Source organism: Alteromonas abrolhosensis (assembly GCF_001953635.1).
Classification (GTDB): Bacteria; Pseudomonadota; Gammaproteobacteria; order Enterobacterales; family Alteromonadaceae; genus Alteromonas; species Alteromonas abrolhosensis.
In genome coordinates this window covers 1095756-1153426 of the sequence record NZ_MEJH01000003.1, presented here as the reverse complement: position 1 = coordinate 1153426, position 57671 = coordinate 1095756, and the positions used below count along the sequence as shown (strand labels likewise).

Below are 57671 nucleotides of genomic sequence, written 5' to 3'. Positions count from 1 at the left end.
CAACCTTGTTCTGCAAAAATTCGAGAATGCACTAAATGCAGTAACCGACAGTGATGGGAACATTGTTTGCGCGTCAGGAAGTGATGATGGCTGTGTACCACTTAATATCATGGGTTTTGGTCAGCCTTCGCAAGAAGCGATTGATTACGTAAACACCACCTCAGTTGGCACAAGCAAAATTGAACAGTACAACGCGGGCGCAACCATCGCTAATTCTGGTATTTATGAATTACCAGCAGGATACGTTGGCTTTGCAGCGGGCGTGGAATACCGTAAAGAAAAAAGCGAGATAGAAGAACCTGATAATGCAGCAGGCACCTTCTTTAACACACTAGGTGAAGATAAAGGCGAGTATGATGTTTCTGAAGTATTCACTGAAGTTACTCTTCCGCTACTTGCAGATCTACCTGGGGTAGAGATGCTAACCTTTGATACCGCTGCGCGTATTGCCAACTACTCTTCTATTGGTAACGCGAAAAGCTGGAAGCTTGGCTTAGACTGGAAGGTGTATGAAGATTTACGTCTTCGTGCCACAAAGTCATCAGCACTGCGCGCGCCAAACATTGGTGAGCTTTACGGTGAAGCTAGCCAAACATTTTTCCGCGTAAGCGATCCGTGCCGCACTGATAACCTTGCAGATTTAGCCAATGCGGACCAGCGCATTGCAAATTGCGCTGCGTTAGGTATTCCTGCTGATTTCAACTCTGATTACGACTCAGCAACGCTAGAGGGCGTAAACGGTGGCAATATCGATTTGCAAGCGGAAAAGTCTATATCTAAAACATTGGGTATGGTTTACACACCAAGCTGGTTCAAGGGCTTTACGGCTACAGTTGATTATTGGGAAATTGAACTAACAGACGCAATTTCTTCCATTGACGGGCAAACAATTTTGGACCGTTGTGTTGACTCTGAATCGGGTATTAACAATGTATACTGTGGCCTTGTTGACCGCGATGGAACTACCGGTGAAATTACTCAGATTAGAAGCTACGCATTAAATATTGCAGGTCAAGAAGCTAAAGGTGTCGACTTTGAATTGGGCTATGATTTTGACGCGTTAGAAGGTGCCTTCCGTACAAGCTTAATTGCGACATACCTTAAAGATCGCAAAGAATTCCCATTCCAAGACAACCCTGAGGTGTTTTATCAGTACGCTGGCACTGCAGGTGAATCTGATTGGCAAGGTGTATTCACCATTAACTATAGTCGTGGTGATTGGGAAGCGAGCTGGAAAACTCGTTACCTAGAACGTTCGAGCATATACGATAACCAAGCGTTAGCGCGTAACCCTAACCCAAGCAACCGTATGGAACTGCCTTCATACGCAGTGACTGACGTAACCGCAGGTTACAATTTTGCGAATGGCATAAGCCTAACTGTAGGTATCGATAACCTGTTTAACCGAGCCTTACCGACAGGTACAACGGGCACTGGTTCAACAGACGGTGCGTACGACAACATTGGCCGCTTCGGGTATATTACCGTAGCGTACAAGATGTAATTTAGGTTTTATCAACAAAGACAAAAACGGCGCTCATTAGCGTCGTTTTTTATTATGAAGTTAACATTTCGTCATTTTATCGCTATATAAGCGTTTGTATGGTTGCCATTCTCATAGTGCTCGAAGTGTATTGAAAACGTGCTTTCATACTCGGCACCTCCTTCTATGAAGTAGCGCCAAACATCGCTCAATGCATCGATGGCAATTGGCCAACATTTCACCTTGTCGCGAAAAAACGAGATACTTTCCCTTATCAACGAGCATTTCAATTTTAGAACAAATATAATCCGGTTTTGTCTCATCCAGGTTGCAATATATTGTGAATCAACGTTTTTTACTTGCCATAGTCGCCGTGCTTCTGGCGATGGTAACCATACAGTCTGGTGCATCATTTGCGAAGCAGCTCTTTCCTGTAGTTGGCCCTGAAGGCACCAGTGCTCTTCGAGCGTTTTTCGCCGCAGTAGTATTAACTATTATTTTTAGGCCTTGGAGAGCACGTTTAAGTGCGAAAGGATGGCGTAATGTTATTTTCTACGGCGCTTGCTTAGGCGCAATGAATATCATCTTCTATCTTGCGATTGAGCGCATTCCCCTTGGCATAGGTGTTGCGCTTGAGTTCACCGGGCCGTTGGCTGTGGCGTTTTTTAGTGCCAGAAAGAAGCGAGACTTTGCTTGGGCTATTTTAGCCGTTGCCGGCGTTTGTTTGTTGCTTCCCGATATTGGCGGTGCGTCTGCTGAAAGTTTAGATCCGGTCGGCGTTATTTTTGCGCTTACTGCTGGTGCTTTTTGGGCCGGCTACATCGTATTTGGAAATAAAACAGGTAGCGAAGGCTCAGGTGGTATTACCGTTACTTTAGGCATGTTGGTAGCCGCTATGTGTGTGGTGCCCATAGGCGTGGTTAGCCAAGGTAGTGCTTTACTATCGACACACGCCATATTCATCGGCTTTGCAGTAGGGATATTTTCGTCAGCTATCCCATATACCTTAGAAATGAGTGCTATGCGCAACATGCCTAAGCAAACTTTCAGCATTATGATGAGTGTTGAACCTGCCGTCGCGGCTATAGCAGCATTCATCATTATTGATGAAACCCTTACGCTTTCTCAGTGGTTTGCCGTGGCTATGGTTGTCATTGCTACCGCAGGAAGCTCTGCTACTCAGAAACAAGTAGTGCAACAAAAACAAATTGAAACCCTATCTTAGGGTTTCAAGTTTACTTTCCATTTTTACCACTCTAATCCTCCTTTTTTGTGAACTCAGACCTTATCCAATTCGTTAAACAACGATGTAGATTGTTAAATTAACGGCACTGGGAGAAACGATGAAACATTACGCAGTAAACACAGAAGTGGAATGGAAGTGGGGTAGCGGCAGTGCCACGGGCAATATCAGAGAAAAATTTACTAGCGATGTTGAGCGCACAATTAAAGGTTCTACGGTAAAGCGCGAGGCAAGCGATAGTGACCCTGCCTATCTCATTGAACAGAGCGACGGCACAAAAGTGTTAAAATCTCATAGCGAAATTACGAAATCGTCTTAACCTACCTTTCGCACTTTTTTGAAAAGAATGCGGCCTTCTTTGACCACCAAGAGCGATGTTGTTAACGTGGCAAAGTCGCGCATTTGAATTAAGGCTGCTTCGCAAAGGCGTAAGTCAGCTTGCAGTCGATGTATTTTAGCAATTTGTTTACCACCCTCGGCACGGCAATATCACCGTTAGCAGTTTTTGATTCCACATGAATATCGCAGTCATCATATTGAATTTGCTGGCGAATAACGTAATCGTTGAGTTCGTCGAACAGGCTTTCTTTTAAAGGAACCATGCCGATGAACGCATCTGAGCCTTTTTCATCAACAAGTTCTTCACGTTTAATAAAGTAAGCACCTTCAATTTCTCGCTTTAGCGTATAAGCCTGCATGGCATCTAATTTTGTTAAGCGAAAGTGCACGCTTATTTGGGGTTCTGTCACTGTATATCTCTGTTTCTCTTTCGAAGTTTATCTAAACGGTTACCGCTTTATTTCCACTTTCCAAGGCGGGTTCACTCTATTCTCTCCTGCCCAGTACAGCTTTATTTTGTTGCCAGATGGATCTCTTAAAATGGCCTCTTTCCAAAGGTAGCGCTGCTGCGTTGGCGGCTGCTCAAAATGAATACCTTTTTCTACAAGTGAGGTATACAGCTCGTCTAGCGCCTCGTGTTCGAAATAAATCACACTGTGATTTTGAGCACTTTCGTCCTCTAAAGAGAGCGAAAAAGTAGATGAGCCTTTAGGACACGTAAATCTGGCATAATGCGGTGTATCTACAATTTGAGTAAACCCAAGTGTAAGGTAAAACTCCACCGCTTCGACCATATTGGTCACGGGTAATGTAACTTGGTTCAGTTCCATGAAGGCCTGCTCCTTTTGTAAAATTTTGAAAGACGCCAGCCTAGCGGTTTTCACCTAAAAGGTCAGCGTCTAGTCACTATCATCGTTACACTATCAAAAATAACGTGGCTGCTGTGGCCGCGCCCATTGTGAGGTTAAACTGCCGTCTTCGAATTGGCGAACTCAGCCACACTCGAATTTTTGCGCCAACTGCCGCCCACAGCGAGATGCTTGGAAAACCAATCACGGCAAAAGCGGTAACAATCGCAATACCTGATTGGGTGTAGTGCTCGCCAGGCAGTGAAAACGTGCCTACGCTGGCTAACGCCATCATCCATGCTTTGGGGTTTATCAGTTGAAATAGTGCCCCCTCCCACCACTTGAGCGGCCCTTGGCGTTTGGTCGATTTAATTTTGTTTTCTACCAGATCTACTGGCTCATCTACGGGGCCAGTAGCAATTTTGAATGCTAACCATAGCAGATAAGCCACCCCAAGTAGCTTAAGTACACTGTAAAGCACAGGAAATATATTAAACAGCGCACCAATGCCCAGCAGTGTGCTTACCATCAGCCCCGCAACACCAATCACAATTCCCAGCATGTGCGGCAGCGAACGTCTGTAGCCGTATTGTGCGCCAGAGGCCAATAGCATCATATTATTTGGGCCAGGCGTCACCGTACTGATAAATGCGAATGTTGAAAGTGCAATGAGAAGAGATGTTTCCATGACTGTCCTTATGTATTGAGGTAAGCAGTGCGCTTCTTAGTTCAAAAGAAGACCGATAAGCTAAACGCTTGTGTTTCACTAACACAATACAATCATATTTTTGTATGCATCATACCCACACATTTTTAAAAACAGCCATACAGTTTACTTATATTAACTTCTGTATGGTAGTAATTACGTCAATCTGTATGGTTAAAAGCAATCATTAACTAATATATAGTTATCTGTATGCAGATGACTTCATAAGAATCGAGGTTGCGATGACGCTATACGAAACATTAGCCGATGAACTCAAAGCCCAAATAGCGCGGGGCGTGTTTGAAGTGGGAAATAAATTACCTTCGGTTAGGCAGTTGTCAACAGAACATGGAGTGAGTATCGCCACCGTACAGGAAGCATACCGTGTATTGGAGGCTCAGCAGCTGGTAGAGGCAAAACCTAAATCGGGCTATTTTGTCGCTCGTAGCATATCAATAGATAACACCCCACGCATGACTAAGCCACCGCAACGCCCTATGGACGTGACTCAATGGGAAGATGTGCTAGACACCTTGCTAAATACCTTCAATAAAGATCACGACACTAAAACACTGTGTCAGTTTCAGCATGCCATGCCGAACATGACTGCCAAAACCCTCAAACCGCTTATAAAACGTTTACACGAACTCACTAAACATCGCGCCTTAGATGGCATGATTTACGGTGACGTAAAGGGTGATGAAAGTCTGCGAAAACAATTGAGCCGACTGGCTGCAGCATCGGGCTGTGTGCTGCAAAGCGATGAGTTTATTGTGACTTCTGGCTGCCAAGAGGCGCTGTCGGTGTGTCTTCGTGCTGTGGCGAGTGCTGGGGATGTGATTGCGGTAGAATCACCCGGATTCTACGGTGCCATGCAGGCTATCAAGGGCGCCGAGTTAAAAGCGTTAGAGATCCCTACCGATTCTGAAACAGGACTGAGTTTAGAAGCGTTAAAGCTAGCACTTGATCAATGGCCAATAAAGGCCATCTTAGTCGCACCAACGGTAAATAACCCTCAGGGCTTCGTAATGCCTGAGGCAAAAAAACAAGCGTTATACGAATTAGCCAGAGAGTACGACGTGGCCATTATCGAGGACGATATTTATGGCGATATTGCCTATTCTTATCCTCGTCCTAAAACCATCAAATCGTTTGATGAGGACGGACGAGTGTTGCTGTGTTCTTCGTTTTCCAAGACGCTGGCGCCTGGCTTTCGCGTGGGCTGGATAGCGCCGGGAAGCTACAGAAATAAAGTGCTCCACGTTAAATATGTCAGCAGCTCTATGTGCCCCACTCTGCCCCAATTGGCTATTGCCAGTTTCATTGAACAAGGTGGCTATGACAAACATATTCGGGCCATGCGTCAATATTATTTAAGTGCACGAGATGCCCTACGCGCAGATATTAAGCGTTTTTTTCCTGCTGATACCTGTATTAGTTATCCTCAAGGAGGCTATGTACTGTGGGTAGAGCTTAGCAGTTGTTACGACTCGGTTAAGCTTGCCGATGAAGCGAAGCAGCATGGTATTTATATCGCGCCCGGTCAACTTTTTTCAGCAACAGGAAAATATCGACATTGCCTGCGCTTCAATTTTATTGATAGTACTCAGGCCGCGCGAACAGAAGCTATAAAGCATCTTGGCGAGTTACTTTTAGCGCAGGAGGTCTAATTCGGAGGTAGGACGCCTAAACCAAAGAGCAGTTGATCCACATCAACGCAGCCTTGCTATAAGTCCACCACAATAAAAGCATCAGAACTACCATGCGAAACTTTGTATGCTTACGCTAGTGAATAATACAGATGCAAATGATGACATTGTGCCTGAAGCACATGGGTTATACCGGCTACACTTAAAACCAAACACCCAAATGGCAATAGAGACCAAGCCCGTTTTCGGCGCCAATATTACACTACACAGCAGTGTTTTAAAGCACGACAATTTTGTAGCAACGCCAGACAATATTTTGGGTTGGCTGGATCACTTCGGTTTGTCTCACTTTGTCATAAAACCAGAAACAAATAAAACAGACGCCACCGATACATCTGTGCTTTTGCCGTCTCAATTTTTAAAGGCTGAAGGCGGTATTTTACGCGTTACATCGCCCACGCGTATTTATGTAATAGGCAAAACCCCCATTGATATAAATAAGCGTGGCCTGTGCCTTTTTACGCCTGTGAAATAACCCCACAGAAATGTACTCTGACCCCAAAATTTTGGGGTCAGAGTACATTTTTTATTTAGTTTCTGGGCTGGCGTAAGAATTATCCTCAAGATGATGACTAATCGCCTCAGACAACCCAGAATAACGCTTATCCACCCGTTGAACCATGTGGCTGAATGTAGCGTTATCTGAAATGATTAAACAGCCGTCTTTGGCACGGGTTAATCCTGTATACACTAACCCTCGGTGAAAGAGGTTTGCAGCTTTATCGCTATCAGGTTTTGGCAAGATGAGTACAACCTGATTAAATTCAGAGCCCTGTGATTTGTGAATGGTCATGGCGTAAACAGTTTCAAACTGTGGCACTCTTGAAAGCGAAATGCTGCGTAACGCTTGCTTCTGCTCCTGTTGTGTCTGGCCCTGATTTAGCTGCTTTTGACTTAAAAGCTCATCCCCACTATCTCCTGAACCTAGCGGTGCTTTTTGTCCTGTTGCTTGGCTATCTTGATAAAACCACGCATAAAGCTTTCCCTTATTGTCTGGCCAGATTACGCCAACCTCGCCGTTTGATAGTCGCTGAGGGTGATGATTCTTTACAATCATGATGGGCTGGCCTTGATAAAAGTGCCCTTCCCGCTTTCTGATCTTGTGCTTAATAGCATCGAACACTAAAGTATTGAGCCCTTCTACGCCCATTGCGCCTTTGCGAACGGGTGTTAGCCACCTAACAACATTCAAGCGATTAAGCGCCTCTTCAGCGCTGCCCGCGTCAAAAATAGGCAAGAAGCTTTCTTTGGCCAGTTGATGCAAATCACGACCGCTAACTTGGTGTTCCGGCCACAAATGCACACCCGGCTGAAGTCGTGAAGCAATACTTGAAGCTGGCTTTGCACTTTCGTCATTGGCATCAGCCCGGTCATTAATTGCAGCAAGTGCGCCGCTCGCATCACCTCGCTGTATGGCCGTTGCAACTTTAGCCACCTGCCCTTTAAAGCGCTGCGGTGCCTGCAGTGTTGCTACATAGCTTTTTGCGCGCTCGTTAACCGGTAACAGAGGTAAATGTGGGCACAGCGTAGCGATATGCTGTCGCATTAACGATGGCACGCCACCTAAAGAAAGCGCGTTGTCATGGCCGCCTAAACTAAGTGAGCTATGCACGCTGACTGTGCCGTTTAAAGCGGCATTCTCGTTTGCGCCAAAGCTTGTAGCCCCGTCACTAACTAGCTGCTCTAGCACGTTACCAAGCTCAACCGCAGGAAGCTGATCAGCATCACCGATAAAATAGAGTCGCGCATGGTCTGGTAACGCTCGTACTATGCGCGTCATTAGTGCTAAGTCGACCATACTTGCTTCATCGACAATAAGTACATCTGCTGCCAATTGATTGTGCTGATTGAACTTAGTCGATACACCGTGCTCGCGCAATCCTAGTAATCTATGCAGCGTCACAGCATCGGTAGGCACGTTGTTAAGTACTGTGTCGTCCAACTTGCCGCGAAGCCCGTCTATGCTGTTCATGATAGATTCGGTCATACGCTGTTGCGCTTTACCTGTAGGCGCTGCCAGCACAATTTTTAAGTTTTCATCGCAAGCCTGTAGCGCCAGTAATAAGCGCAATACAGTATAAGTTTTACCTGTTCCTGGCCCACCGTTTATAACGCAAAAGCGCTGCATCAGGCTTTTCGCCACCGCAATTTGCTGCCAGTCTTGCTGATCGGTTGTTTCGGTAGGAAATATTGCGGGCCAAAGTTGCTTTACTTTTTCGCTTGCGTCATCACTTAACGGCGTAAGCGCAGCTCGTTTTACCACATTGCTCGCAACTTCTTGTTCAAACTCATAGTAGCGACGGCTGTACAGCTTGCCGTTGCTATAGACAAATAGTTGAGCCACCTGCTCGTTAACCAGCGCGCTTTTTACAATTCTAAGTAGCGATGTTAGTTGTGGCACGTCAACACCTGCTTTGGGCGCTTTTTCCTGCTCGGTTTGTTCTACTGGTGACTTAGATGCGCCAACCGTCCCGCTACTGTTGTGTTCATTCGTTTCGGTCGCCAAGACCGCCTCTTGTTCTGCTACTACCTCTTTAAAAAGCGTTGTACCCGCTATTTCTTTAAGATAAATACAGCTGTGGCCATTGCGCTGCATATAAGACAAATACGCTAAGACCCCAGCCCAGATAAGCCTGTCTTCTTGTTCTAGTTCGTCAACAAAGCCAAATTCTTTTGCGACAAACTTGTCGATAGCCTCAATGCCAAACAAGTTATCAAAAAATGACGATACGGAATCTTGATTGTAATTCATTATTTTCCTTTGCTTCACTTTCTTTGACGTTTATTACTCGTCATCGAAACTAAACTGCTGCTGACCAGAAGGCTGTTGCCCCAAAGGTTGGCGAGAGCTGCCTGCTTTTTTCGAACTTGCCTTTGTCGAAGCCTTCGCAGATGGGCTTGTTTCGCTAGCACTTGTCGCCGCAGTATTTATGTCGCTTGGTGAAGGCTCATTTCCCGAACTTTCATTCTTTGAACTATCACTTTGTAGAGCCCCATCTTTACTTGCAAATATCCCGTCTAGTTGGTGAAGTACAGACGATGGAATATCAGTGTAAAACACTCCTTCACCGCGCTCGTTTTCTGGGTGCATACCGCGTAGATACAAGTAATACACACCACCAAAACGGATATCTGGGTCGTAGTTTGGTAGCGTATTTTTTAAATAGCGGTGTAGCGCCAAGCAGTAAATTAAATACTGAAGGTCGTAAAGGTGATGCTGGTTGTTATGAAACAGCGCCGTTGGCATGTAACTATCTAGGGTATCGCCAAGCCAGGTTGATTTGTAGTCTGCCACATAAAACTGTCCGTCATGTTCAAAAATCAGATCAATGAATCCGTGCATCATTCCCTGTAATTTTGCAGTAATTAGTTGAGGCGCAGTCTCGACCTCGCCGCCAATAATGTCTGCCACGTTTTTTCGATGAGTCGCGAGTACTTCACGAAGCTGAGTCCATTGCGTATCGTTCATTGGAAAATAAAATTCTGCTTCGCGCAAGGTTTGCTCTACCGGCAAATCACTCATGCTAAACTGCATATTAGGATACAGCGGTGTTTGCAGGGCTTCTTCAAGCCATTCATAAAGTAACGGCGTCCGCTTTTCATCTAACCCAAAGCGGTTAACCAGTTCTTTGCCAGTTTCTTCCCATACGGGCGCACTGAAGTCACTGTGCTCAAGAATATCGTGAAGTAAATTACCTGCACTGGCACCTTTCTCTAGGGTAAAACGCAGCTCGCTTTTACTTACCGTACTTGCTTTACCCTGCGGTGCATGGTCGTCTGCGTCAATTGAGCCCAGATCGTTCACAAGCGTATCGCTTGCATACACTTCTTCATCTCGAATGGTTTGAAGTACGGGTACACTTGGAAAGGTTTGACTCAAGGGCTCTGTTGATGCGCCGGACTCTGCTGCTGTGCCTGTTTCAACGCTTTGGCTCACACCAATCGTTGTTAACCGGCTCATTGCTGAGAATGAATACAGTCGCCATTCTTCGCTTGCAGTACCAGTAAATTGCAAAGCAGTAAGTTGTGGTAACTCATCTTCTTGTTCAAAGCCAGTATACACTTCCTCAAACTCATCGCCGTTGATATGGCAGGCATGGGACGCTTCTTCTTCAGCAACACGGTTTAACACACTTGACCAATCGTTGTTGCTGCCATCGCCGCCTACACCAAGTGCTCGTGCTAATGCGCTTCTTTCATTGTTAGTAAGCGGTACAACGCCCATGTAACAGCGATGGGCAGCTCGTGTTACCGCCACATAGGCCAGTCGCATGTCTTCCGCTTCGCTCTCGCTTTGAACGCGAGCTATCGCCTGTGGAGTCTGCCCCAGCTGCATTTGTAAATCTTGTTTTTCTTCGTCGTAATAGGTAAATATCTGCGACGTAGTGTTGCCGTTTTTAGCCGCGTCTCTGTAGCCGGTAGCAAAAGGAACAAACACGATGGGGTACTCTAGCCCTTTCGAGCCGTGCTGAGTAATAAGTCGAATAAGCTGGCTATCACTTTCAAGACGTAAAGTAAGCTCTTCATCACTTTCAGGCTTATGAATCTGCTTATTCAACCAGTCGAGCAACTGCTCTGGGCGCTGGTGAGTAGTGCTGGCTTTTTCCAGCACTTCGGCTAGGTGTTGATAGTTAGTAAGGGCGCGTTCCACGCTGTCAGCATGAGGTTGATAGCTATCTTGCATTAAATACAGCAGCACACTCATGCATCCTTTTTGCAGCCACATATCGCGCAGCGACATTACCTTGTCGATAGCCGCATCCCACTGCGCGTCATCTTCGTGGTACAGCAGCTCAATGAGTGTTTGGGCACTATAACCCCAAAGCGGTGACGCCAAGCTCGACGCCACTTTACTGGTGTCGTTAGCGTGCCAAATACCGTTAAGCAACCTCAGTACATCTTTGGCTTCGGCACTGGCAAATAAGTTACTGCGATCGCTTAAATAAACGCATGCCAAACCTTTTTGCTGCAGTACGCTTTTGATAGCGCCAGCTTCGGTCCTGTCTTTCACCAAGATAGCGATATCCTTAGGCTTCACCGGCGCGGTGCCACCATTCGCTGTTTGGAAGTGCGCTTCGTTCAATAAGCGGTAAATTTCTTGCGCAATCCACTGAGCCATTTTACGACGCATAATGCTGGTGTTTTCTTTGTCATCCAAACACATGCTAACGTAGTTCATCGCGCTGCGCTTCGTTACAGCACTTTTCATTACAGCACTTTTCATTACATTATCTTGTTCGGCAGGGTCGATAAGTGGCGTTTTAGCCGCTGCCGCTTTAGGCGTAAATTCCACAGGGTTGTATTTGATGTTAAAGCCAAACACATCGGCGGGTTTATTTGACGCTACAGGCGCACCGTAGAATAACCGATTATAGGCTTTAACCATTCCCTCTACCGAGCGCCAGTTGGTATTCATCACCCAGCGGTAATCTGCCTGCCTACCCGCCTTTAAATAGGTAAAGATATCGCCGCCGCGAAAGCGATAGATAGCCTGCTTGGGGTCACCTATCATTAATAATGCACTTTCGTTAGCATCCGCAAGATTAGGATAAACTGCGTCTAAAATAGCGTACTGCTTTGCATCGGTATCTTGAAATTCGTCAATAAGCGCTACGGGAAACTTCTTACGAAGCTCAGGCACAAGGGTATTGTTCGGCTTCACCACTTCATCGGCTAGCATGCGAATAAGATCATCGAAGTCGATAACGCCAAGCTGTTTTTTCTGCTTTTCAACGCGGGATTTTATGAACGCAATAGCTTCAACCACCAGCTTGAATACGGGCACTTTGCCAAGCGCTTTGTCTTTCTCACCAAATGCTTTTTTAAGCGCCCCTGCAAAGTCTTTTATAGGCGTTAAAATCTCTTTTACACCAGATGAATTTCGCGCATATCGGTTACCTTTAACAAAAGCCTCCGCTTCCGGTGGAGGAAGAGAATAACTTTGTTCATCTACACAAGAACGCAACCAAGCTTTAAGTGCAGCCAACTCCTGCGGCCGCTCTTTTTTATGGGCCGGTGTTTTGATGAGCTGTTCTACCAATAGCCCTTCATTGTCTTCTACGCTTTGAAGTAGAGACTTCACGTAGGCTAAAGACGTGTACGGTGCTTCATCTAGCTGCTTTTTACACGCCGCCTCAATATCCTCTTCACTAAGCAATAATGGGGTCAGAGTACTTTTAATGCTGGCGTTAAACTCTCGCAGCAGTTTGTCGGGTGTATGCCAGCCTGACTCTGCCAGTAGTCTAAACTCGTCCTCGCTTTTGCTTATTTTTCGAATGAAGTCTTCGGCAGCTTCAAGGTATAAATCGCTGGTGTCATTGCCCAAGTTGAGCGACATAGCAAAGCCGCTGTTAAATGCTAATTGGGTAATAACATGCTGACAAAAGCCGTGAATAGTAAACACCGAGGCTTCATCAAGCTCTAGCTGCGCCGCTTTTAAAAGAGCCAAACTCTCGTCGGTGTCGCAACTATTAAATAAATGCTGATAAACAGGGTCACAGCTACTGTCTATTTCGTTACCATTATCTTTGGCCTGCTGCCAAATAAGAAGGGCTTCTCTTAGCGTTTTAGCAATGCGCCCCTTTATTTCTTCGGTAGCGGCTTTGGTGAAGGTCATCACCAATATTTCTTTAACGTTGAGCTTTTTTTCAAGCAACAAACGCAGGTACAAACGCGTTATATTGAAAGTTTTACCCGTGCCCGCGCTAGCCTCAATAAGGTGCCGCCCTTTTAACGGCATAGCGACCACATCGAGTAATTGCGCTTCGGTGCCGCTATGAACGTCGGTTTCCGGCTGAGTATGCTTGCTCATTGGATTGTCAGAGGATGTTGGATTGTAACTCATAGCTTCTCCTCCTGAGACGCATTATTTACCATAGCAAGCAGTACAAAAGCACTTAAATGCGGCACATCGTTCCAACTAACGCCCTGTGGAAACAGCCAGTTAAGATAAGGGTTGTTTGCCATATCGGCACTAAATTGCCCGTTACTTTGCTGCCAGTCAGTTAACGCTCGCTGTAATTCTATCGAGTCAAAAAGCGCTACGGCCTGATCCAATGTTCGTTTGGCTTTTTCGTGTTTTTCACTTGTGGTTTCGCTGGCTACATCGTCTTCCTTATCAATGAATGGGCACAGCTCATCTACTGCCTGCTGAACTTGGCGAAGTATCGCTTTGTCGGTTTCATTAGTACCGTCCGCACTATCTAGTAGCGCACGCAGGATATCGGTAAACATCTCAGGTTTTACGCTTTCCACTACAGCCTTAGTGTCTGAGTTTCTAGTGCCGGGCATAAAAGTACCGAACAAGCTTAAATACACAGGCGTCGGCGCCGTATAAACCGCCATGTAAAGCTGCTCAATAAACAAGAGTAAACGAACCGCGGTCTCCCTGTCATAAGCGGGGAAGCGCTGCTTTTTCAAAATGGTTTCGCCCTTTTCCCAAGCGCAAGAATAGATATCCAGTGGATAGTTGCTGTAGCTAGTTTCTTCATCGCTGCTTGAAAAAACTAATTGGGAGATGAAAAAACTCAACGCTCGGTGTGCGTCGACCTTTCCTGCACAAAGCTCGACTAAAGCTTCACTGCCTAATAAAGCCGATGAAGTAAAGGTAATATATTTACCTTGGAAATGCGCTTTTTTAGGTTCCGCGTCGTGAGGGCCCATTGCCTGACTTAGTGCCAACGCCCCCTCTTTCCACATGTCAACTTCATCTCTGGCAACGGGATTATTAGGGATATCCCCCCTAAGCGAAGCAAACGTGATCACTTTTTCACTATATGAAAGCTGGGTGACATCATCTTTTTCTGGCGCAATGCGCTCTGGAGACGAAAAGATAGCGTCGAGCACCTGATAACGCAGCAGCGCATTTGTCTCAAACGGCTCGCTATTTTCGAGTAAAGTAAACGATTGAGACAGGTTTACGCCGAGCCGTTGAATAGAAAAATACTCTAGTGGGTCTTTAAAGGCACGCGCAATTTGGATACTTGATAAACGAAGTGTTTGTGATGAGAGCGTATCGGCTGAAGGTGCTAGCACCGCTGTATTGCCTTCATCAACAAATTCATCCTCTACTTTATCGCTATGTAATTTCGCTTGCTGTAGCGCGTCAGCGAGCCGTAGCCACCCTGTTTCGTAGCTTGGAATTTGCCCAGTAAACCCCGCTTCGCTGAATGGATGTAGCGGCGCATTAACGCTGTATTTGGATAAATCCAGTTCATAGCTGTTTTCTAACATATCCATGAACTCAGCTAATACCAGGCTGGGTTGTCGCTCACTGTTATTAGTTACGTCGTTCCCTTGATAACTTAAGTATAAGCTCTCTCTGGTGGAAATAATGGCTTCGAGAAATAAATACCTGTCTTCCAAGCGCCGTGAGCGATCGCCAATCTGCCGGCCAGAGCTCGCCATTAAATCGAGACCTAGCGGGCTTGATTTTCTGGGGAACTCACTGTCGTTCAGCCCCAAAATACACACTTTTTTAAACGGTATGCTTCGCATTGGCAGCATAGAACACACCGTAACCTGACCGGTCATAAAGTGGTTACCGGCATCTGGCGACGAAAACCGATTGAGTAGCAGGTCGCGCACCTGACGAAGACTGAGTTCGTGTTCATAACCTGCCTCTTCGCATCGAGCAGCAAGATCAGCTGCAACTTTGGCAATAAGATCCCAACTTTGCTGCTGCTCTTTTATCGGCATAAAACACGCATCTCTTAGCGCTATTAAGGCTTTAGACCATTGCAACGGCGTCCTTGGGGCTGTCAACGCTTGGGCAAACTCGCCGAGTAGCGCCACAACATCAATAAGCTTGCCTAGTGTAAGCGCACTTTGCCCCTCTACGTCGGGGATAGTAAGTAGGTCACTAACAATGACTTCACTATCTGGTGCGAGCATGCCCATCAGCAAGCGGCGAATTCCCCACCACCAGCTGTAGGTTTCATCTAAATCAACACCTTCTGAGACAGCAGTTTTATGCGCGCTATTAAGACCCCAGTGAATGTGCGCTTGTTTTAGCCAGACCACCATTTGCTCTATATCGTCTTGGGACACGGCGAAACGCTTTTGTACTGAATCTAGCTGCAGGTAATCCATGATGTCCGACACGCCAAAACGGCTATCTGGCAGCTGTAACAGCGCCATAAACGCTGCAATCAATGGTTCTGCGTCCATAGGGCTTCTGTCTGCAATGGTACAAGGAAGCCTGACCTGTCCGGTGCCTGCTAAGGATTTAGTGCCTACTCTGTGAAATACGGCATCAACAAACGGGGCGTAGTTTTCGATGGCGGGGCACATCACAAGAATATCTGATGGGGTGCGCGTTTTATCCTGAGATAACCAATGTAATAAGTGGTCGTGTAACACTTGCACTTCGCGAAGCGCGGAATGGGTACACATGATAGTGACGCTATCATCTTTTTCTTTTAGAGCGGAGGCATTTACATCACCGCTTTTTAACCCGCAGTCTAGCGGTTTAGGGGGAGCAGCCCGCAAAATGTCATTGTGAATATACTCGAGCAAACCGCGACTGCGGTTATTCTCACCATTATTATCCCCCTCATCAAAATCTGGCGAATCAAACGCACTTATTTCAAAGGTATCGAGTTCGGTCAGTAAATTGAAAAGCTCTCTGCCTTGCTTACCTAGGTTGCCAAGCAACGGATTGGACTGATCTTCTTCCATCCATTTTTTAAGGCCTTCTAAACGCAATAACTTTGCTTGTTCACTGCTGCTCTTCGCCTCTCCCCAGTAATTTACGCTAGGGTTCAGATGAAATATATGAATATCAATGTGCTGCGCGAGGGCGTCAAAGAATGCTATCAATTGCGGCGCCATAGTATTGATGGCAAACACTATGACACGCTTAGGTAGATTACTCGTTGGATGCTGATTCGGTATATGACCCCCGTCTAATGCTTCAAGGGTCATTTGGTGCAAGCGTGCTGGATGTAACGGCTGCTCTTTAGCTAGAATACGCCAAATTTCACTTTGCCATATTTCCATATCGTCAAACACTGCACGTTCGTTAGCTTCCCACTTGAACAACCAGTCTGGACGATACAACAAGTACTGCTCATACACGTCAGCAAGGGCAGTTGCAAGCTGAAGGCGCTGTAGCCCCTGCTCTTGTTCACTTCCGGCATTTTGCCAATATCGATTAACTTGCTCAAAGGCATCACCGCTCATCAGCGAGCCATCTTGGAGAATATTGTCAATGCGCCAGGTTAGTACTTCCCGGCGATAAGGTGACTGCTTAGGTACTGTGTCCTGCCCCAATACCGCACGTGCCGTATTCCACATAAAACGCACTGGTAAGGGATAATCAATATTCATCGCCACGCCATGTTCAGTGGCAAGCTGCATACTGACCCAGTGCTGCATACCTGGGCTTTCAACCAAGATAGTTTCTGGCGTAAATACACCCAAGGGCTGCTGACGTAGAAGCGTGGTAAGAAGAAAACTTAAATGTTCTAATTTATTAGAGGGATATAGCGCAAGCAATCGAAAAATCCTTTGTAGAACGAGCTTTTAGATACTGTACAAAGACTGTTCATGTATCGTCGACCTTATGATTTAGTGTATCGCATTGGGCTCAGTAGTTAAGTTATTTCTCCAATTTTTAACTAAGCGAAAACCTTGCACGTACATAACGTTCAAAAAGGGATAAATCAAAAATTAAATGGCTCGCCTTGTGCACAATTTTGCGTAAGTGAATCGGCGCACCAGTATGCGAATGTTTGTGAGATGGTAGACAAGCAGAGAGAAGAAGGATGGAGGCATTTTCAAATAAAAAAACCCACACAGACCTCAGGACACGAAAAATCTGTGTGGGTAAGGTTTACGGTCTTCCCAGTAACAACGTGAATAAGCGTTGCCTGGCACTCATTCACGTTAACGCTACTGGGCAGCACTGTTAACACTTTATGTTTTGCAGGTTGAATGCCAACTTTTAAAACCATAAAAATCAAACACTTATAAAATGAAGAGAAACATGACCATTAGGTCACAGTTTTACCGTGGTGCAAGTGCACCACAAGCAGGCACATAGTAAAGAATATACGTCACTATCATCCGCGCCAATTTAGCAGTTTCTCCTCAAGCGTCATTCAAGTACAATTTCCCCTTTATAAAACGCAATACAATTTCACGGTCAGGAGCAACAATGTTAACCGCGCAACAACTCGCCACCATGCTTTCTCTTCAAGATAAAATGAACGCCAAGGTAAACCCAGACTGGCTAAACGCAGGTTACGGATACTTACGTGCAGCAATGGTTGAGTCGGTTGAAGCAATTGAACATCATGGCTGGAAATGGTGGAAAGCGCAGCAAAAAGATCTACCACAACTGCAAATGGAATTAGTTGATATTTGGCACTTCGCGCTTAGCGCCTGCATTATTGAATACAAAGGCGATATCGCTGAGTCTGCAAAAATCATTGCTTCTGAATTAGCAAGTGGCAACACTTCAGTGACGTTCGACGGGCAAGAGTACGACGCATCAAATCAGTCGCTTCTTGATAATTTAGAGCTAATGACAGGCCTGTGCGCCGCAAAGCGTTTCAGCGTGCCGCTATTTATGTTCATCGTTAGCCAATGCGAAATGTCGGCTGACGAATTGTATCGTCAGTATGTAGGTAAAAATGTGCTTAACTTCTTCCGTCAAGACAACGGTTATAAAGAAGGTACGTACATAAAAGTATGGGAAGGTCGTGAAGACAACGAGCACCTAGTAGAAGTAATGGACGCGCTTGATTTAACTAAGCCTGAGTTTAGCGACTTAGTGTATGAGGGATTACGCTCTCGCTACCCTTCTTAAGCGCCATCGCCGCTTTTGTGAGATCATTAAGAGACACTGGCAAAACGCTGGGTAACGTCTCCCTTTTAAACACCTTGGTTTAAATCTGCTGAAAGTAAAAAGCTCTGTCAATGACAGAGCTTTCCTATACGTTGGTTGAATACGTTGCTTTAGCTTACGCGTCTACCCAAACCAATTTATCGCTATAGCTACCTTGAATAATATCGACGAAGCGGTCTTCTAGTACGTGACGTTTTACCTTTAACGTCGGGGTAAGCAAGTCGTTCTCAATACTCCATTCATTTTTCATTATAACCACGCGATCCATCACTTGATGGCTTTCTAAGTTTGCGTTAATAGCATCGAATGTTTTCTTAAGACTTGCTTCAATGCCCGCTTTGTCTTTTTTCCGCGCTTCTTCACTAAGCACAAGCAAAGCTACCGGCTGAGGCAAGTTAGTACCGGTAACACACACCTGCTCCACAATGGGGTTTTCCATAAACTTCGCTTCGATAGGTGCTGGTGTAACATACTTTCCTTTCGCTGTTTTAAAGATATCTTTCAAACGACCTGTAATTTTAACGTAACCATCGGCGTCAATAACGCCTTTGTCACCGGTACGTAAATAACCGTCTTCAGTAAAGACTTCTGCTGTCTTTTCAGGTTCTAAGTAATACTCCAGCATATTGCATGGCGATTTAACTTGTATCTCACCTTCTTCTGACGTGCGAATGTCTACACCAGCGTAAGGCTTACCAATACAACCTATTTTATCATGACGGAATGGTACGCTGCCGGTGCCGTAAGCACTGTTCTCGGTCATTCCCCATCCTTCAGAAATGTAAATCCCGATTTTCGCAAACCATTCAATTACCGCAGGAGCGAGTGGCGCTGAGCCGCTTGCCCACAAGCGAGCATTGTTAATACCTAATCCATTGCGAATTTTCTTCGCCACGATTTTGTTCAAAATTGGAATTTTGAGTAACGTATCTAGCTTTTTCTGCGGCATTTTTGCCAGCACGCCCATTTGGAACTTAGTCCATAGACGAGGTACAGATATAAATAATGTTGGCTGACAATGGCCGACATCACGCTGAAACGTTGAAAGATCTTCAACGAAGTGTATTTTTCCACCACTGTAGTAACTTGAAAGCTCAACCAAAACACGCTCAGTGATGTGCGCTAATGGCAGATAACTCATAGTACGGTCGTTTTGATTAATACCTAATTGTTCGAGCGAATTGCGCGCTGCCCAGCAAGCCGTATTAAAACTATGAACCACACCTTTTGGTTGACCAGTACTGCCTGAGGTATAGATGATGGTCATCAGGTCATCCATATCAGGAACAGGAGAGTCAGCAATCGGTGCAATATCCATAAACGCTTTCCACTGCTGTTTGGTAGCAATGTTTGGATAAGGAAAGGCAACCGTTAAATATTCCGAGGGAATAGATGCAACCTGCTCTGCAGTATTATCTAACTTACCCACGAAAAGTAGTTGAACGTCGGCATGTTTTAACACGTACTGAACCGTGTCTGGCCCAGCTGTAGAAAAAATTGGCACCGACACATGACCCGCCATCATTATGCCTAAATCAGCAATAAACCATTCAGCACAGTTTTTAGAAAAAATGCCAATTCTGCTGCCCTTTGGGAAATTGAATTCACGTAAACGCGCCGCTACTTGCCTAGCTTGCTGGGCGACCTGTTTCCAAGTGTAATCGTGGTATTCACCGTTTAATGGCTGCGTAAGAAATACGTCGTCTCCACGGCTTTGTTCCCAGTGGTACAACATACTTAATGGCGATGTTATTACTTCCGTGGTATTTGCGTTTGCTGTCATGTCTAGCGGCATAGGTCACTCATATGTTGTTATAATGTAGCTCATTTTTACAATGATTTCACAGACTTCTAATAAGCCTTATTTTTTATTGAAAAACAAGCTTTTTAAACAAGCGTTTACATTCCATGCGGTGAATAACAAGGCTTGAGCGGCTAAATTTAGTTTTCTTATAGATTTGGCTTTTGAATCTTTATGGTCTTATCTGTTGAAAAAACGCGGCCGAGATAACACTACGACCACGTTTTAAACAACAAAGGCATCACTTCTTCTGCCGTACACGGTTTAGCGTAGAAATACCCCTGATGGAAATAACACGACTTGCCTATCAATTCATCTGCCTGCGCTTTAGTTTCTACACCCTCTGCCACACAACTCATGTTCAGATTACCTGCAAGCGTGATCGTCGTAGTTACTAACGCTTCATTCGCGTTACCGGGAGCCATTTCGTTTACAAAGCTCTTATCTATTTTTAGTACAGATAACGGGTAGCGTTTTAAGTAGCTCAGTGACGAGTATCCTGTACCGAAATCATCCAGCGCCAGAACAAACCCTTCTTTTACAAAACGGCTTATCTGTCTTAACGCATTGTCGCTGTCATCCATCAGTACGCCTTCGGTAATTTCAAACCTAAACGCTTCCTTGGGTAAGTCAAACTCGTTTAATAAGCTTAATACACCGCTTAAATCAAATTCCGTCTTAAAATGAAGTGCAGATAAGTTAATCGATACATAGCCATTAAAACCTTGGCGATACCACGAAGATAAGTCTTCGGCAGCTCTTCGCATGGCTTGTCGGGTCACTTCAATAATGTATTTCAACTCTTCGAGTACCGGAATGAACTGATCGGGGTAAAGAGGCTCATTCTCAAGTCGTCCTCTAAGCAGTAACTCAACACCAATGGTAGTGTTCGTACGGGCATCTACAATTGGTTGATAGTGATTGAAGAAACAATCATCGGAATAGGCGCGCTTCACTTTGTTTTCTAGCTGTAGTCGAGTTTTCGCGCGCTCGTTCATATCACTAGTAAAATAAGTAAACCCGCTTAACGCGTCTTTCTTAGCACTGTACATGGCCACATCAGCTTGCTTAATAAGCTCAGCAGGTTCCGATGCGTCTTCAGGGTAAAAAGCGACACCAATGCTGCAGGACACACGAAGCACTTCTTCGGCTAACGAAATAGGCGTTTCTACCGATTCAATAATTTGCGCTACAAATGAGCTTAAATCGTCATCAGCAGTTACTTCCTCTATAACAATTACAAACTCATCACCGCCCAATCGCGCCACGGTGCCCGACTCTGCAACAAGATTTCGCATTCTATTAGCAACAATCCGCAGTAGTTTGTCGCCGTAATCATGCCCCAACGAATCGTTTATGCCCTTGAATCTATCCAGATCAACGAACATTACCGCAACGCGATGTTCATGATGGCGCGCAAGCCCAATGGCGTGTTCGAGCCTATCCAATAGCAATGTTCTATTAACCAGCCCGGTTAAACTGTCATATGTGGCTATTTTCAGTAGTTTACGTTCGGCATTTTTCTGTTCAGTGATGTCAGAGATAACAATGAGATAATGCTCCGCCGCATTACTTTCACCACTTACCGCAGTAATATCAATCAATACGTCGTAGCGCTTGCCGTCAGCACCATCAATTACCGCTTCGTCTTTCCAAAAATCTCCACCTTGCATTTCAGGTAGCTTGCCTGACAGGTGTCGGTTTAGATTTGGGTAGCGCAAATAAAGTCGCGCCAGCTGTTTAGGCAATGGTTCTTTATTGTTAAAGCCAAATACATGCTCAAATGCAGGGTTCGCGGCAACCAGACGTTTTTCTTTATCGAAGATCAGTACCCAGTCGCGGGTTTGCCTGAACGCATCACTAAATAACGTCACCTGTTGTTGCGCTTTCTGCAATCTAAATAACTGGCGTTGACGTGATAATAAATACGCTACAAACAAGCCAACAATGAGTGTTGCGTATATTGCGTACGCGAGCGGAGAACGCAGCGGTGCGTAGGGCATATGTAGAGTAATTTCAGCAGGCAGTACGTTAAAGTCAAAGCTTCCCGGCGTGGGTGCAACAGAAAATACGTAATCCCCCGGCTCAATGTTGGTGAAAGTGATTTTAGCATCGTCAGTTACACCTTCTGTCACGGTGCGCTCGCCGTTTAACAGCTTGTAGTAGTATTTAACTTTCCCAATACCTGACATCGCCAGTGAAGAGAAATGAATGGTTAACCCGTAGTCTTCATAATTTAAATCAAAATGATGCCCACTTAAATTTTTGAGCGGTTGATTAAGCTTTCTATTGTCTACCGCCACTTCTGTTATAGCGGTCTGTTTGCTTAGTAAGCTCCTACCTACTTCCATACTCTCTAACTGAGATGCTGAGAAAACAACGGCGCCACTGGTAGAGCCGTACGCCAGTCGACCATCTTTCAGCTTAAGTGAAGCACCTTGGTTAAACTCAGAAACGCTTAGCTCGCGCCCATAGATGAAGTTCTTAATTTGCCCCGTAGATGGGTCGTATTTGTGTAGCCCTTTGTGTGAGCTAAACCATATGTTGCCTGATTCATCTTTTTGCAAACCGTAGACAATATTGGAAAGTAAAATATTAGAATCGTTGAGATTATACAAAGGCTCGAAAGTATCGGCGTCTACCCCGACTAATCCTACGCCGTTATATGCAAGCCATAGTACTCCCATATCGTCGATGACCCATGAGGAAATTGAACGATCTCGTCCTCGCTGCATCTCTGAAAACCGGTAGACTAACTCGTGCTGAGAGGTTTCAGGATCTATTAACCACAAGCCACCTTCTGTGGCAAAAAACAATCTATTGTTATGGTATTTAGATTGCCCAAGAAAACCTATTGAGAAGTTAATATCAAAAACGCGAGGATCGAGTTCAAGCGGAGCAATGGCTTTCTCATTCACATCATATTTAAGAAACCCCTCATGCCCTATAAAGTAGAGAATGCCGTCATCAGACAACATTGCGCCTGTACCATAAGCATCAAACTCCTTGTCATCTCCACCGCTTAAAACTTCAGGTCGCTGAGAATCACCGGTACTTGGGTCAAATAGTCGAATACCATTGTAAGTTGATAAAAATAGTCGCCCATCTGGTGTGGGAATAATTCTATCAACAGCGCCTTCGCCGACCACCGCTAAATCGCTTTCTGAATAGAGATATTTCTTAGACGACTTAGTGGCAAAATCGTAATGATTAAGACCGTTTTCCGTACCAATCCAAAGCTTGTTGGGCTCTGTTTCAGCGAGCGCCCACACAACGTGACTCGTCAGCGTTTTCTCTTCATCTGAACGTTCGTTTTGAATGGCAAAAATGTCAGCGCTTTTTATCCCGAAATATAGAGCTCCAGCATAAACTGAGCTTAACCAAAGGTTTCCTGACTCGTCCTTTGCAATTGCCGCTATCTTTTTATCTGATATTTCAGTAAAGCCATTGTGCGGTTCTAGGATATGTTCGTACTCCCAGCCACTGGCCTTTTTACTGAGCTGGTAGAGCCCTTTATTGGTGCCCATCCAAAACGCATCGTCTTTGTATTGCACCAGTTTCCATACATTTCTGTCAGATACGACTTGTGTAAATACATTGTCTTTCTGCCCACGTACCTGCTTCAGAAAATCCTGCTTTGACGCCACAAAAACACCAAGAACAGTGGAAATCCATACCCTGTCGTTCTGATCTAATAGCAAGAACTTTGCGTTGGTGTTGTCAATATTCTCTGGAATATCGCCTAGGTATTCAAGTGGTTGTAAAGGCTGTTCCACTTCGGTGATATCTTTAACATATACACCCGATGTCGTAGCCACGAGCAAGGTATCTTCAATCGTTATCGCGGCGCGAATACTTTGATTGTTGCCTAATAACCGCTCAGGTAGTTTGGCTACTCGATCCAAGGTTTTGGTCTGGGTGTTAAATCTTTGCACTTCTTCTGCCAGTGCAATAATGAGATGCGAATCGTCTTGCCAGTGGAAGGATTCACCATGCTGTACAAACCCTTCTACATCAGGGTAGTAAGTCGGCTCTATTTGAACCACTTCCTGCGTGGCCAAGTCAAGATAATAAACACCTCTGCCGTAAACACTAAACCACAGCGCCTCGGTGCCTTGTAGTGCCAATCTATAAATTGAGGAATCGATTAGCGTATTATTGGGTCCAGCGACACGCCTGGTCCGTACGCCGTCCCAACGAACTAAACCGCCTTCTGTCGCTATCCAAACGAAACCGTCTTCATTTATAACAATATCGTTAACAATATCTTGCGGAAGGCCATTCTTCGTCGATAAAGACTGAAAGACAGGATTTGACAATCGCGGTGAAGCCACCGCTTGTAGGCTTACAACTAAAACCAACAGTAAAAGATAGTTGAAACATCTCATCAAGAATGGGTCGCACGTTTTAGATTTTTATTATGAAACCAAGTGTAACAGAATGTTTGAATCTTGGGCAGTTTGAAAAACAAGGTTTTTACAAACCTCAAAACGTTAACTATCGCATTGAAATCTAAAAGCTATTCGATGAGAACCGTGAGAAGAGAGAAACGGAGAAGCGCGTCAAGCAAAGTGGAAAAAAACCTTTTTAGGTGGTGGCGTTTTAGTCTTGCTGTACTGGGATCCGCCCTACCGGTATCACTTGACGACGAATACTGGGTTGAGGAGCGAGCCGGTATAAATCACCGTTTTGCCCTACATAGTGCTTTTTCACACCACACGCTTTGGCAATATTCGCGTGTGCTTTAAGGTGTTGATGCTCGCCGTGCACCGGGATAGCAATGTGAGGTTTCACCCAGTGATACATAAGCTTTAATTCTTCTTCACAAGGATGTCCGCTCGCATGTATAGGTAATGTACTATCCTCACTGTGAATAACGTTTACGCCTTTTGCCTCTAACGCTCTACTCAATCGACCCACGCTCTCTTCGTTACCGGGAATAACAATGGAGGAAAATAACACCGTATCTCCCTTATCTAAGCTCAAGTGGGGGTGGTTATCTTTTGCAAAGCGTGCAAGTGCCGTATTCTTTTCCCCCTGGCTACCTGTCGCTACCGCTAACACTTCGTGCGGGGGTAAATAACCTAAGTGAAACGGGTCGGTAATCGGCAAGTCATCTGGCCAAATTCCCTGTTGTTTAGCGATACCGTACATATTCATGAGTGAACGCCCGTATAGCGCCATGTATCGGTTGGTTTTCTGCGCCACCTTAGCTAACGAAATAAGTCGAGCAATGTTGCTACCAAAACAGCCTACCACTACTCTGCCTTTCAAGGGTGCGATCGTGCTTAACAAACCGTCATAGCAGTTTCTTTCTGAAATTGAAAATCCTGGCTTCGGCGCATTAGTAGAATCCCCCACCATGGCAAGAATATTATCATTACCTAAGTGTTTGAAAAGGTTAACGTCGAACGGCAACCCAGTAATAGGGTTTGCGTCAATTTTCCAGTCTGCGGTATGCAGTACTGTGCCTACCGGTGTGTTGATTTTTAGCGCAAAGGGTTCAGGAAGAGAATGAGTAATTGCAAGCCAATTAACGCTAAAAGGCCCTATCTGTTTTGTATCTCCCCCATCCATTTCGATAATGGTAATGCGATTTGCTAGTTTGCTCCTTGCTAGCTTTCGCCTTAACACTTCAGCAGTAAAAGGCGTAGTATAAATCGGCTTTTGAAAACGATCCCAGAGATAAGGTATTGCGCCCACATGATCTTCATGAGCGTGTGTGATAACTATGCCAGCCAGTGCATCTTTCTGCTTAGCGATAAATGATGGGTCTGGTGCGACAACGCGATGCGTCACACCGTTAAAAGCTTTTTTATCAGCCCCGGGGCCGTTGGTTTTATAAGCAGGAACGAGAGGTTCGTCAAAAGATACACCACAGTCAACCATCAGCCATTGTCCATCGTGGCCGTACAAATTGAGGTTCATCCCAATTTCACCAGTTCCGCCTAGCGGAACAAACCACAAATCGTCAGCAGATGGGTGCAACAAAACAGATACTACCTTATTTTAACGCAGAGAAAGTTAACTGGATGGATAAGAGAATAGAGGCCGTACCTCTATTCGTGAAGCTCAGCATTAAGTTGATCTATTACCTCAGCCCAGGCTGCATCTTCAATAATCGCGTTTTTCAAAAACGCAGACTGACTTTCATTCCAATAGGAAGCTTCGTGAAGGTGCTGGCTCTTATTCAGCCCTCGGTGTGTTTCAAAAAACTCAGCAATTTCCTCATCAGAACTTCCTAAACCGAGCTGGCTGAATAGACTATTCATTGTGGGTTGTTCAGTAAACATAACGCCTCCTTGGGTTATCAATTACGGGAACACTATTAAACAAAATTTCTAGCAATCTGAAATTGTTGCCTCATGTCCCATGCTGCTTAATGAATATTTACCCTTTGATTAGCCCTTGAGATCACACCTTATAGATACTCGGCAAACTCTTCTGGAGTAATGACCTCACCTTCTTCAGCAGGTACTGGGCATACAATAACCATTAGTTCGTCTTGAGTCATACCAGGCACCCATTTTGTAAGGAACTCTTGAGTGCTTAGCTCCATTGCTTCACAGTGCGCCCAGTCTTCTGTCGCCCATAGCAGTGCTAGTTCTGCATCTGGCCAAACAGGAACCCCATCTTCTTCATCGGTTGTTAGCATAACGCAACCGTGCTCGTCCTTTAAAATAAAGAGTTTTTCTTCAGCTTTAATTGTCGCAAGGCTTGCTTCTAGGCGTTGAAATGCGTTTTTTTCCAATAAAGGATGTAGTTGTGACATAAGGTTCTCTCTTAAATTCTGTCGTAACCATGCCTATTTAAATAAAGCACGGAGGGTAAGCTCATTAGCTAGCGATTAACACGCTTTAATTACGCTTTCAATTATCTCAGCTAGGCCAACTCGCCTAACTTGCTTCATGCTGTGTACGTATACTTTAAAGGATACGTTTTCTAGCGATTCAATCTTTGTCACTTTTACGTTTTCTGGCAACTGACTCTCAACATTAGTAGGCAGTACAGCAATGCCACCCTCAGCTTGTAAATTATTCAGTGCAAGACTTAACGAATTTGTTCTTAATTTAGCGTCGCGAAGTTGAGGGTAAGCTGTCAGTAGCCAATCTCTCGCTTTTGTACCCCAATCAATAGCTACAAAATCAGCGGCATCAATGACGTCTGTTACCTCACCAATGCGATAAAGGGCTAAGTCTTGCTCAAGCAATACATCGCTGTTCACTTCTTCAGATTTCAACGGCTCGGTAGAAAAAGAAAGGTCTGTCACGCGTTCATGAAGTTGCCTTGATAGTGTATCTAAGGTGAGTACTTCTGCCTTCACTGACCAATCGGGAAATGTATTGTGTAAATGACTCAAGATCTGAGGGAGTAGAAGTTCACTGGCCAACTGTGTGGCGCCGCATACCACGTACTCAGAGGACTGAATTTGAAGTTCTTGCTTAGCCTCATTCAGTTTTGCACACAATTGCTTAGCGTAAGGCAACAATTTCTCGCCTGATTGAGTAAGCTGAATACTATTTCGTTGCCTAATAAAAAGCGTGGTATGAAAATACTCTTCAAGTAGCTTTATTCGAGCACTGACTGCTGATTGAGTAAGGTAAAGGTTTTCTGCCGCTTTACCAAAATGACGAGTTTTCGCCACTTCTATAAATGTGGTGAGAAAGCGTATATCCATGCTTGTTGTACAACCGAATCAAAGTGAAACTAAATTGACACAGATAATACGGCATGTAAACACAAAAGCACAGAAGCGCACCGTCATAAACGGTACGCTTTATCAAAATTTCACCAACTCGCTGAATTAATACTCTTCTTGGTGCAGGCGACGCTGCTTGTCACGGCGTTGCAAGTCACGCTTCTGCTTTTCCTTCACAGTACTTTGACGCTTGGAATTTGGCTTTTTAGCGTGAAAATCTTCCTCTTCTACCGAGTCCCATTCATCACGCTGGTAACGATAGTCTTTACTCATTGACTTCTCTGGGTTGTTAACACACCTCAATTATTATCCTAAGCGGCAAAATAGAAAACGAATTTTAATCATCGTAGCGATAAGAATTTTTGATTATTCTCATCACCAATTCACATAGACTTTTACCAGGTAACTCATTTACGCTCATATCACCGTGGCGCCCCGTGCTGCCCCCATGAAGAAAATTAGAAATTTAGCATAGATTTCAGAAGCTTAAATTTTTCAGGATGAAAGCTTTAACCGCTCACGCTCTGTGTGCTTTTTAATCGAAATATGAAATTTATTGTTAGATTTTATACCGTTAAAAATTTTTTATTGATAAGAGAAAAATCTTTTGTTTTATCTTCGTTTTTAATTATCTTAAAAGTGCGCTGAACAAAACATTACGTTGGGTACAACATGAAAAGTTTAGCTATTCGACAATCTGCAAAACCTTATATCGATCGTCAGAAATTTCCCTATGGTTTTCGTAAATCAGGTGACTTCAGTATTACTGAAGCCGATATTCTAACCAACTACGGCAAGACATTGTTAGGACTTGAAAGTGGCGAACTTTCACCTGAAAGTGATGATGAGACGCATTTCGTCGATTTCATCAATGGTAAGGTTGAAGCTAGCAATAACCTAGAAAAAGCCTGGGCAAAATACGTCAGATTAGCGAGAGGCAAAAAGCACTTCTATACACTTCACAGCAGTGCAAGCAACCAATCAGATTATGACGAAGATTATTCTGATGAAGAATTCGATGTAGCCTAATGCTGTATCATTGCTAAAAAGCTCGCTTCGGCGAGCTTTTTTGTTTCTAAAACAAATGATCTCAATCAAGTTCTGGCAAGAACAAAATGAAGAAACGTTAAGGACTGTCTACACTTAGAGTAATACAGAGCCAACTGCCAATTATCGTAGTGCTCTGTGAAAACAAGCCCATGCAAAGGAGGCGCAACGATGATCATTAGTTCAAAACAGCTTACTCACTTTTCTATCCATGCTTTGGATGACAAAGTGGGCGGCATCCGCGATATCCTTTTTGACGACGAAACCTTTACCGTGCGCTATTTAGTCGCAGACACCAACACTTGGCTCCCCCTTAGTCGCAAGGTAGTTATCTCTCCAATTTCTGTTACCCAGCTCGAAGCAGAGAGTGAATCCGTTCATATCAATATGACCGTCGAAACCCTAAAAAACAGCCCTTCTATCGATGAACACAAACCCGTTTCTCGCGAATACGAAGAGAATCTTTTTAAATATTTCGGCTATGGGTATTACTGGATTGGCCCCGGCGCATGGGGAGAGTTTGCACATCCCAATGAACTGGTTGAGTTACAAAGAGCCGAAGAATCAGATACCTTGCACCCTCAAAAAACGACTAACCACTTAAGAGCAGTTGGTGAGGTTGGAGGTTATGAGGTAGCAACGACCACTGACAATGTAGGGCATATCAGTAATTTTATTATCGATACCCGAAGTTGGGAAATTGTAATGCTTGTGGTTGATACCAACAACTGGCTTCCAGGTGGTAAACATCTAGCTTTGTTGCCAAGTGACATAAAAAGTATTGACTGGGCAGCACACAATGTCGTTGTCAACTTAAGCCACGATGAACTAGAAGATAGGCCTGAAGTCGAAAGCGATAAAATTTCTGAAGAAGGCTATATACCTATGTTGTGTGAGCAACTCAATGGTGATAGTGAATAGTAACTGGGTAACGTTTACATTGAGATAGGGTTAACTGAAACGTTCGAACAAACTAGGTGCTACACAATGTCCGTTTTTTTAGCGGACATTGTAGCTTTTAAAGATATGGAGCTATCACTCGCAGAAGAATTCATACATTAAAGCAATTAATCGCTTAACGCGTTCATCTGCTAAGCGGTAGTAAATCGTTTGACCTTCTCTTCTAGTGGCCACCATTTTGGATTCTCGCAATAATGCGAGGTGTTGAGAAATTACGGGTTGAGAAACGCTGACGACTTCGAGAAGTTCAGTAACCGACTTTTCCTCCTTCAATAACGAACACAACACCATAAGGCGCGTTTTGTTCGCAAATTGCTTGAGGAAGATTTCAGCTTCCGCAGCGTGTTCCATTATATCATCTGAACCTATTACCATATCCTCGGACATAAGTACTCTCTATCTGTAAAGTATTTCGGCACCAATTTAGCCATTTACTATACTAAAGTATAAGACAATTTGCCGACTTGCCATTTTATGCGACGAATTCCTGTATTTTACATTGTTTTATTACGCCAATATACTTACATTAGATTTTACTTATTTAATAATTAGTTTAGTTCAACTGAGCGAGAAAGGAAAAATATGCTTTTAGATATTAAAACTCGAATTGAAAACATAGACGTGAACTTACGAACCGTAACAGCCCAGCAAGCTGCAAGCGAGTGTCGCAGTAACAACGGCACCCTTATAGATGTGCGAGAAGCCGCTGAGGTCGCAAATCAGCCCGTCCCTTCAGCCCTTCACATTCCACGAGGTGTGCTTGAAATGAAAGCCTTAGAACAGTTTAAGGATGCTTCAACGCCACTTTATATTCACTGTGCATCGGGCGTGCGTGCAAAGCTTGCAGCAGAGCAATTGATAAAAATGGGATACGACAATGTATCGGTTGTTACCTGCCCGGTACCCACGATAAATGAAGTAAACCAGAAATGACTTACTAAGCACGTGTGTGCTATAAGTAGCGCTATATAAGAGTTTAAAGGCGCTGTATGCTTAAATCTACGTTAGAACAGTGGCGCATGTTTAAAGCCGTCGTCGATGCCGGCGGCTTTAATCAGGCTGCTGCTGAAGTTCATAAAAGTCAATCAAGCGTTCACCACGCAGTTCAAAAGCTCGAAAACGCAATTGGTGTTTCACTATTTGAGAACATCGGGCGCAAGGTACAGTTGTCGCCTCAAGGCGAACTTATGTATCGACGGGCGTCGTTTTTGCTAAACGAAGCTCACAAGCTTGAAGCTGTGGCCAGTAGTCTACAATCCGGCACAGAAACAACACTGCGTATTGCCGTCGACATTATTTTCCCCTCTGAATTGCTGTACAACGTGCTTGCTAAAGTGTCAGCCGAGTTCCCTTTATTGCGCATTGAAATCGAGGAAACTGTATTAAGTGGTGCAAACTCACTGTTAAGTAATGGAAAAGTAGATTTGGGGATATCGCCGTTTGTTTTTCCCAGTGGCTTTAGCGAAGACCTATGCGAAATCGAGTTTGCTGCAGTCGCTCATGCCGACCACCCTCTCCATCAGCTAAATAGAACCCTTACATTGGAAGACCTCAAAGCTCATCGCCAAATCGTTGTGAGGGACTCTTCTGCAGAGCGTAAGGCTGATGTAGGCTGGCTGGGTGCCGAGCAACGCTGGACCGTTAGCCATGTAAGAACGTCGTTGGATATTATTGCTCAAGGATTAGGTTTTGCCTGGCTTCCAATTGCTATAATTAAAGATGAATTAGAAAACGGTACCCTTGTCCCCCTTCCTCTTGATAATAATGCGGCATTGCGCAAAGCCCTTCTTTATTTATCTTTTGAAGACGGTGACACGCTTGGACCTGCAGCCCGTGCATTTATCGGTGAACTCAGGTATCAAACGATGAATCTTCCCTCCTCAGACTTTATGCTCGACTCTTGTACAGAATAGCAGGCAGTTAACCAAGGGCTGCCGCTATTCGTTCAAATCCAAGAATAAAGCCAAAGAGCGAGATTGAAACACCTACCAGCGCGACAGCACCATCATCCGTGGCCATTCCTATTGCCATGATAAATACTGCAAAGGCTGGGATGAGCCCCATAAAAGGGATCAGTTCAAGAGGAACCATGACGAAGCCACATCCCACACAGCACAATGCAATAAGCGAGCGAAATACAGGCTGCCGCATAAAAAAGCAGCGAGGCACTAAAAAACGATCTACTCTTACTGCATAAGGCTTCACTTTTTCGACCATATAGCGAAGCTGATCTGCATCGCATTGTAACTCCATGACTTTTTGCGGCAACCAAGGGTGCCTGCGACCAAGTAAAATTTGCAATGCAATGAGTAAAATCGTCCCACCCGCTAAGGAAGGGATACCAGGTATCGCACCAATGGGGGTACAAGCGATAAAAGATGGGAGCGCCAACATCGGACCGAATCCTCGTTTCTCCATCACATCCCAAAATTCGGCAAACTCGAATACGTCTTGTCTCGCCCTTGGCTGCATTTTCCCTAGCAGCTCATATAAGGTCATTGATCTTTCAGCTGTTTTTCCCCACATTTTCAATTCCTTTGATGTCACCTTTAGCGTGAACGTCTATCTTTTCAGCCAGCCTCCGCGCCTAATTTTTAGTCGAAAATGATATCAACGTCGTTGCATCACTCTTGTTTCCTAGAAGCTACATACAAAGAAAAATGTGCGAAAAATATGCCATCAGCCTCCTATCCCCTATTTCAGAAGACAGGTACGCTTTTTGCAGATGCACCTGATATGTAGAGTAAAATTTGCCGAAAAAATGAAGGCAACTGTAAAAATTTTACAAAAATGTGATGTAGAATTTTTCTTGCAACTAATGCTGTCATATTTTTTAAGATATTAAATGTATCTACCTATGAACTAACGCTTTAGCATTTCATGATTGATAGCGTATGATAAAACTATAACATTGATTCTATTCCAAATTTTTTCTGAATAGGAAACGAAAGAGAGGGACATCCACGTGCTTACCGTACTTTTAGTTGATGACGACGCCGAATTTACAGAAGTCGCATGTACTATCATCGAATTTCTTGGCCACGAAGTACTTACCGCTGCCACACTCAAAGAAGCCCGCGATTGGTTAGAGAAAGAAACCTTTGACCACGTTTTGCTTGATTTTATGTTACCAGACGGAAGCGGTGCGCACTTATTCAACGAGTTAGACGCACTTCCTAAGCGCCCTCGTGTGACATTGATAACAGGTCACCCTTCGGTAAAAAGTGTGATTAAGGGTTTGTGTGGTCCTACTGTTGATTATCTCGTTAAGCCAATCCAACGGGAAGAAATCGAAGCTGTTTTAAGTCAAAAACCCAAGGAAAAGGCTCCAGCGGAAGAAAAGATTGAAAAGCATTTTGACTTACTCATTGGTGAATCACCAGTGATGAAGGAGCTGTACAAACTTATCTCTCGCGTTAGCAAAACCAGCGCGAACGTGATGCTTCTTGGTGAAAGTGGTGTAGGTAAAGAGGTGGTAGCCGCAGCCATTCACCGCGCTTCAGAAAGTGAAGGTCCTTACATTGCGACTAACTGTGGTGCCTTTTCAAAAGAACTTATAGGCAGTGAACTGTTCGGTCACGAGAAAGGCGCATTTACCGGCGCTGTGGGACGTAAAGAAGGTGTATTCGAACAGGCGCAAGGCGGTACGCTTTTCTTAGATGAAATCACAGAGATGCCTATTGATATGCAGCCTAATCTCTTACGCGTTTTGGAAAACAAAGTAGTTATCCGTGTTGGCGGAACAAAGACAATTCCTGTTAGCTGTCGCGTAGTCTCTGCTACTAACAGAACTATGGAAGAGATTGCACAAAGCAAAGTGCTGCGCGAAGACATTTATTTCAGGCTTGCGGTCTTTCCTATCACCATCCCTCCCCTGCGTGAAAGAAAGGAAGATATTCCTTTGCTAGCAAAGACATTTATTGCTGAGTTCAACAAAGATAACGGCTCTAAGTTCAAGTGGGAAGAAAGCCAATTAGATACATTACAAGCATACGATTGGCCTGGGAACGTACGTGAGTTAAGACACTTCGTGCATCGCGCAGCCATTATGAGCGACCCAGAAAAATCAGAAATTGAGTTACCAAAAACCATAGAATCACCTTTTGCGCAGAAACAGAGCACCACGCCTGCTCTGCAAGCGGGTCGAACCATTGAAGACGTGGAAAAAGAACTTATTTATGCCACGTTGGAAAAAGTTAACGGTAACAAAACAACTGCCGCTGAGATGCTGGGTATTAGTACGAAAACGCTATACAACCGCCTTCACGCGTATGGTGATTTAAGTAAAGACGAGTAGAAGAGGTATTCGATATGACTAGCGAAGAATTTTCTCGGCTAAGTGTTTATGTGCACGACGCGCGCAAGCCGCTAAACCGAATTTCTATGCAAGCAGAGCTAGTAAAGATGGCCTTAAATGGCGACGTTGCACCTGAAAAGGCGCTGGCTGCGCTGGATAAAATAATAAGCAGTGCTAAAGACTGCAGCCATACTCTTGCTGATATGACATCAGAATTGAGTGGCAGTGTTACGGATTAAGTAAATGATTACTAAAGTATTGTCTTCGCTTTATAGTTGGATAATTTTAGTTGTACTGGTCATCGTGGTTATTACCGCCAATTCATTCTACGTAGTAAGTACGCTAAATGACCTTTCTGCACTAGAAGCGCGACTCTTTACTACTAACCGTGTCATCAATGCGGTTAATCGCCTTCATGTTGCTGTACTTCGCGTTGAATCAGGTCAACGCGGCTATATGCTTACCGGCGACGAGGAATATCTCACTGACTACACCGAAACCCTAAGTGTAATAGGCGAGTTAATGGATGAAGTTGAAGTCAGTTCTTTTTCTTCAGACATTGAAGAACAGTCGGCTCGCATTGAAAAGCTTCTGGCCTTAACCAAAGAGAAAGTCAACGAAGTAATTGAAGGTGTTGAACTTTATAAGGCTGGCAATGAGCAACAAGCTGTTATTTTAGTTAATAGCGACAAAGGTATAAACCTGTACAAGCAGTTTGAAAGGATATTCAGAGAGATTGACGGCTCAGAACGAGATATGCAGGGCACTCATTTAGCCAACTTAATGAGCCTAAGGCGAGACTCCGTTAATACGTTGATCATTTCTTCGGCAACCACGCTGTTACTTATCATCACTGTGTTCTTGTTGTTGAAAATCAATTCTCGTGAACACGAGAAATATCAGGCAGACCTTGAATCGGTCAATGAGGACTTAGAATCTCGGATTGCTGATAGAACACAAGAGCTGAGTGTTTACTCAGATGAATTAGCAAGAAGTAACCGAGAATTAGAAGATTTTGCATTTGTTGCGTCACACGATCTTCAAGAACCCCTCAGGAAAATACGCGCATTTGGCAACCGTTTGGAGTCGGGCTACAACGATGTGATAGACGAACGTGGCAAGGACTATCTCGCGCGCATGCTGAATGCTGCAGAGAGAATGTCGATGTTGATTTCTGATCTTCTCGCCTTCTCTCGCGTTTCCACACGAGGTAAAGATTTTGACGACGTTAACCTTAAGACAGCGGTAGAAAGCATACTGGGCGACTTAGAAATTGCCATTGCCGAAAAGTCAGCGCAAATTAACGTTGGCGATTTACCCACGGTTCGCGGTGACAAGTCTCAATTGGAACAAGTATTTTTGAATCTTCTTTCTAACGCGTTGAAGTTCCAAAGTGAGGGGGTGACACCTGTCGTGAATGTGTCTGCACAGGATGCGACAGAAGAAGAAACGAAAGATTTGCTACTTTCCGAAGAATACGAATGGACAAAAATAACCGTTTCAGACAATGGCATAGGATTTGATCAATCTTTTGCTGAAAAAATATTTGCCCCTTTTCAACGATTGCACGGTAGAAGTGAATACAAGGGTACAGGAATAGGACTTGCCGTTTGTCGTCGAATTGTAGAGCGACACAACGGACAAATAACCGCAACTAGCGCCCCGGGTAAAGGGGCCACGTTCTCGATAATAATGCCTAAAGACAGCGAACCATTTGGTTCGAGCAACAATAACGGAGAAACACACAATGACGCGTAAACAATCTCAACCCATCAATATACTTATGGCAGACGATGATGAAGATGATCGTTTGTTAACCGTTGATGCGCTAAAAGAGAGCCGTGTTTTAAACAATCTTTTTTGCGTTGAAGACGGCGTAGAGTTATTAGAGTTTCTTCGACATGAAGGTAAATATACAGACCCTGCGTCTGCACCTCGACCAAGCCTAATCTTGTTGGATTTGAATATGCCGCGAAAAGACGGCAGAGAAGCGCTGCAAGAGCTAAAAAACGACCCTAAATTACGCAGTATTCCCGTTGTAATTCTAACAACATCGAAAGAAGAAGAAGATATGCTTCGCGGTTATGATCTAGGTTGCGCATCTTACATTACTAAACCTGTAAACTTTGAAGGTTTAGTTGAACTAATGCGCGCACTCGGTCGTTACTGGATAGAGTTCGTGGAACTACCACACGAGTAAACAATTAAAGGTTAGTTAAATTGGTGACAGACCAAAATTGTTACTCAATCGAGATTCTAAAAATACCGCATCGGTAAAAGAGGTACTAGATGTCAGAGATTATAAAAGTTCTGTTGGTAGAGGATGATGAAGATGATTACTTTTTAACCTCTGATTATCTAGCGCTATGTGAGTCACCTACGTTTGAATTAACGTGGGTGACAAACAGCATAGATGCGGTAGACGCACTGAAAAAGCAAAGTTTCGATTTATGCTTACTAGATTATCTGCTTGGTGCAGAAAATGCGATTGATGTATTGGGCGTTTTAAAATCTAATCAGTTCAACTTACCTGTGGTAATTCTTACTGGCCAGTCTGACGCCACCGTTGATGAAATGGTGATGCGAGCTGGTGCGGCTGACTACTTGCAAAAATCAGAAATAGAATCGCCGCGGTTTATGCGTACCATTCGCTACGCAATGGTTCGTCGGGATATAGAAAACGAGCGAATTGAACGAAGTAAAGTTGAGCAGAAAAACAAAGCAAAAGATAAATTTCTCGCCCATTTAGGTCACGAACTTCGCACTCCCCTCACCTCTATTCTTGGCTACACAGAACTGCTTATCGACGACGCAAGAAACAGCCCTTTCCAACAAGAGCTATCTATTATTCACTCTAACGGAAAGCATCTGTTAAGCCTTCTTAATGACTTATTAGATATGTCTCGGATTATGGCTGAAAAGCTAGAACTGAACATCAAAGAAGTTAACCTAAGCGCATTTTTGACTGACATTCACTCGTTAATGCGCTTAAACGCCAAGGACAAGGGATTAAGCCTGCACGTTGTTTCAAACACTAAAATACCTGAGTTTATTCATACCGATCCTACGCGTCTACGCCAGGTCTTATTGAACCTTATTTCCAATGCCGTGAAATTTACGGACAAGGGAAGTATTACGCTTACCATTACCTTGGACGAGTCCGACTCAAATGATTCGGCGCATTCATTACTGAGGTTTTCTGTAGAAGACACTGGCATAGGCATGCCGCCAGATAAACTCGTTAATATATTTCAGCCCTTTGAGCAGATTGAAGATGTGATGCGCGCTAACCATGGTGGAGCGGGATTAGGGCTTGCAATTTGTAAAGAGCTGGTAACTAAGTTAGGCGGCGACATTAACGTAACGTCTCGCTTGGGTGAAGGCAGTATATTTACTTTTGATATCAACCCCGGCGATATTAAATCACAGCCTAGAGTCGAGCTTGAACTTGGCCAGATTCAACCTGTTGAATCCAGCAGCATGAGTTTAAACGTAACTGGGCGCGTATTGATTGTTGATGATTTACGTGAAATTAGACGACTTACCGGACACCTTGTAAGTCAATCTCAAGCAGATATCAGCTACGCTGAAAATGGTGTGAAGGCCCTTGAGGCAGTGTTACAGGCAGATGAACATAATCAACCCTTTGACCTTGTTTTAATGGACATCCATATGCCTGTAATGAATGGTATAGAAGCACTTCACGCCATACGAAGACATGGGCAGGATATTCCAGTGATTGCGGTTACAGCAGCCAGCCGTAAAGGGCTAAGAGAATCGTTAATTCGTGAAGGGTTCAATGATGTGATAGGAAAACCCATCGACCGTTTCGCACTGGCCAACCTACTCTCGCAATATCTGCCTCCTGGCAATCACGTAACCTTCACTAATGTGGAAGCGCAGATAGCTGATATGCCGATGGATAAACCTTACGCGCCTGAAGACAATACTTTACCACAGTCGCCAACTGAGCTTGCACAAGTAAAGCAACAGGGCTCAACATCTGAAAATGGCGATGCGCGACCCATTAATAAGCACATACTTGTCATAGAAGATGACGAAGATGCAGCGGAGTTGCTTCAATTGTTTCTTTCCCACTTGGGACACACTGTTACTACTCAGTACTGTGGCGCTGATGCACTGCAGGCGGCCGAAGAACAGAGCTTTGACCACATTTTGATGGATCTCACCCTACCAGATTATGATGGCTATGACCTTGCGAGCGAACTGAAACAAAAACTACCGCAAGCCATGCTTACCATTGTAAGCGGCCATGAAGCCGACACCGAGGCAATGTCATCAATAGGAATAAATAGCGCGTTGCTTAAGCCTGTTACTAAGGATGACTTAGCATCAGTTGTGGGGTAAAAAACATTTATGTAGCTGCTTACGCTTTAAAACTTTATAAGTTAAGCAGCTAGCTGTACCGACCAAGAAAATATTACATAAGAATGCACGAACAGTGTGTGAGACTTGCAGACATTATCTTCTCCCTTCTATCTTAAAAAAAAATTAAACAATAAAAATCATACACTTAATAGTTTGGTACACCAGTTGCACCTTTATATTTGAACCCAAAATATTAAGGAGAGTATTATGGCTACACAAGCTTCAGCAAAACCGCAAACAGTTAAGAGTAACAGTACTAACGGCGTGGCTGAGCCGAGTCACCCAGTAACGGACCAACTGAAAGAATCTCTTCACGCATCGGTAGACAAATTGGCAGATAGCGCAGGTATTGCAGAGGAAAACATCCGCCGCACTGCATCGTCGTCTGCAGAAAATATGTCAGCGAGAAAGCGTCTAGCACAGCAGAAGTGGCAAGCATCAAAAGTACGCAAGTATGCTATTGAGAACCCAGTAGCAGCTGCAGGTATCGCATTTGCTGCTGGTATGCTGGTAACATCACTATTACGCAAGAAGTAATACGATGACCACGCCAGATTTTCGAAAAGCAAACTTTGATTTGTGTTCAGAAAATCCCTTTCGCCTGACGCCCCCAGCGGCGCAGGCGAATCTTCATTTTAAAGTAGATGAAGAAGATTCTCGCACCACATCAACAACCTCTAATGAGTCCACGAAGCAAAATTATCCTGATCCGTCTTTTTCAGATATTTTATCAGCGTTTAAAAATGCGTTTGCACAACGAAAAGAACAAGGATTGGCATTTTTAGAGCTAACCAATAGTGAGCTAATGCTCATTAAAAAGAGCTTCTTCGTAACTGTTTTCGCCTGTTTAGCGGCATTTGCAGTGGGCACCGTATGCTGGCTTATTTTAAACATCGCTATCGGCGCCATACTTCATAACATAGGCGTTCACTACGTCGTTGTTCCGCTAGTACTACTGGTTTTAAACAGCACCGCTGCCTATGCTTTATTCAGGCTTGCACAAAATGCTTTTAATTATTTGAGCTTTAGCAGACTCATTCAAACGTGGCGACGAGTTTTCGGGTAGAAAACAAGCTTAGTGGCGCTATGCGGACCGTTGAACAACCGTGAGGTAAAAGCAATGAACATCTTTTTGAAAGCCAATATGCGCGACATCGCCCATAAAGAACATGCTTATTTTTCGCAAAAACATCATGCAGATGTTGCACTTACACAAGCAAAGAGGCAATGTAAGCTGATGATGGGTAAACCCGAAACGTTAATTGGCCTTGCCGCTCTTGGAGCGTATAAAGGCGCGGTAGATGCGAAGCCCAAAGCAAAACGCAACCAAGCTTTAACGGCACTAGGTAGAACTGCGTTATTGTCCTTGTTTCAGTGATCACAGTACTAAGGAATATGTGAGATGAACAACAAAAGCAACATAAAAAAAAGCCGTAATCTAATAGCCTGTGTTGGTACGGTATTAAGCCTTGCCATGGTAGGTTGTTCATCGACCCCTGTCGCAACCCCAACGCCTTATAAATCCGCAAGCACTAAAGCGGCGTATGGCTACTCCAGCGAAAAAATTTCTGAAAGTGAATACAAGGTTCTATTTAAGGCGACTGACAAAACACCCGCCGACAAGGTTCAGCAGTATGCGCTTTATCGCGCAGCGGAAATTGCTCAAAAGCAAGGCTTTAATTATTTAGCAATTGTGAAAACAAATGTAGATAAAAAGCCCATTTTGGCAAGAGAAGTTGTGGCGAAAAATGACGAGCCCGTTGCATTTCAAACAGACAGGCAATGCACAATGTCTGGCTGTGATGAAGTTGCCCAACCTATGGCGGTGCCCAGCTCGAATGACGTGGTGAAAACACAGATAAATGATATTTACTTCACGATAGACGTCAAAATGGCGAATGATAAAGCGAGTTTGGGTAAAAATGCCTTTACTGTAACTGAAGTCTTGTCGGAGCCTTTAGAACCTAAAAATGGAAACTAAAGCTAATTCCCTTCCTGAAATTTCGAGATAGTTAACTAGTTAGTAAAAATGCTTTTCGGTACGCTGATGGCGTTACTGAAAAGCACCTTTCAAATGCACGTGCAAACCCGTTATAAGTTTCAAAACCAACAACTAGTGCAATAGATTTCAATTCTCGTTGCGTAGTAGCCAAGAGGTCACTGGCTATCTGCATTCTATATTTTTCTACATATTGTGCTGGTGTCATATTCGTTTCTTTTAAAAAGAGCCGATGACACTGTCTCTCGCTTACATGCACCAACTCAGATAAACGCTGAACGGTAATGACTTCATCAATATGCTCGCCAATCCATTGAGTAATGATAGCCATTCGATCGGAGCTGGGTTTCTGAATACTCAGTACATCAGAAAATTGCTTTTGGTTTCCAGAACGTTTTGAGTAAACCACTAAATGCTTTGCAACATGATGCGCTAACGTAGCACCATAATCTAATTCTATCAGACGTAGCGTTAAATCTATTCCTGATGTGACCCCTGCAGAAGACCAATATTTGTCATCATCTACAAATAGCTTTTCCCGCTCGATATTGAGCAAAGGGTATTCTTGCTGCAAATGATTAACAAATGCCCAGTGCGTTGCGACTTTAGTATTTTGGGGTAACCCCGCTCGTGCAAGCAAGTACGCGCCTGTGCATATGGATGCAACTCGCTCTGAGCGCGACATTAACTGCTTTAGACCTTCTAACTGCGTAGATGTTACTGTTGAGCTTCTTGCTCCCTTTCCTCCTGGTACAATTAATGTGTGGCACGCGGTTATTTCACTTAATGATATTGCGGGGGTGATGAGAAGGCCTGCTTCACATCGGACAGCATTTTCATCGAATCCAACAACCTTCAGTTGATAGCTATCCTCCATCGCTTGCTGAGCTTCATAAAAAGCGGATTGAGGCCCCGCAAAGTCCAGCAGTTCCATTCCTTCATATGCAAGCAAACAAATAAGTTTCACCACGGCACACCTGAAATTATTAAAGTAGTGGAACAATAATACACATTTAGCAAAGTGACAGATATGACATTCACGCACCCAAAACTGACATCCTAATACAGCTCCCTGCCCTTAATTTTTCGCTATTGATAAAAGGTGCCGACAGAGATTTCTCTTTCAGCGAGATTGGACTGTTTTCACCGGTAAATATTGAACAATAAATCATGTAAAAAATGCATAAGTTCGTGTAATCGTGACCTTAACTACTAACAGATATACTTTAAAAATCTCGTCAAAATTAAAATTTAACCATTTAAATCAATATCTTAAAAACTAGGCATGAAGCTAGCATTAGTAATTATGAAAGTAACGGAAGCAATACGAGGATTTAGTTATGTTAGGTTGGGCAATCACATTTTTTATCATCGCCATTATTGCAGCAGTTTTTGGTTTTGGAGGCATCGCAGGTGCAGCAACAGGTATAGCACAGTTTCTTTTCTTTGTGTTTATCGCGTTGCTAGTAATTTCACTTATCGCTAATGCGTTACGTGGTAGAGCACCAAGGGCCTAAGATTTAGAAGTATTTTAATAGGAAAAAGGAGTAAGGATATGTTTTCATTTAAAAACTTATCAAAGGTACTAGTAGCATCAGCATTTGCACTATCACTAGCAGCTTGTGGTGACGGTGAAGCGGAAGACGCAGGCGAAGAACTAGACGAGATCGTTACCGATGCAGGTAATGCCGTTGAAGACGCTTGTGAAGATGTGAAAGAAGGCGTAGACGCTGAAGATAAAGACTGTTAATCACGTTTTTATTAAAAAAAGGGTCAGACAATTGTCTGGCCCTTTTTTGTATATATCGCTGAATTGGTTAGCTTTTTCACGTTAGCTAAGACACTTCCTCACCACCTAACTCACGGGCAAGATCGTCAAGTGTAGATAGCGTCGAATCAAACTCACCTAGGCTATAACGGTATTTTACGCTTACGTGATGATCAGTACGCCCAAACTTCACTCGTAGCCCTTCAGCATCAATATGCTTAACGGTATTTAAAAACCGATACGCAGACATTTCTGTTTCAAATTGAAACTCAACACTGTTTTCCATTTAGGTTTCCGTTTAAGCAACAATTTCAGGGTGAGCATCGATGACCGCAACAACCCGTTGAAGCAGGTGATTGTCGGCTTCGCTTATCGAGTCGTACGACAACCAGTCCGCAAGAATGTCTGAAGCCGTTGCCGCTTCGCCTTTTTCCAGTTTAGCGGTCATCATCTGTAGCTGTACGCTAGAGCGTGTAGAAGCATCTGCTTCTGGGCTAGGCATACCTGTTGCTACTTCTAATGCTACCGTTAACCATTGTCTGTCATGTTGTCCCGCTGCGCTGCCGTTAGACTGACCTAGTACACTTGCCCAGCGCTTCCCTAGCGTTTCCGCCAAAGCCTGCTCATCGCCACTGCCTTCGCCCACACTAAGCTGTAGTAGCGAAATAAGTGCCTGAGCCCGTGCTAATCGCGCTTGCGATTGTGCACTTTTAGCTTGCGCAACGCGCTTGCTTTCAAGAGCATCAATGTTTCTTTCAACTTTTGTCCGCTGCGCTTTTGGCAAGTCGGTTAACTTAGCACGTATGTCACCTATTGATTGACTGAACGCGGTATCATCGCTGTTAATGTCAACAGCTTCTACTTGCTTAAGTAGCGAATCTACTAACGCATTAAACGCATTGTTCTGTACTTTCCGTTCGGCTTTTAAACGCTCAAATACGTTGTCGTTTGCAGCTTTAAACTGAGCCCACAACTTACTCTCTTCACGTTTACCTGCGTGGCCAATTTGTTTCCATTGGCTCTGCAACTGCTGCGCTTTGTCGGCAGCTTCAGTTACATCTTCTTCTACCGAAAGCTGCTGAGCCTGAGCAACTAGCTCACGTTTTTGTGCTTGATTATCGCTTTGCCATTGATTCACTTTAGCCTGAATTGGCGATGAAACCGCCTTCCATTCTTGCTTCAGTTGTTCATATATTTCGCGTTCTACCTGACCTGCACTGTGCCACTGCTTAGACGCTCTATCGAATACCTTCACTAACTCGGCTTCGGGCATGTTAATGTCCATTGCCTTGACCGTAGCGATAACCGACATGCGCTGTTCACGCGCAGCAGCGCGTTGTTCGTCTAGCTTTGCATAATGAGCTCTACAAGGTTCAAACGCTTTTTCAAGGGCATCATCGAATTGCTGTTGTAACAACTTATCTTCGCTGCTTTCTTCACCATTAGACGATGAAGGCGTTAATGATAACCATTGCTTGCGCAGGTACTTAATAGCTTCACTTCTCTGCTTTATGTTATCGACATCGGCATTTGCCAGCGCAATTGCTTCTTCCACAAGCGCTGGTTTACGCGGCGCCGCAAGATAATCTTGCCAGCCTTCTAGGCGCGACACATCACCAGCCGTTTTTTCAAAGCGCTTTTCCACATACTTTTTCGCTGAATCTGGCAGCGCAGAATAACTTTCCTGAAGCTTCGTAAACTTAGATATTGCAACGCGAAACTTACCCTGAGCAATTAAGTTGTCGATGACACTAATGTGCTTCCTAACGTACTTAACTTGCTCATTTTCCTTGGATTTCTGCGCTCGTTCTTTGGCATTTACACTACTTGTGGCGGCATTAAATCGCTTAGACAGTGCCTTTGGCACAGCATCGATTTCGCGGCTGAGCGCCTTGTATGCTTGACGCGCTTCATCAAATTCCGCTTTAAGATCCACTACGCTGCTATTTTGTGCTTCTTCGCCACCGTTTATTTGACTCGAATCTTCAGCCGATGCGCTAGCTTCTTCAGTGCTTACATCACGAGTACTCTCTTTCGATTCGCTATCACTTATCCCTACAATCTTTGTGGCAATATCCTCAAGCAACTGAAGTTTAATTAGTAGCTTTTGACCGTATTGCTGCTGCATAGAGAAGCGATCAAGCTGTTCGTTTAGCTCGTCAACAGAGCGTTTAATCTGTGTAATTCGTTTATCAGTGGCTGACTCATCATCTAAACGGGCTAGCTGCTCAAGGGTGGCTTCAACACCGCGAACGCTTTCATTAACCGTTGCAACGTCAGCAAGCGTAGCTTCACAAAGCCGGTTGTTGTACAGCCAGGAAACCTGGTCTTTGGCGTGTGTTAACTGCTGCTCGCACAAGGCTTTAGTATTGGCACGTTGCGACGCTTGTTGCTTTTCTTCCCATGCCGGGCGGATACGGCTTAAGTATCGCTCAAGCTGCTCACCTATACGGGCGCGCTTTTCTTCATATTCAGCTTGTTCTTCTGAAGTGAGTAAGTCAATTTGAGCAAACAGCCCGGTTAATTCGGCCTCAAGCTCATTGCGCTTTTCATCAATGGTTTCTACATCTGACTTGTCGAGCAAAGCCTGATATTTTGAAAGTCCCAGAGTGAGCTGTTTTTTAAGCTCCACTGGGCGCTTAGCTGCTTCTTTGATAGCGTCAATACGTGCATTAATTTGCGTTGTAAGCGCATCATCTGACACTTTCTTAGCAAGTTTATGTAAATCTGATACGTCTGAATGGGCGTTTATTAGCTGGGTTTGCAGCTGGGTACTCGCGCCCTCCAAAAAGACAAACTGAGTAAAAGATGGCTTCGCTACTTTTTCGATTAGCGCGTTAGCTAGGGCATCATCGTGTAAAAGTGTAGGCTCTTTTTTCAACATTTGCGGAACTAGCTGTACCACTAGGTCAGCGTTAGCGGTTTCAGTTAAAAAAGAGAATACCTCTTGACGAGAAAGCGTGACATCACCCTCTCCCAATAAGGCGGCGTTTACCTTTTTCTCCGCCGCTTTTTTAACGCGAGATTGCTTGGCAATTTGTGACATTTTAAGCCACAGTACAAAGCTATTTAGCTTTTCGAGTGCTGCTAAACTGACATTTGCATCTTCATCATTAAATGCCAGTTCGTGAAGAATTGTTTTTTCCTGTGCCTTGTCGGGAGAAAGACTCTCGATTGCCTGCATCCGTTTTTCAGGCTTTGGGCTTTGGTGTGAAGGCGCAAATATACGACTAAATATCATCCTGTTTAAACCGCGCTATTGTATTTTTATCATCCTGCTCATCGCGTAACGAGCGTTTAAAGTCGGCTTTGCTTTTATGTACAATTTCGCCGCTCTCGCCTACTGTCATATGCTCAGAGGACTTTTCTATTTTTGCTTGATACAGCATAACAGCCTGCATACTGCTTGCTTTTTGCTCTTCGTTTAAAGGCGTGCCATCTGGCCACTTACCTGTTTCAACAGCCTGACGCAGACGCTCGTAAATCTCCGGCGTCATGCTGGCTAAAAGTGCTTCTATATTCATTTAGGAAAAACGCTTTATGTAAACAATACGCGCGCGGTTTACTAAGTACCAAACAAAGCCAACCACTGCGCCCAAAATAGCTAAATTATGTTGCAAATCACCTGGGCGTGTTCCGCCCCAATACATGAAGCCAAAACTCGCAACGAATATCAGCATAGCAAGAAGGGATTGGTTCTGGATACTGGCTAACTTTTTAAATCTTTGTAAGCTTTGTTTGCGTTCAATATCTTCAGAAGTCGCATCACCGATTTTAAAGTCGCAGTGAGGACACGTCTTCGCTTTGTCAGACGTTTTCTTATTACATGAAGGACAGTCAACTAATGCCATATGTTGCTCCTATTTATTGGGTGCGAAATGGAAATGCACAACACGCCATTGAACGAGTGAGCATTTATACGCGGACGGGTATCATACTTAAGTTCATCACAACAATGAAGTCGATTCTGTGGATTAACCCTATCGCCATAAAACAAAAATGCGCAGGGTGTTAACTTTTATACAAAGTTCACCGCTACGCATTTTTACCTTATAGCCAAGTTGCATTTCCCTTCAGTGAAACTCAAGAAGGGGCAATGCTGTAGGCACTATCACCTTAATTTTTATGTCTAGACCAGTAGTCGTTAACCGTTTCTTTCATCTCTTTACAAAGCAACATGATACCGAACAGGTTTGGCAAGGTCATTACTACGATAGCCACGGCAGAAAGTGCCCAAACTAACGTGGTGTCAGAGAATGCCGCCCAAACAAACCCTGCTACGTAGATAACGCGATACGGCATTACCGAACGAGGTCCAAACAGGTATGTCATAGCGCGGTCACCATAATAAGACCAGGCGATGGCGGTTGAGAACGCAAACAGCATAAGGCCAATCGACACGATATATTGACCAAAGTCGCCAAAGAAACCACGAGTGAAGGCAATAGTGGTGAGCGCAGCTGAGTGAACCAGCGACTTACCGCTTACTTCAAGATTCTCTTTAACAGGCTTTCCGTCGACAATTTTAAGCGTACCGGTGAACAAGTCTTCACTGCCTACCGCATACTTCACGTCTTCTGCTACAGACCTAGCGTTAAGCAGAGTAAAACCATCGCTCACAGCCGTGCCGTTAACAACGGTAATAGAGCCAGTGTACGGCTGTACATTGTTACCTTCAATTTCATTGAGGTAACCGTATAGCTTGTTTACATCGTCTTGGTTCGAATCGTCGTATTGACCTGCAACAAAGTACATGTCTGAACGATCGAAGACATTTTCATGTTTTTCTTTCCACACGCCAGACGACAAAATAACTAAACCAGTAACGGTACAGATTAGAATAGTGTCGATGAAAGGTTCAAGCAGTGACACCATACCTTCTGACGCAGGCTCTTTAGTTTTTGCTGCAGCGTGAGCGATAGGTGCAGAACCTTGACCCGCTTCGTTTGAAAACAGGCCGCGGTTAACGCCACGGTTAAATGCATAAGCTAACGAAGCCCCCAAGAAACCACCTGCAGCAGCTGAACCTGTAAATGCATCACCGATAACAGCAGAAAACGATGGGCCAATGTTGTCTAAATTAGCAAAGATAACGGCAAGCGCACCGATAAGATAGATAACTGCCATCACAGGAACAACACGCGCTGTAAACGCTGCAATGCGTTGGATACCACCAAGAATGACCAGGGCAAGAAGAATACCCAGTACACTGCCTACTATCCACGGTTCGAAACCAAAAGTGGCTTCAATACTTTGCGCAATACCGTTACTTTGAGGAAGGTTCCCTGTACCAAATGAACTGACTACCGTTGCAACAGCAAATGCAACCGCTAACCACTTCATGTTTAGGCGACGGTCCATGTAATACATGGGGCCACCGGCCATGGTGCCGTCTTCAGTTTTCACACGGTATTTATGCGATAGGGTAACCTCAACAAACTTAGTCGTCATACCTAAGAAAGCCGTCACCCACATCCAAAACAGTGCAGCAGGACCACCAAGGAAAATAGCGAAAGCAACGCCCGAGATGTTACCTGTACCAACAGTACCAGACAGTGCGGTAGTTAGCGCTCGAAAGTGCGTGGTGTCGCCGGGATCGCTCTCTTTATCAAACTTACCGGTAACAACCTGCCAAGCGTGCTTAAAAAAACGAATTTGCGGAAATTTAAGATAAATCGTGAAGAAAAGACCGACGCCTAACAGTACATAAGGAAACCAGAACGCGCCCCCTAAGAAACCATCGAGCATTGTCAGAAAACCATATAACCCTTCCAACGTTATTCCCCTTTTTTATTATGTTTAATTGTTGTTTTATTTTAATAATTAAAAGGCCTCTTTTTGTCGAGGCCTTTTATGCGGAAGTTTTCACTTCCTGATTCTTATTTTATTGCTCTGATGCTTTCAGCTTCTTAACAACCGCATTAACACCAATTAGCAAATCTTCACCTAACTGACGGCTGCGTTGTACCGACCAACCATAAATGTCGTCTGGCACATCAGCGTTATCTTTAAACGGCATTTCTACGGTGTATGCCATACATTTGAACTTCTCGCCTACCGCATTTGACGCCACGGTAAGGTTAGCCTTGCCCGGCTCGTCTTTGTCGTAGCCAAACTCGTCTTGGAATTCAGGCGTCGCATTTAATAACGCATCTTTAAAGGTGTTTTCAAGCATTTTGATAGTGTCATTATAGCTAGGGTTACCTTCACTTCCTGCTACAAAGTTGTACGGCAATGCCTCATCACCGTGCAAATCAAGATACATGTCTACACCAATTTCGCTCATTGCGTTAAGTACGTAAAGTACTTCTGGGCTTTTTTCTTTCGATGGTGTCCCCCATTCGCGGTTAAGATTGGTGCCTACAGCGTTAGTACGCAGATGACCGCGTGCGCTGCCGTCTGGGTTCATATTCGGTACGATGTAAAATACGGCGTTATCAAGCAACTGTCGCGCCAAGCCATCTTGCTCGTCAAGTAGACGATAAATAATACCTTCGGCACACCACTCAGCCATAGTTTCACCAGGATGTTGACGTGCCGTGATCCATACTTTTTTCTTTTCTGGTGTTTCTTCACCTATAACCAGCATAGACATATCACGGCCATCCAAAGTAAGGCCTAAAAATCTATGCTCGCACAGTAATGACATTTGCGCGTCGTGTACAAGATCGAGATGACGTTCATAGCTGTAGGGAATGAAATACGCAAAGTAAACGCTAGGCTGCTCTAGTGTTAGTGAAAACGTAAGGTTGTCACCGTCAAATTCGCTAGGAATTCTAAACCATGTTTGACGGTCGTAAGACGCTAAAACGTTATATCCCTTCCAACCTTCTGGATACGCTGATTTTGCCAAGTTACCAATCGTCATTGTGTGCGTAACAAAAGTTTCGCCTACTAAACGGAAATGGAACCACTGTGCAAATTCAGATTGGTTGTCATTAGGGATGGCTAGACGAATATCGTCAGGTGATTGTGCGCTAACTACTTCAATGTTACCGCTGTCGAATTGACTGGAAATATGCATAGACTGTCGTTTTCCTCATTATTTGAGCGCTAATTTAGCATAGACGTAAACACAAATTCCACGCACTCAGCGGGTTTTGTACTATCGAAAGTATACAAAATGTTTACACCATCAAAAAACCGACCACTTAGGTCGGTTTTTTGTACAGCTTCTTGTTATGCGTGTTGCTTACAGCGGCAACGTAGGGAAGCTTAGTCCTGCCATGTCACGAACTACGCGTAGCACCTGACAGCTATAACCAAACTCATTGTCGTACCACACATACAGCGTCAAGCGGTTGTCTGCAGCGATAGTTGCCTGAGAGTCAATCACAGACGCCGCGCGAGAGCCAACTAAGTCTGTAGACACAATCTCTTTACTTGCCGTGTAGTCAATTTGGTGCTGAAGTTTCGAGAATAACGCGGTATCGCGCAAGAACTCGTTAACTGCAATGCGGTCCACTGACGTTTTAAGGTTTAGATTCAAAATCGCTAGCGATACGTTAGGCGTAGGCACGCGAATAGCGTTACCGGTAAGTTTACCCGCTAATTTCGGGTACGCCTTAGCAACCGCCTTCGCTGCGCCCGTTTCGGTAATAACCATATTAAGTGGTGCACTGCGTCCACGACGGTCACCTTTGTGATAGTTATCAATAAGGTTTTGGTCGTTGGTGTAAGAGTGAACGGTTTCAACGTGACCGTTTTCGATTCCATATTCCTCGTCTAGCGCTTTTAGCACTGGCGTTATCGCGTTAGTGGTACAGCTTGCTGCAGACACGATAGTATCTTCAGGTGTTACTTCTTCGTCGTTTACACCGTGTACGATGTTCTTAATATCACCTTTACCTGGCGCAGTAAGAATAGCTTTCGCTGCACCTTTAGCTTTAAGGTGAAGACCAAGGCCATCGCGGTCACGCCAAATACCTGTGTTATCAACGATGATGGCGTTATCGATACCATATTGAGTGTAATCCACTTCATCTGGGCTGTTGGCATAAATGACTTGAATGTACGAACCGTTTGCTTTTAGCGCGTTACGTTCGTGATCAACTGTGATGCTGCCGTTGAACGGCCCATGCACTGAATCGCGGCGCAGTAAGCTTGCGCGCTTTTCTAGGTCGCCATCGCGCCCGCCACGAACCACTACGGCACGTAAGCGAAGCTTGTTGTTTTTACCTTGACGCTCAATAAGTAAGCGAGCAAGTAAACGACCTATACGGCCAAAACCATATAGTACAACGTCCTGAGGTTTCTGATCGTCCTCTTTGTCGGCAACGTCGTTTAGTTTTTCGTTAAGGTAGGCCGTAAGGTCGTTGTTGTCGACCGCAGAACCGTAGTGAAAATCAAAAGCTAATTTCCCAATATCAATTTGAGCCGGAGCAAGCTTCATGTTGCTCAGGGCTTCTAAAATTGGAAAGCTTTCGCGTAGACGTAGCTTAATACCTTCGTGCAGACGCACTTTGCGGTGCGCTTTAATAACATCAATAGCACTGGCGTTCAGTAGCGAGCGTCCATAAACTGAAATTTCAACTGCCTTATTGCGGTACAATTTACCAATAAGGGGCAACATCATTTCTGCGTATTCCTGACGCTCTTGCCAGCTGCTCTGTAATTCCTGCTCAAACTGTTGATTCATGCTTCTGCCTTCATCGATATTAATTTAACGGTGTTGTCGTTGTTGCAAGCGCGACCACTTATTAACTGGCACAATTGCTTTCAACAAATCCTAATTACGCGTCAGCTTTTTATTATTTTTAGGGTACACTAGGTGAGTTTTCGCCTGACGGTGACGAGCAGTATCTTAAATAAACAAGCAAGGATGACCAAATTGTTGATAAGTTTCAAAACCTCTATGAAAACCCCTACATCAGAGAGTTTATTTAGTAAGTTTCCAACAAAAGGCCGTATAGCAACGCTGTGGCTGTTAGTATCAGCTAGTCTCACTGGTTGTGGCGATCTGTTTGAACCAACTATCAGTGAAATTTGTGAAACTCACAGCGAGATTTGCCTAGATTTGAGTTTGGATGCCCGTTGTCGCGGCGAGCGTGCTGAGATTATTCGCCTGCGTTACTACAACCAAGACTCAAAAGACGACGCTTATAAGTACCCTCTCCTGCTAAACTTCGAAGAATATTTAACCTGTGTTGAAGAAGTGCAGCACATCGAACACGTTAAACGCAAAGGTAAAGAAGCGACGAGATTAAAAGGCGTCATTACTGCTCAGCGTGAAATTAAGCGCTTAAGCCGCGAAACAAAAGACTCCCTTGACCCTTATCTCTCGTACTACCACTGGACACGTTATAACGACAAAGAGGCTTTTCATCGCTTTGAGCGCTACGCTGCCAGCAACCGAGTAAGCGACCCTAAATTGTTGGTCGCATTGGCATCCGTTCAAATCAAAACAGATCAGAAGCGCACTATCGAAACCTTATATCGCGCGCTAAGTTTATATACGGATAGCGACGATATTGATGTCAGCATCTTCTATTCGCTCGCGTCCATGGGACTGGATGTCGATAATTATCGTCTTGCTTATGTTTGGTATGGTGTGGCTGAAGCCTTTGATGAGAGACTTAACGACACTCAGCGTGTTCAGCTTGGACAACGCTATGCCCTTCCGGTAGACATTCTAGACAATATTGTCGATGAAATAGTCAGTAGCTTGAATAGCGCGACCTTTGACGCGGATTCGTTAAAACTAAACAAGCTCTGATTTTTTGAAACTCAATTACACAATTTCATTGGTAAATAATTAAAAAAACCGCCGTTTATGGGCGGTTTTTTTCCGTGAAGTAACTAAGCTGCCTCAGTAAGGTTAAATTTTAATCAGATGTTTACCTTAGTCTTAAACTGCTGAGGGTTTGACATAATGTTCACATAACGCTTTAGCCTCTAACTTTAGCGTTGTCTTCACCTATAAACGTCATTGATAACGAATTAACGCAGTATCGCTGACCCGTTGGTGCCGGGCCGTCGGGAAAAACGTGACCTAAATGCGAACCACACTGTTTACAAAATATCTCTACCCTGCGCATGCCGTGGGTCAAATCTTCTCTATAGTCGACGTTGCCGTCGTCGAGCTGTTTATAAAAAGAGGGCCACCCGCACCCGGCATCAAATTTGGTATCAGATGGGAAAAGTGGCGCCTCACAGCATTTGCACACGTACAAACCATCTCGCTGTTCGTCTAGCAATACACCGGTGAAAGGCCGCTCAGTCCCTGCTTCGCGGCATACATAGTATTCCTCGTCATTAAGCTCGGTTTTCCAGTCTTTTTCGTTAGTTGATGAGTTTGTATTTTTATCTGTCGACATAACTTACCTCTTAAACAAAAAAGGTGTATTTGAAAACAAATACACCTTTTCTTAGTGTACGCTCAATTGTGAGCGCATGTACCACTAATTAGTTCACACTATTTCTTGATAGCGGTTTGTGGTCGCGCAGGATCACTCCACTCGATGTGATACTTCTTACCTGCTGGCTTGTCTACGCGCTGGTAGGTATGAGCACCAAAGTAATCGCGCTGACCTTGCAATAAGTTAGCAGGTAGCACAGCTGTGCGATAAGAATCGTAGTAGCTGAGCGCTGACATCATTGCAGGGCAAGGTACACCAGCAAGCGTTGCCTGTGCAATTGATTCACGCCAGTCAGCTTGATACTGAGTAATTTGCTCAGAAAAGAATGGATCCATTAGCAGGTTAGCTAAGTCTTCATTGTTTTCATACGCCTTGGAAATAGACTGCAAAAATACGGCACGAATAATACAGCCTGCACGCCATATTTTAGCTATCTCGCCAAACTCTAACGTCCATCCGTGCTCTTTTCCCGCCATCGCCATTAGCTGGAAACCTTGTGCATATGCACAGATCTTAGAACAATAAAGTGCTTGCTCTAGCTTGTTGATGATAGACATTTTCTCGTCATCACTAAAGGTTGGTGCAGCAGGACCTGTAAGTACTTTACTTGCCGCCACACGCTCGTCTTTCAGGCTAGAAATACTACGTGCGAATACCGCAGAAGTGATGGTCTGTGCTGGGCTACCAACTTGCAATGCACTGACTGCGGTCCAAAGGCCTGTTCCCTTTTGACCGGCTCTGTCTAGGATAACATCAACAAGCGGTTGATGTGTTTCGGGATCCATTTGCTCAAGGACCTCGGCGCTGATTTCCATCAAATAGCTATTCAGCTTGCCTTCATTCCAGTTACGAAATACCTCTGCAATTTCTGCAGGTGCCATATGTAAGGCTTGGCGCATAACGTGGTAAGTTTCACAGATAAGCTGCATGTCTGCGTATTCGATGCCATTGTGCACCATTTTTACGTAGTGCCCTGCCCCCACAGGACCAATATAGGTCGCGCATGGTTCGCCCTCTAACACTGGCTGGCCTGGGGTATGGCTCTCTAATGGTTTGCCTGTTTCTGGGTCAACCTTTGCAGCAATAGCCTTAAGAACAGGCTCAATGCGAGTCCACGCATAAGGGTTACCAGATGGCATCAAAGATGGCCCGAAACGAGCGCCTACTTCACCACCTGACACTGCGGTAGAGAAGAAGATGAACTTGCCTTTGTACTGCTCTTCACGCGCTACAGAGTCTGTCCACAGGCTGTTACCAGTATCAACCACGATGTCGTCAGCGTGAATACCTGCATCGATAAGGTGATTACAAACGTGGTCAACGGGATCGCCAGCAGGCACAGAGATGATAATAAGATGCGGGGCTTTTAACTTGCTTAAAAGCTCGGTGTAAGAACTGCAACCTTCGACACGAGGCTCAGTATTTTCGGCTCTTTCGCTTGCGTCTTTGGCAAGAATAGACTCAACTTTATTTTGGTCTAAATCGAAACACGCTACACGATAGCCATGGTCCACTAGGTTCATGGTAAGGTTACTACCCATCACCCCTAAACCGATAAAACCAATATCACACGACTTGTCTTCGTGCGAATTACCACCTTTCTTTTGCATAGGAACACCCTCACATTTCAGATGGCTGCGCATGATACCACCTGAAAGAATAAAGAACAGTCTAAGCTAACAATTTAGTGCGCACTGGTGTAATTGTCACCAGCGGTAAACATTAACGGGTTCGACAGCGTATTATGACCGATATTTTACTACGCTTATTATGTGTATTGAGCGCACGGGCAGCTGCCCTGTACAAAATTCACACAAAGGTAAAGACTTTGTTTCTCACCTCTCTGCCCTACTTACTCACCTGTTGGTAACTAGCTCCGCTTTCCCTTTTTCGATGAACAAATTTTCTTACACACTAGATCGTATTAAACACCAGCCCACGTGGACGCCACGTGGCTATCCCGAAAACTGAGAGAAGCTAAACAAGGTAAGCGATCTGCTGGCCTGTAAAAACACTTTTTGAATACAAATCGACGGTTGTTCTTCGAGGGAACTGTAGCGTGTGTCAAGATGCATAGTCCATCCCCCTTTAGGTATGACAGACGGCAAATGAAACCGCACGTCACTTTCGCTTGCGTTTACACATAAGAACCAATGCTCAGGCTTTTGATCGCCCACTACACAACCTTTTATTTCTACACCAAACGCTTTGTTATGGTGAGCATTCCAGTCTTCCGACGCCTTGTCAGAACCGTCAGGCTTATACCAGTTTATCTCTTTCACGTTCCGCGACAGCGTAAAAGTATCATCATGTAGCTTCAATTCGCTGAGCAGTGATGATGACTGACGCAGACGAATAACGTACTGGCAGAAGCTCAGGAAATCTTGCTTGCGCTTGTTTAATTCCCAATTCATCCAGCTAATTGGATTATCCTGACAGTAGGCATTGTTATTGCCTTTTTGAGTACGACTAAGTTCATCGCCCCCCAGAATATGCGGTGTACCTTGGGAGAAAATCAGGGTTGCGAAAAGATTGCGCTTTTGGCGTTCACGAGTAGCAAGAATCTGCTCGTCATTCGTTTCCCCCTCTACGCCATAATTGGCAGAAAGGTTATGTCCATGACCGTCGCGATTTTCTTCTAAGTTATCGAGATTATGGCGTTCGGCGTAAGTAACTATGTCATGCAGCGTAAATCCGTCGTGATATGTCACGTTATTTACCGATGTACTTATATGTCGATGACCTTTGTGGAAGATATCTCGTGAGCCCATCAAGCGTGTAGCGAAGTCAGCTGTTACCCCGTCATCGCCCCGCCAAAAGGCGCGCACGGTGTCGCGATATTTATCGTTCACTTCTAACCAGGGTGATGGGAAGTTTCCAACTTGATAGCCGCCGGGACCAATATCCCATGGTTCAGCTAGCAACACCTTCCCTTTCAAAACAGGATCGCTACTTATAGCTCGTAATAACCCTGATTTTTTGTTGAATTCTTGCGGCTCTCTGCCCAAACATACTGCTAAGTCGAAGCGGAAACCGTCAACGCCAATAACAGATACCCAATGACGCATAGCATCTAAAATGAGTCCCATCATAAATGGTTGTGCCGTATTAACTGTGTTACCACAGCCAGAGTGGTTGGAATAAACCAGCTCTCCATTCTTTGTTTGTTCAAGCAGATACGCTTGATAGGGGCAGAACCCCTTGTAAGACAGAATGGGGCCGCCAACACCGGCTTCTGCGGTATGGTTAAATACTACATCAACAATTACCTCTAGTCCGGCAGTGTGATAAGCGTCAACCATAGACTTCAATTCGGCGAGAGCATCTAATACACCGTAGCGAGGCTCTGGTGCAAAAAAGTTAACCGGGTTATATCCCCAATAATTAGTCAGGCCTTTCTCAGTGATAAAGGGTTCAGGCATGAACGAACACATTGGCATAAATTGCACCGTAGTCACGCCCAACGTTTTTAGGTGCTTGATAACACTTGGATGCGCAGCACCTATAAATTTACCTCTGTGCTCTTTAGGAACATCAGGGTGAAGCTTTGTGAGCCCTTTAATATGCGCTTCATATATCACCCGTTTATGCTTTGGGATAACGGGAGCGCTGACATGGCTGGTGGCATAGTCACTATTGTCGATAACTATACACTTGGGGATCATAAATTGTGAATCGTGCTTGTATTGCCTAGCGTCCCACTTTATTGCGCGACTGATTTTCTTAGCATAGGGGTCGATAAGCAATTTGTCGGTAGGCACCGCATGTAAGCCACCTTCTGTGCGTTCTACGCGATAACCGTAGTATTGACCTGCACTGACACCAGCGAAGTGACCATGCCAAACATCACCGGTTTTCTCAGGTAAAATATGCTCGCTAATAGCCTCTTCCGTGTCACTATTGAAAAAACACAACACAACCGCCTTTGCATCGGGTGCGTACACGGCAAAATTACATCCGTCTTGTGTAAGCGTTGCGCCAAGTGGCTGGGCTTTACCCATTCCACTTTCTACAATTAGTGCGGTGTCTCGAATCTCGTTCACTACGTTCTCAATCTATCTGTTCGCCAGAGCCTGTATTTCTAGGCAACTAATCCACATTGGTAACATAAAATACCGTAGCGAGCGGCGGTAAGGTAATCTCCGCCGAATGCGCACGCTCATTCCAAGGCATTTTCTGCGTCTTTACAGTAGACACTACCTCATAATTGCTACCCCAATAAGCACCGTCATCTGTATTAAGTGCTAACGTTAGCGTGCATGCATCATCTACGCCTATTCTAAAATGTTTGCGTGGTACAGGTGTAAAATTAGATACTACGTACACTTTTTGTTTAGCGTCTTTCGACATTCTTATAAACGACACCACACTTTGGTCGGCATTGTTGTGATCTAACCAAGCAAAACCGCCAGGCTCGTGATCTTGTTCATACAATGCTGGCGTCGTCGTATAAAGTTGGTTCAGCGCCTTGTACAGGGCTTGAACGCCTTTATGCTTGTCGTAGTCCAGCAAATGCCAGTCTAAACTGCTGTCGTGGTTCCATTCACGGGCTTGCGCAAGCTCATTTCCCATGAAGTTGAGTTTTTTGCCAGGGTGACCGTACATAAAACCCGCGTAGCAACGTAGGTTAGCTGCCTGCTGCCACTCATCGCCAGGCATCTTGTGCAACATACTGCCTTTTCCATGTACTACTTCATCGTGTGAAATAGGCAGCACGAAGTTTTCGTCAAACGCATAGACCATGCTGAAGGTAATATCGCCATGGTGGTAATTGCGGTATGCCGGGTCTTTAGCAATGTAATGCAATGAGTCGTGCATCCACCCCATATTCCACTTAAAGCCGAACCCCAAGCCGCCGTCAAAAACTGGACGAGAAACCTTGGGAAATGACGTTGATTCTTCGGCAATAGTCATGGCGTCTGGGTAGTGCTTGTACACTTCCTCATTCATCCATTTAAGTAAACTAATGGCTTCGTAATTTTCGTTACCCCCATCCACATTCGGGATCCACTCGCCGTCATTACGTGAGTAATCGAGATAAAGCATGGACGCCACAGCGTCAACGCGCAGTCCGTCAACGTGAAATTTGTCTAGCCAAAACAATGCGTTCGCGACTAAAAACTGACGAACCGTGTCTTTGCCGAAATCGTAAATGCAAGAATTCCAGTCCGGAT

General features: G+C 44.5%; 49 protein-coding genes (2 of these 49 cut by a window edge). 22 read left to right on the top strand and 27 right to left on the bottom strand.

What is annotated here, in order from left to right; all coding sequences use genetic code 11:
* The 3 genes from BGK61_RS07105 to BGK61_RS07095 all read left to right on the top strand — a co-directional run.
* Positions 1-1504, top strand: partial view of a TonB-dependent receptor plug domain-containing protein gene (locus tag BGK61_RS07105; protein ID WP_076012202.1) — the 3' portion only. It extends 1337 nt beyond the left edge of the window; the window shows 1504 of its 2841 coding nt (coding positions 1338-2841); its start codon lies off the left edge, out of view; its stop codon occupies positions 1502-1504.
* Positions 1505-1823: 319 nt separating this feature from the next.
* A complete protein-coding gene (locus tag BGK61_RS07100; protein ID WP_083648701.1) occupies positions 1824-2708 on the top strand; it encodes an EamA family transporter in 885 nt (294 codons plus the stop codon).
* A gap of 118 nt (positions 2709-2826) precedes the next feature.
* Positions 2827-3045 carry a hypervirulence associated TUDOR domain-containing protein gene (locus BGK61_RS07095; RefSeq protein ID WP_076012201.1) on the top strand — a complete coding sequence of 73 codons (219 nt, stop codon included), beginning with the start codon at positions 2827-2829 and terminating at the stop codon, positions 3043-3045.
* 88 nt (positions 3046-3133) lie between these two features.
* Here BGK61_RS07095 and BGK61_RS07090 read toward each other — a convergent pair whose 3' ends face one another.
* From BGK61_RS07090 to BGK61_RS07080, 3 genes are all read right to left on the bottom strand, one after another.
* Positions 3134-3475: a hypothetical protein gene (locus tag BGK61_RS07090; protein ID WP_014998671.1), complete on the bottom strand. Its 342-nt coding sequence runs from the start codon at positions 3473-3475 to the stop codon at positions 3134-3136.
* A 39-nt stretch (positions 3476-3514) separates the two neighbouring features.
* Positions 3515-3895, bottom strand: a complete 381-nt coding sequence (locus BGK61_RS07085) for a VOC family protein (protein WP_014998672.1) — start codon at positions 3893-3895, stop codon at positions 3515-3517.
* Positions 3896-3980: 85 nt separating this feature from the next.
* Positions 3981-4601, bottom strand: a complete 621-nt coding sequence (locus BGK61_RS07080) for a LysE family translocator (protein WP_014998673.1) — start codon at positions 4599-4601, stop codon at positions 3981-3983.
* Positions 4602-4861: 260 nt separating this feature from the next.
* Between BGK61_RS07080 and BGK61_RS07075 the strand changes: the two genes are divergently transcribed.
* Both BGK61_RS07075 and BGK61_RS07070 read left to right on the top strand, forming a co-directional pair.
* Positions 4862-6289 carry an aminotransferase-like domain-containing protein gene (locus BGK61_RS07075; protein ID WP_076012920.1) on the top strand — a complete coding sequence of 476 codons (1428 nt, stop codon included), beginning with the start codon at positions 4862-4864 and terminating at the stop codon, positions 6287-6289.
* Positions 6290-6395: 106 nt separating this feature from the next.
* The gene (locus BGK61_RS07070; RefSeq protein WP_014998675.1) at positions 6396-6803 is read left to right on the top strand and encodes a hypothetical protein; all 408 of its coding nucleotides are present in this window, start codon (positions 6396-6398) and stop codon (positions 6801-6803) included.
* A gap of 51 nt (positions 6804-6854) precedes the next feature.
* On the opposite strand, the gene recD is transcribed toward BGK61_RS07070, so the two are convergent.
* From recD to recC, 3 genes are read right to left on the bottom strand one after another with little or no spacing between them, the layout of a single operon-like run.
* Positions 6855-9080 carry an exodeoxyribonuclease V subunit alpha gene (recD, locus tag BGK61_RS07065; RefSeq protein WP_076026038.1) on the bottom strand — a complete coding sequence of 742 codons (2226 nt, stop codon included), beginning with the start codon at positions 9078-9080 and terminating at the stop codon, positions 6855-6857.
* 33 nt (positions 9081-9113) lie between these two features.
* Positions 9114-13172 carry an exodeoxyribonuclease V subunit beta gene (gene recB, locus BGK61_RS07060; RefSeq protein WP_076026037.1) on the bottom strand — a complete coding sequence of 1353 codons (4059 nt, stop codon included), beginning with the start codon at positions 13170-13172 and terminating at the stop codon, positions 9114-9116.
* The gene (gene recC, locus BGK61_RS07055; RefSeq protein WP_014998678.1) at positions 13169-16825 is read right to left on the bottom strand and encodes an exodeoxyribonuclease V subunit gamma; all 3657 of its coding nucleotides are present in this window, start codon (positions 16823-16825) and stop codon (positions 13169-13171) included. The genes recB and recC overlap by 4 nt, the downstream gene beginning before the upstream one ends.
* 661 nt (positions 16826-17486) lie before the next feature.
* On the opposite strand from recC, the gene BGK61_RS07050 reads away from it, so the two are divergent.
* On the top strand, positions 17487-18140 hold the full coding sequence (locus tag BGK61_RS07050; RefSeq protein ID WP_076011925.1) for a dUTP diphosphatase: 654 nt from the start codon (positions 17487-17489) through the stop codon (positions 18138-18140).
* A 154-nt stretch (positions 18141-18294) separates the two neighbouring features.
* Here BGK61_RS07050 and BGK61_RS07045 read toward each other — a convergent pair whose 3' ends face one another.
* From BGK61_RS07045 to BGK61_RS19590, 7 genes are all read right to left on the bottom strand, one after another.
* On the bottom strand, positions 18295-19974 hold the full coding sequence (locus tag BGK61_RS07045) for an AMP-binding protein (RefSeq protein WP_076011924.1): 1680 nt from the start codon (positions 19972-19974) through the stop codon (positions 18295-18297).
* A gap of 218 nt (positions 19975-20192) precedes the next feature.
* Positions 20193-24368, bottom strand: coding sequence for an EAL domain-containing protein (locus BGK61_RS07035; RefSeq protein ID WP_076011923.1), 4176 nt, complete (start codon positions 24366-24368; stop codon positions 20193-20195).
* A gap of 214 nt (positions 24369-24582) precedes the next feature.
* The gene (locus tag BGK61_RS07030) at positions 24583-25971 is read right to left on the bottom strand and encodes a ribonuclease J (protein WP_014998682.1); all 1389 of its coding nucleotides are present in this window, start codon (positions 25969-25971) and stop codon (positions 24583-24585) included.
* A gap of 68 nt (positions 25972-26039) precedes the next feature.
* Positions 26040-26273, bottom strand: a complete 234-nt coding sequence (locus BGK61_RS07025) for a DUF2789 family protein (RefSeq protein WP_014998683.1) — start codon at positions 26271-26273, stop codon at positions 26040-26042.
* 128 nt (positions 26274-26401) lie between these two features.
* Positions 26402-26752 carry a DUF2750 domain-containing protein gene (locus tag BGK61_RS07020; protein ID WP_014998684.1) on the bottom strand — a complete coding sequence of 117 codons (351 nt, stop codon included), beginning with the start codon at positions 26750-26752 and terminating at the stop codon, positions 26402-26404.
* Between the two features lie 75 nt (positions 26753-26827).
* Positions 26828-27658, bottom strand: coding sequence for a LysR family transcriptional regulator (locus BGK61_RS07015; RefSeq protein WP_014998685.1), 831 nt, complete (start codon positions 27656-27658; stop codon positions 26828-26830).
* 126 nt (positions 27659-27784) lie between these two features.
* Positions 27785-27952: a hypothetical protein gene (locus BGK61_RS19590; RefSeq protein ID WP_014949813.1), complete on the bottom strand. Its 168-nt coding sequence runs from the start codon at positions 27950-27952 to the stop codon at positions 27785-27787.
* 399 nt (positions 27953-28351) lie between these two features.
* Between BGK61_RS19590 and BGK61_RS07010 the strand changes: the two genes are divergently transcribed.
* Positions 28352-28708 carry a MaoP family protein gene (locus BGK61_RS07010; protein WP_048832198.1) on the top strand — a complete coding sequence of 119 codons (357 nt, stop codon included), beginning with the start codon at positions 28352-28354 and terminating at the stop codon, positions 28706-28708.
* Between the two features lie 189 nt (positions 28709-28897).
* Complete coding sequence (locus BGK61_RS07005) at positions 28898-29647, top strand: PRC-barrel domain-containing protein (RefSeq protein WP_014998687.1); 750 nt, start codon at positions 28898-28900, stop codon at positions 29645-29647.
* Between the two features lie 114 nt (positions 29648-29761).
* On the opposite strand, the gene BGK61_RS07000 is transcribed toward BGK61_RS07005, so the two are convergent.
* Positions 29762-30073, bottom strand: a complete 312-nt coding sequence (locus BGK61_RS07000) for an ArsR/SmtB family transcription factor (protein WP_014949816.1) — start codon at positions 30071-30073, stop codon at positions 29762-29764.
* 195 nt (positions 30074-30268) lie between these two features.
* Here BGK61_RS07000 and BGK61_RS06995 point away from each other — a divergent pair, with 195 nt between their 5' ends.
* Together BGK61_RS06995 and BGK61_RS06990 are read left to right on the top strand one after the other, a co-directional pair.
* A complete protein-coding gene (locus BGK61_RS06995; protein WP_014998688.1) occupies positions 30269-30619 on the top strand; it encodes a rhodanese-like domain-containing protein in 351 nt (116 codons plus the stop codon).
* Positions 30620-30675: 56 nt separating this feature from the next.
* On the top strand, positions 30676-31599 hold the full coding sequence (locus BGK61_RS06990) for a LysR family transcriptional regulator (protein ID WP_014998689.1): 924 nt from the start codon (positions 30676-30678) through the stop codon (positions 31597-31599).
* Positions 31600-31606: 7 nt separating this feature from the next.
* Here BGK61_RS06990 and BGK61_RS06985 read toward each other — a convergent pair whose 3' ends face one another.
* Positions 31607-32212 (bottom strand): exopolysaccharide biosynthesis protein, encoded by a 606-nt coding sequence (locus BGK61_RS06985; protein ID WP_014998690.1) that lies wholly within the window; start codon positions 32210-32212, stop codon positions 31607-31609.
* Between the two features lie 439 nt (positions 32213-32651).
* On the opposite strand from BGK61_RS06985, the gene BGK61_RS06980 reads away from it, so the two are divergent.
* The 9 genes from BGK61_RS06980 (at position 32652) to BGK61_RS06940 (ending at position 40353) form a co-directional block, all read left to right on the top strand.
* The gene (locus BGK61_RS06980; protein ID WP_014998691.1) at positions 32652-33983 is read left to right on the top strand and encodes a sigma-54-dependent transcriptional regulator; all 1332 of its coding nucleotides are present in this window, start codon (positions 32652-32654) and stop codon (positions 33981-33983) included.
* 14 nt (positions 33984-33997) lie between these two features.
* Positions 33998-34222: a hypothetical protein gene (locus BGK61_RS06975; protein WP_014998692.1), complete on the top strand. Its 225-nt coding sequence runs from the start codon at positions 33998-34000 to the stop codon at positions 34220-34222.
* A gap of 4 nt (positions 34223-34226) precedes the next feature.
* Positions 34227-35741: a sensor histidine kinase gene (locus BGK61_RS06970; protein ID WP_076011922.1), complete on the top strand. Its 1515-nt coding sequence runs from the start codon at positions 34227-34229 to the stop codon at positions 35739-35741.
* Positions 35731-36183 (top strand): response regulator, encoded by a 453-nt coding sequence (locus tag BGK61_RS06965; RefSeq protein WP_014998694.1) that lies wholly within the window; start codon positions 35731-35733, stop codon positions 36181-36183. The genes BGK61_RS06970 and BGK61_RS06965 overlap by 11 nt, the downstream gene beginning before the upstream one ends.
* An 89-nt stretch (positions 36184-36272) precedes the next feature.
* Positions 36273-38351 (top strand): response regulator, encoded by a 2079-nt coding sequence (locus BGK61_RS06960; RefSeq protein ID WP_076011921.1) that lies wholly within the window; start codon positions 36273-36275, stop codon positions 38349-38351.
* Between the two features lie 228 nt (positions 38352-38579).
* On the top strand, positions 38580-38909 hold the full coding sequence (locus BGK61_RS06955; RefSeq protein WP_014998696.1) for a hypothetical protein: 330 nt from the start codon (positions 38580-38582) through the stop codon (positions 38907-38909).
* A gap of 4 nt (positions 38910-38913) precedes the next feature.
* The gene (locus BGK61_RS06950) at positions 38914-39438 is read left to right on the top strand and encodes a hypothetical protein (protein ID WP_014998697.1); all 525 of its coding nucleotides are present in this window, start codon (positions 38914-38916) and stop codon (positions 39436-39438) included.
* A gap of 54 nt (positions 39439-39492) precedes the next feature.
* Complete coding sequence (locus BGK61_RS06945; RefSeq protein ID WP_076011920.1) at positions 39493-39750, top strand: hypothetical protein; 258 nt, start codon at positions 39493-39495, stop codon at positions 39748-39750.
* A gap of 24 nt (positions 39751-39774) precedes the next feature.
* Entirely contained in the window at positions 39775-40353 is a 579-nt protein-coding gene (locus BGK61_RS06940; RefSeq protein WP_076011919.1) for a CC0125/CC1285 family lipoprotein, read from the top strand.
* A gap of 31 nt (positions 40354-40384) precedes the next feature.
* On the opposite strand, the gene BGK61_RS06935 is transcribed toward BGK61_RS06940, so the two are convergent.
* Positions 40385-41341 carry a GlxA family transcriptional regulator gene (locus BGK61_RS06935; protein ID WP_014998700.1) on the bottom strand — a complete coding sequence of 319 codons (957 nt, stop codon included), beginning with the start codon at positions 41339-41341 and terminating at the stop codon, positions 40385-40387.
* 370 nt (positions 41342-41711) lie between these two features.
* On the opposite strand from BGK61_RS06935, the gene BGK61_RS06930 reads away from it, so the two are divergent.
* Both BGK61_RS06930 and BGK61_RS06925 read left to right on the top strand, forming a co-directional pair.
* Positions 41712-41888, top strand: a complete 177-nt coding sequence (locus BGK61_RS06930; RefSeq protein WP_014949832.1) for a DUF1328 domain-containing protein — start codon at positions 41712-41714, stop codon at positions 41886-41888.
* Between the two features lie 38 nt (positions 41889-41926).
* Positions 41927-42121 (top strand): hypothetical protein, encoded by a 195-nt coding sequence (locus BGK61_RS06925; protein WP_014949833.1) that lies wholly within the window; start codon positions 41927-41929, stop codon positions 42119-42121.
* Between the two features lie 85 nt (positions 42122-42206).
* Here BGK61_RS06925 and BGK61_RS06920 read toward each other — a convergent pair whose 3' ends face one another.
* The 7 genes from BGK61_RS06920 to BGK61_RS06890 all read right to left on the bottom strand — a co-directional run bounded on the left by BGK61_RS06920 (position 42207) and on the right by BGK61_RS06890 (position 50777).
* Positions 42207-42425 (bottom strand): hypothetical protein, encoded by a 219-nt coding sequence (locus tag BGK61_RS06920; protein ID WP_014998701.1) that lies wholly within the window; start codon positions 42423-42425, stop codon positions 42207-42209.
* A gap of 12 nt (positions 42426-42437) precedes the next feature.
* Positions 42438-45380, bottom strand: coding sequence for a DUF349 domain-containing protein (locus BGK61_RS06915; protein ID WP_076026036.1), 2943 nt, complete (start codon positions 45378-45380; stop codon positions 42438-42440).
* Positions 45370-45663, bottom strand: a complete 294-nt coding sequence (locus tag BGK61_RS06910) for a YeaC family protein (RefSeq protein ID WP_014998703.1) — start codon at positions 45661-45663, stop codon at positions 45370-45372. The genes BGK61_RS06915 and BGK61_RS06910 overlap by 11 nt, the downstream gene beginning before the upstream one ends.
* A complete protein-coding gene (locus tag BGK61_RS06905; protein WP_014949837.1) occupies positions 45664-45990 on the bottom strand; it encodes a zinc ribbon domain-containing protein in 327 nt (108 codons plus the stop codon).
* Positions 45991-46255: 265 nt separating this feature from the next.
* A complete protein-coding gene (locus BGK61_RS06900) occupies positions 46256-47914 on the bottom strand; it encodes an alanine/glycine:cation symporter family protein (protein WP_014998704.1) in 1659 nt (552 codons plus the stop codon).
* A 109-nt stretch (positions 47915-48023) separates the two neighbouring features.
* Entirely contained in the window at positions 48024-49163 is a 1140-nt protein-coding gene (locus tag BGK61_RS06895) for a M14 family metallopeptidase (RefSeq protein ID WP_076012832.1), read from the bottom strand.
* A gap of 168 nt (positions 49164-49331) precedes the next feature.
* On the bottom strand, positions 49332-50777 hold the full coding sequence (locus BGK61_RS06890; protein ID WP_039216557.1) for a glyceraldehyde-3-phosphate dehydrogenase: 1446 nt from the start codon (positions 50775-50777) through the stop codon (positions 49332-49334).
* A gap of 192 nt (positions 50778-50969) precedes the next feature.
* On the opposite strand from BGK61_RS06890, the gene BGK61_RS06885 reads away from it, so the two are divergent.
* On the top strand, positions 50970-51854 hold the full coding sequence (locus BGK61_RS06885) for a DUF2989 domain-containing protein (RefSeq protein ID WP_049587600.1): 885 nt from the start codon (positions 50970-50972) through the stop codon (positions 51852-51854).
* Positions 51855-52026: 172 nt separating this feature from the next.
* Here the strand turns inward: BGK61_RS06885 and msrB are convergent, their stop codons facing one another.
* The 4 genes from msrB to glgB form a co-directional block, all read right to left on the bottom strand.
* Positions 52027-52455 (bottom strand): peptide-methionine (R)-S-oxide reductase MsrB, encoded by a 429-nt coding sequence (gene msrB, locus BGK61_RS06880; RefSeq protein WP_014998708.1) that lies wholly within the window; start codon positions 52453-52455, stop codon positions 52027-52029.
* Between the two features lie 98 nt (positions 52456-52553).
* Complete coding sequence (gene gndA / locus BGK61_RS06875) at positions 52554-54107, bottom strand: NADP-dependent phosphogluconate dehydrogenase (RefSeq protein ID WP_014998709.1); 1554 nt, start codon at positions 54105-54107, stop codon at positions 52554-52556.
* A gap of 345 nt (positions 54108-54452) precedes the next feature.
* On the bottom strand, positions 54453-56540 hold the full coding sequence (gene glgX, locus BGK61_RS06870; protein ID WP_083648677.1) for a glycogen debranching protein GlgX: 2088 nt from the start codon (positions 56538-56540) through the stop codon (positions 54453-54455).
* Between the two features lie 46 nt (positions 56541-56586).
* On the bottom strand, positions 56587-57671 hold the 3' end of the coding sequence (glgB, locus tag BGK61_RS06865; protein ID WP_014998711.1) for a 1,4-alpha-glucan branching protein GlgB. It continues 1099 nt past the right edge of the window; 1085 of the gene's 2184 nt are visible here — the last part of the coding sequence; its start codon lies beyond the right edge, outside the window; its stop codon occupies positions 56587-56589.

Excerpts from the sequence above, each read along its gene's own strand:
- BGK61_RS07095 (WP_076012201.1), top strand. The coding sequence starts at position 2,827 with ATGAAACATTACGCAGTAAACACAGAAGTGGAATGGAAGTGGGGTAGC.
- BGK61_RS07085 (WP_014998672.1), bottom strand. The coding sequence starts at position 3,895 with ATGGAACTGAACCAAGTTACATTACCCGTGACCAATATGGTCGAAGCG.
- BGK61_RS07080 (WP_014998673.1), bottom strand. The coding sequence starts at position 4,601 with ATGGAAACATCTCTTCTCATTGCACTTTCAACATTCGCATTTATCAGT.
- BGK61_RS07075 (WP_076012920.1), top strand. The coding sequence starts at position 4,862 with ATGACGCTATACGAAACATTAGCCGATGAACTCAAAGCCCAAATAGCG.
- BGK61_RS07070 (WP_014998675.1), top strand. The coding sequence starts at position 6,396 with ATGCTTACGCTAGTGAATAATACAGATGCAAATGATGACATTGTGCCT.
- recD (WP_076026038.1), bottom strand. The coding sequence starts at position 9,080 with ATGAATTACAATCAAGATTCCGTATCGTCATTTTTTGATAACTTGTTT.
- recB (WP_076026037.1), bottom strand. The coding sequence starts at position 13,172 with ATGAGTTACAATCCAACATCCTCTGACAATCCAATGAGCAAGCATACT.
- BGK61_RS07050 (WP_076011925.1), top strand. The coding sequence starts at position 17,487 with ATGTTAACCGCGCAACAACTCGCCACCATGCTTTCTCTTCAAGATAAA.
- BGK61_RS07045 (WP_076011924.1), bottom strand. The coding sequence starts at position 19,974 with ATGCCGCTAGACATGACAGCAAACGCAAATACCACGGAAGTAATAACA.
- BGK61_RS07035 (WP_076011923.1), bottom strand. The coding sequence starts at position 24,368 with ATGAGATGTTTCAACTATCTTTTACTGTTGGTTTTAGTTGTAAGCCTA.
- BGK61_RS07025 (WP_014998683.1), bottom strand. The coding sequence starts at position 26,273 with ATGTTTACTGAACAACCCACAATGAATAGTCTATTCAGCCAGCTCGGT.
- BGK61_RS07020 (WP_014998684.1), bottom strand. The coding sequence starts at position 26,752 with ATGTCACAACTACATCCTTTATTGGAAAAAAACGCATTTCAACGCCTA.
- BGK61_RS07015 (WP_014998685.1), bottom strand. The coding sequence starts at position 27,658 with ATGGATATACGCTTTCTCACCACATTTATAGAAGTGGCGAAAACTCGT.
- BGK61_RS19590 (WP_014949813.1), bottom strand. The coding sequence starts at position 27,952 with ATGAGTAAAGACTATCGTTACCAGCGTGATGAATGGGACTCGGTAGAA.
- BGK61_RS07010 (WP_048832198.1), top strand. The coding sequence starts at position 28,352 with ATGAAAAGTTTAGCTATTCGACAATCTGCAAAACCTTATATCGATCGT.
- BGK61_RS07005 (WP_014998687.1), top strand. The coding sequence starts at position 28,898 with ATGATCATTAGTTCAAAACAGCTTACTCACTTTTCTATCCATGCTTTG.
- BGK61_RS07000 (WP_014949816.1), bottom strand. The coding sequence starts at position 30,073 with ATGTCCGAGGATATGGTAATAGGTTCAGATGATATAATGGAACACGCT.
- BGK61_RS06995 (WP_014998688.1), top strand. The coding sequence starts at position 30,269 with ATGCTTTTAGATATTAAAACTCGAATTGAAAACATAGACGTGAACTTA.
- BGK61_RS06990 (WP_014998689.1), top strand. The coding sequence starts at position 30,676 with ATGCTTAAATCTACGTTAGAACAGTGGCGCATGTTTAAAGCCGTCGTC.
- BGK61_RS06985 (WP_014998690.1), bottom strand. The coding sequence starts at position 32,212 with ATGTGGGGAAAAACAGCTGAAAGATCAATGACCTTATATGAGCTGCTA.
- BGK61_RS06975 (WP_014998692.1), top strand. The coding sequence starts at position 33,998 with ATGACTAGCGAAGAATTTTCTCGGCTAAGTGTTTATGTGCACGACGCG.
- BGK61_RS06970 (WP_076011922.1), top strand. The coding sequence starts at position 34,227 with ATGATTACTAAAGTATTGTCTTCGCTTTATAGTTGGATAATTTTAGTT.
- BGK61_RS06965 (WP_014998694.1), top strand. The coding sequence starts at position 35,731 with ATGACGCGTAAACAATCTCAACCCATCAATATACTTATGGCAGACGAT.
- BGK61_RS06960 (WP_076011921.1), top strand. The coding sequence starts at position 36,273 with ATGTCAGAGATTATAAAAGTTCTGTTGGTAGAGGATGATGAAGATGAT.
- BGK61_RS06955 (WP_014998696.1), top strand. The coding sequence starts at position 38,580 with ATGGCTACACAAGCTTCAGCAAAACCGCAAACAGTTAAGAGTAACAGT.
- BGK61_RS06950 (WP_014998697.1), top strand. The coding sequence starts at position 38,914 with ATGACCACGCCAGATTTTCGAAAAGCAAACTTTGATTTGTGTTCAGAA.
- BGK61_RS06945 (WP_076011920.1), top strand. The coding sequence starts at position 39,493 with ATGAACATCTTTTTGAAAGCCAATATGCGCGACATCGCCCATAAAGAA.
- BGK61_RS06940 (WP_076011919.1), top strand. The coding sequence starts at position 39,775 with ATGAACAACAAAAGCAACATAAAAAAAAGCCGTAATCTAATAGCCTGT.
- BGK61_RS06930 (WP_014949832.1), top strand. The coding sequence starts at position 41,712 with ATGTTAGGTTGGGCAATCACATTTTTTATCATCGCCATTATTGCAGCA.
- BGK61_RS06925 (WP_014949833.1), top strand. The coding sequence starts at position 41,927 with ATGTTTTCATTTAAAAACTTATCAAAGGTACTAGTAGCATCAGCATTT.
- BGK61_RS06920 (WP_014998701.1), bottom strand. The coding sequence starts at position 42,425 with ATGGAAAACAGTGTTGAGTTTCAATTTGAAACAGAAATGTCTGCGTAT.
- BGK61_RS06915 (WP_076026036.1), bottom strand. The coding sequence starts at position 45,380 with ATGATATTTAGTCGTATATTTGCGCCTTCACACCAAAGCCCAAAGCCT.
- BGK61_RS06910 (WP_014998703.1), bottom strand. The coding sequence starts at position 45,663 with ATGAATATAGAAGCACTTTTAGCCAGCATGACGCCGGAGATTTACGAG.
- BGK61_RS06905 (WP_014949837.1), bottom strand. The coding sequence starts at position 45,990 with ATGGCATTAGTTGACTGTCCTTCATGTAATAAGAAAACGTCTGACAAA.
- BGK61_RS06895 (WP_076012832.1), bottom strand. The coding sequence starts at position 49,163 with ATGCATATTTCCAGTCAATTCGACAGCGGTAACATTGAAGTAGTTAGC.
- BGK61_RS06890 (WP_039216557.1), bottom strand. The coding sequence starts at position 50,777 with ATGAATCAACAGTTTGAGCAGGAATTACAGAGCAGCTGGCAAGAGCGT.
- msrB (WP_014998708.1), bottom strand. The coding sequence starts at position 52,455 with ATGTCGACAGATAAAAATACAAACTCATCAACTAACGAAAAAGACTGG.
- gndA (WP_014998709.1), bottom strand. The coding sequence starts at position 54,107 with ATGCAAAAGAAAGGTGGTAATTCGCACGAAGACAAGTCGTGTGATATT.